This window comes from Leisingera sp. ABM4_101 (assembly GCF_056158725.1).
Genome location: NZ_JBSWTV010000003.1, coordinates 57,076 through 114,020, shown reverse-complemented (window position 1 = coordinate 114,020; position 56,945 = coordinate 57,076). Strand labels below are relative to the sequence as shown.

The 56,945-nt window shown below is 63.7% G+C and carries 46 protein-coding genes (2 of these 46 only partly in view); 15 read left to right on the top strand and 31 right to left on the bottom strand.

Translation table 11 applies throughout. The annotated features are described in order from the left end of the window. The 11 genes from ACXAEK_RS22400 to tssA form a co-directional block, all read right to left on the bottom strand. Positions 1 to 814, bottom strand: the 5' portion of a protein-coding gene (locus ACXAEK_RS22400) for an ion transporter (protein WP_475045500.1). Its footprint begins 41 nt before the window's first position; only the first 814 of its 855 coding nucleotides appear in the window; it begins with the start codon at positions 812 to 814; its stop codon lies beyond the left edge, outside the window. A 68-nt stretch (positions 815 to 882) separates the two neighbouring features. Beyond that, a complete protein-coding gene (locus ACXAEK_RS22395; RefSeq protein ID WP_475045499.1) occupies positions 883 to 2,130 on the bottom strand; it encodes a hypothetical protein in 1,248 nt (415 codons plus the stop codon). Between the two features lie 35 nt (positions 2,131 to 2,165). Further along, the gene (tssH, locus tag ACXAEK_RS22390) at positions 2,166 to 4,889 is read right to left on the bottom strand and encodes a type VI secretion system ATPase TssH (protein WP_475045498.1); all 2,724 of its coding nucleotides are present in this window, start codon (positions 4,887 to 4,889) and stop codon (positions 2,166 to 2,168) included. Position 4,890: 1 nt separating this feature from the next. Beyond that, positions 4,891 to 5,946, bottom strand: a complete 1,056-nt coding sequence (gene tssG / locus ACXAEK_RS22385; RefSeq protein ID WP_475045496.1) for a type VI secretion system baseplate subunit TssG — start codon at positions 5,944 to 5,946, stop codon at positions 4,891 to 4,893. Next, positions 5,910 to 7,787, bottom strand: a complete 1,878-nt coding sequence (gene tssF / locus ACXAEK_RS22380; RefSeq protein ID WP_475045495.1) for a type VI secretion system baseplate subunit TssF — start codon at positions 7,785 to 7,787, stop codon at positions 5,910 to 5,912. Before tssF ends, tssG begins: the two co-directional genes overlap by 37 nt. Then, on the bottom strand, positions 7,787 to 8,284 hold the full coding sequence (gene tssE / locus ACXAEK_RS22375; protein WP_475045494.1) for a type VI secretion system baseplate subunit TssE: 498 nt from the start codon (positions 8,282 to 8,284) through the stop codon (positions 7,787 to 7,789). The genes tssF and tssE overlap by 1 nt, the downstream gene beginning before the upstream one ends. After that, positions 8,277 to 9,080, bottom strand: coding sequence for a type VI secretion system accessory protein TagJ (locus ACXAEK_RS22370; RefSeq protein ID WP_475045493.1), 804 nt, complete (start codon positions 9,078 to 9,080; stop codon positions 8,277 to 8,279). Before ACXAEK_RS22370 ends, tssE begins: the two co-directional genes overlap by 8 nt. Positions 9,081 to 9,171: 91 nt before the next feature. Next, complete coding sequence (locus ACXAEK_RS22365; protein ID WP_174147908.1) at positions 9,172 to 9,672, bottom strand: Hcp family type VI secretion system effector; 501 nt, start codon at positions 9,670 to 9,672, stop codon at positions 9,172 to 9,174. Positions 9,673 to 9,739: 67 nt separating this feature from the next. Beyond that, a complete protein-coding gene (gene tssC, locus ACXAEK_RS22360) occupies positions 9,740 to 11,236 on the bottom strand; it encodes a type VI secretion system contractile sheath large subunit (protein ID WP_475045491.1) in 1,497 nt (498 codons plus the stop codon). A 15-nt stretch (positions 11,237 to 11,251) separates the two neighbouring features. Further along, a complete protein-coding gene (tssB, locus tag ACXAEK_RS22355) occupies positions 11,252 to 11,767 on the bottom strand; it encodes a type VI secretion system contractile sheath small subunit (protein WP_027233793.1) in 516 nt (171 codons plus the stop codon). Between the two features lie 71 nt (positions 11,768 to 11,838). Beyond that, the gene (tssA, locus tag ACXAEK_RS22350; protein ID WP_475045490.1) at positions 11,839 to 12,909 is read right to left on the bottom strand and encodes a type VI secretion system protein TssA; all 1,071 of its coding nucleotides are present in this window, start codon (positions 12,907 to 12,909) and stop codon (positions 11,839 to 11,841) included. A gap of 183 nt (positions 12,910 to 13,092) precedes the next feature. Between tssA and ACXAEK_RS22345 the strand changes: the two genes are divergently transcribed. The 6 genes from ACXAEK_RS22345 to ACXAEK_RS22320 all read left to right on the top strand — a co-directional run bounded on the left by ACXAEK_RS22345 (position 13,093) and on the right by ACXAEK_RS22320 (position 17,425). Next, positions 13,093 to 13,938 (top strand): hypothetical protein, encoded by an 846-nt coding sequence (locus ACXAEK_RS22345; protein WP_475045488.1) that lies wholly within the window; start codon positions 13,093 to 13,095, stop codon positions 13,936 to 13,938. A gap of 65 nt (positions 13,939 to 14,003) precedes the next feature. Next, on the top strand, positions 14,004 to 14,423 hold the full coding sequence (locus ACXAEK_RS22340; RefSeq protein ID WP_475045487.1) for a hypothetical protein: 420 nt from the start codon (positions 14,004 to 14,006) through the stop codon (positions 14,421 to 14,423). A 3-nt stretch (positions 14,424 to 14,426) separates the two neighbouring features. Next, positions 14,427 to 15,044, top strand: coding sequence for a MotA/TolQ/ExbB proton channel family protein (locus ACXAEK_RS22335; protein WP_475045485.1), 618 nt, complete (start codon positions 14,427 to 14,429; stop codon positions 15,042 to 15,044). 16 nt (positions 15,045 to 15,060) lie between these two features. Next, complete coding sequence (locus ACXAEK_RS22330; RefSeq protein WP_475045483.1) at positions 15,061 to 15,471, top strand: ExbD/TolR family protein; 411 nt, start codon at positions 15,061 to 15,063, stop codon at positions 15,469 to 15,471. Continuing rightward, positions 15,468 to 15,875, top strand: coding sequence for an ExbD/TolR family protein (locus tag ACXAEK_RS22325; RefSeq protein WP_475045481.1), 408 nt, complete (start codon positions 15,468 to 15,470; stop codon positions 15,873 to 15,875). The genes ACXAEK_RS22330 and ACXAEK_RS22325 overlap by 4 nt, the downstream gene beginning before the upstream one ends. A gap of 5 nt (positions 15,876 to 15,880) precedes the next feature. After that, positions 15,881 to 17,425 (top strand): hypothetical protein, encoded by a 1,545-nt coding sequence (locus tag ACXAEK_RS22320; RefSeq protein ID WP_475045480.1) that lies wholly within the window; start codon positions 15,881 to 15,883, stop codon positions 17,423 to 17,425. 342 nt (positions 17,426 to 17,767) lie between these two features. Here the strand turns inward: ACXAEK_RS22320 and ACXAEK_RS22315 are convergent, their stop codons facing one another. Then, complete coding sequence (locus tag ACXAEK_RS22315; RefSeq protein WP_475045478.1) at positions 17,768 to 19,264, bottom strand: caspase family protein; 1,497 nt, start codon at positions 19,262 to 19,264, stop codon at positions 17,768 to 17,770. A gap of 187 nt (positions 19,265 to 19,451) precedes the next feature. Between ACXAEK_RS22315 and ACXAEK_RS22310 the strand changes: the two genes are divergently transcribed. Continuing rightward, entirely contained in the window at positions 19,452 to 20,492 is a 1,041-nt protein-coding gene (locus ACXAEK_RS22310; RefSeq protein ID WP_475045477.1) for an OmpA family protein, read from the top strand. Between the two features lie 226 nt (positions 20,493 to 20,718). Here ACXAEK_RS22310 and ACXAEK_RS22305 read toward each other — a convergent pair whose 3' ends face one another. Both ACXAEK_RS22305 and ACXAEK_RS22300 read right to left on the bottom strand, forming a co-directional pair. Then, positions 20,719 to 21,819 (bottom strand): ParB/RepB/Spo0J family partition protein, encoded by a 1,101-nt coding sequence (locus tag ACXAEK_RS22305; RefSeq protein ID WP_475045476.1) that lies wholly within the window; start codon positions 21,817 to 21,819, stop codon positions 20,719 to 20,721. Beyond that, positions 21,816 to 23,120, bottom strand: a complete 1,305-nt coding sequence (locus tag ACXAEK_RS22300; protein WP_475045475.1) for an AAA family ATPase — start codon at positions 23,118 to 23,120, stop codon at positions 21,816 to 21,818. Before ACXAEK_RS22300 ends, ACXAEK_RS22305 begins: the two co-directional genes overlap by 4 nt. Positions 23,121 to 23,673: 553 nt before the next feature. Between ACXAEK_RS22300 and ACXAEK_RS22295 the strand changes: the two genes are divergently transcribed. Then, positions 23,674 to 24,357 (top strand): DnaA N-terminal domain-containing protein, encoded by a 684-nt coding sequence (locus ACXAEK_RS22295; RefSeq protein ID WP_475045473.1) that lies wholly within the window; start codon positions 23,674 to 23,676, stop codon positions 24,355 to 24,357. Positions 24,358 to 24,438: 81 nt separating this feature from the next. Further along, positions 24,439 to 24,873, top strand: a complete 435-nt coding sequence (locus ACXAEK_RS22290; RefSeq protein ID WP_475045472.1) for a GFA family protein — start codon at positions 24,439 to 24,441, stop codon at positions 24,871 to 24,873. A gap of 9 nt (positions 24,874 to 24,882) precedes the next feature. Here the strand turns inward: ACXAEK_RS22290 and ACXAEK_RS22285 are convergent, their stop codons facing one another. The 4 genes from ACXAEK_RS22285 to ACXAEK_RS22270 all read right to left on the bottom strand — a co-directional run bounded on the left by ACXAEK_RS22285 (position 24,883) and on the right by ACXAEK_RS22270 (position 30,378). Then, complete coding sequence (locus ACXAEK_RS22285; protein WP_475045471.1) at positions 24,883 to 25,794, bottom strand: MurR/RpiR family transcriptional regulator; 912 nt, start codon at positions 25,792 to 25,794, stop codon at positions 24,883 to 24,885. Positions 25,795 to 25,843: 49 nt separating this feature from the next. After that, on the bottom strand, positions 25,844 to 26,146 hold the full coding sequence (locus ACXAEK_RS22280; protein ID WP_475045469.1) for a type II toxin-antitoxin system RelE/ParE family toxin: 303 nt from the start codon (positions 26,144 to 26,146) through the stop codon (positions 25,844 to 25,846). Further along, positions 26,139 to 26,375, bottom strand: a complete 237-nt coding sequence (locus ACXAEK_RS22275; RefSeq protein WP_475045467.1) for a type II toxin-antitoxin system ParD family antitoxin — start codon at positions 26,373 to 26,375, stop codon at positions 26,139 to 26,141. Before ACXAEK_RS22275 ends, ACXAEK_RS22280 begins: the two co-directional genes overlap by 8 nt. 145 nt (positions 26,376 to 26,520) lie before the next feature. Continuing rightward, the gene (locus ACXAEK_RS22270; protein ID WP_475045556.1) at positions 26,521 to 30,378 is read right to left on the bottom strand and encodes a PEP/pyruvate-binding domain-containing protein; all 3,858 of its coding nucleotides are present in this window, start codon (positions 30,376 to 30,378) and stop codon (positions 26,521 to 26,523) included. 408 nt (positions 30,379 to 30,786) lie between these two features. Between ACXAEK_RS22270 and ACXAEK_RS22265 the strand changes: the two genes are divergently transcribed. Together ACXAEK_RS22265 and ACXAEK_RS22260 are read left to right on the top strand one after the other, a co-directional pair. Beyond that, positions 30,787 to 31,683: a PhnD/SsuA/transferrin family substrate-binding protein gene (locus ACXAEK_RS22265; protein WP_475045465.1), complete on the top strand. Its 897-nt coding sequence runs from the start codon at positions 30,787 to 30,789 to the stop codon at positions 31,681 to 31,683. Between the two features lie 16 nt (positions 31,684 to 31,699). Further along, a complete protein-coding gene (locus ACXAEK_RS22260) occupies positions 31,700 to 33,982 on the top strand; it encodes a response regulator (protein ID WP_475045463.1) in 2,283 nt (760 codons plus the stop codon). Positions 33,983 to 34,165: 183 nt separating this feature from the next. Here the strand turns inward: ACXAEK_RS22260 and ACXAEK_RS22255 are convergent, their stop codons facing one another. The 3 genes from ACXAEK_RS22255 to ACXAEK_RS22245 are packed head-to-tail and all read right to left on the bottom strand — an operon-like array spanning position 34,166 to position 36,194. After that, the gene (locus ACXAEK_RS22255) at positions 34,166 to 34,963 is read right to left on the bottom strand and encodes a metal ABC transporter permease (RefSeq protein WP_475045462.1); all 798 of its coding nucleotides are present in this window, start codon (positions 34,961 to 34,963) and stop codon (positions 34,166 to 34,168) included. Then, positions 34,960 to 35,715 carry an ATP-binding cassette domain-containing protein gene (locus tag ACXAEK_RS22250; protein ID WP_475045461.1) on the bottom strand — a complete coding sequence of 252 codons (756 nt, stop codon included), beginning with the start codon at positions 35,713 to 35,715 and terminating at the stop codon, positions 34,960 to 34,962. Before ACXAEK_RS22250 ends, ACXAEK_RS22255 begins: the two co-directional genes overlap by 4 nt. After that, complete coding sequence (locus ACXAEK_RS22245; RefSeq protein ID WP_475045459.1) at positions 35,712 to 36,194, bottom strand: Fur family transcriptional regulator; 483 nt, start codon at positions 36,192 to 36,194, stop codon at positions 35,712 to 35,714. The genes ACXAEK_RS22250 and ACXAEK_RS22245 overlap by 4 nt, the downstream gene beginning before the upstream one ends. A gap of 102 nt (positions 36,195 to 36,296) precedes the next feature. Between ACXAEK_RS22245 and ACXAEK_RS22240 the strand changes: the two genes are divergently transcribed. Continuing rightward, positions 36,297 to 37,382: a zinc ABC transporter substrate-binding protein gene (locus ACXAEK_RS22240; RefSeq protein WP_475045458.1), complete on the top strand. Its 1,086-nt coding sequence runs from the start codon at positions 36,297 to 36,299 to the stop codon at positions 37,380 to 37,382. A gap of 32 nt (positions 37,383 to 37,414) precedes the next feature. Here the strand turns inward: ACXAEK_RS22240 and ACXAEK_RS22235 are convergent, their stop codons facing one another. Together ACXAEK_RS22235 and amaB are read right to left on the bottom strand one after the other, a co-directional pair. Continuing rightward, the gene (locus ACXAEK_RS22235) at positions 37,415 to 38,686 is read right to left on the bottom strand and encodes an NAD(P)/FAD-dependent oxidoreductase (RefSeq protein ID WP_475045457.1); all 1,272 of its coding nucleotides are present in this window, start codon (positions 38,684 to 38,686) and stop codon (positions 37,415 to 37,417) included. Further along, positions 38,676 to 40,178 carry an L-piperidine-6-carboxylate dehydrogenase gene (gene amaB / locus ACXAEK_RS22230; protein WP_475045456.1) on the bottom strand — a complete coding sequence of 501 codons (1,503 nt, stop codon included), beginning with the start codon at positions 40,176 to 40,178 and terminating at the stop codon, positions 38,676 to 38,678. The genes ACXAEK_RS22235 and amaB overlap by 11 nt, the downstream gene beginning before the upstream one ends. A 151-nt stretch (positions 40,179 to 40,329) precedes the next feature. Between amaB and ACXAEK_RS22225 the strand changes: the two genes are divergently transcribed. From ACXAEK_RS22225 to ACXAEK_RS22215, 3 genes are all read left to right on the top strand, one after another. Continuing rightward, entirely contained in the window at positions 40,330 to 41,220 is an 891-nt protein-coding gene (locus ACXAEK_RS22225; RefSeq protein ID WP_475045454.1) for a LysR substrate-binding domain-containing protein, read from the top strand. A 1-nt stretch (position 41,221) separates the two neighbouring features. Further along, positions 41,222 to 42,109: a LysR substrate-binding domain-containing protein gene (locus ACXAEK_RS22220; RefSeq protein ID WP_475045453.1), complete on the top strand. Its 888-nt coding sequence runs from the start codon at positions 41,222 to 41,224 to the stop codon at positions 42,107 to 42,109. A gap of 113 nt (positions 42,110 to 42,222) precedes the next feature. Beyond that, positions 42,223 to 43,431 (top strand): pyridoxal phosphate-dependent aminotransferase, encoded by a 1,209-nt coding sequence (locus tag ACXAEK_RS22215; protein WP_475045451.1) that lies wholly within the window; start codon positions 42,223 to 42,225, stop codon positions 43,429 to 43,431. Here the strand turns inward: ACXAEK_RS22215 and ACXAEK_RS22210 are convergent. From ACXAEK_RS22210 to ACXAEK_RS22175, 8 genes are all read right to left on the bottom strand, one after another. Beyond that, positions 43,428 to 45,968: an AMP-binding protein gene (locus tag ACXAEK_RS22210; RefSeq protein WP_475045450.1), complete on the bottom strand. Its 2,541-nt coding sequence runs from the start codon at positions 45,966 to 45,968 to the stop codon at positions 43,428 to 43,430. The genes ACXAEK_RS22215 and ACXAEK_RS22210 overlap by 4 nt on opposite strands. A 194-nt stretch (positions 45,969 to 46,162) precedes the next feature. Beyond that, the gene (locus tag ACXAEK_RS22205; RefSeq protein ID WP_475045449.1) at positions 46,163 to 50,605 is read right to left on the bottom strand and encodes a LamG-like jellyroll fold domain-containing protein; all 4,443 of its coding nucleotides are present in this window, start codon (positions 50,603 to 50,605) and stop codon (positions 46,163 to 46,165) included. 408 nt (positions 50,606 to 51,013) lie between these two features. After that, positions 51,014 to 53,806, bottom strand: a complete 2,793-nt coding sequence (locus tag ACXAEK_RS22200) for a bifunctional aconitate hydratase 2/2-methylisocitrate dehydratase (protein ID WP_475045447.1) — start codon at positions 53,804 to 53,806, stop codon at positions 51,014 to 51,016. Positions 53,807 to 54,052: 246 nt separating this feature from the next. Then, positions 54,053 to 54,796, bottom strand: coding sequence for an ABC transporter permease (locus tag ACXAEK_RS22195; RefSeq protein WP_475045445.1), 744 nt, complete (start codon positions 54,794 to 54,796; stop codon positions 54,053 to 54,055). Further along, positions 54,793 to 55,449: a TenA family protein gene (locus tag ACXAEK_RS22190; RefSeq protein WP_475045444.1), complete on the bottom strand. Its 657-nt coding sequence runs from the start codon at positions 55,447 to 55,449 to the stop codon at positions 54,793 to 54,795. The genes ACXAEK_RS22195 and ACXAEK_RS22190 overlap by 4 nt, the downstream gene beginning before the upstream one ends. Continuing rightward, positions 55,449 to 56,174: an ABC transporter ATP-binding protein gene (locus ACXAEK_RS22185; protein WP_475045442.1), complete on the bottom strand. Its 726-nt coding sequence runs from the start codon at positions 56,172 to 56,174 to the stop codon at positions 55,449 to 55,451. The genes ACXAEK_RS22190 and ACXAEK_RS22185 overlap by 1 nt, the downstream gene beginning before the upstream one ends. Next, positions 56,171 to 56,854, bottom strand: a complete 684-nt coding sequence (gene tenA / locus ACXAEK_RS22180) for a thiaminase II (protein ID WP_475045441.1) — start codon at positions 56,852 to 56,854, stop codon at positions 56,171 to 56,173. The genes ACXAEK_RS22185 and tenA overlap by 4 nt, the downstream gene beginning before the upstream one ends. Further along, a protein-coding gene (locus tag ACXAEK_RS22175) for an ABC transporter substrate-binding protein (protein ID WP_475045439.1) crosses the window boundary here: on the bottom strand, positions 56,851 to 56,945 show its 3' portion. The gene runs 841 nt beyond the window's last position; only the last 95 of its 936 coding nucleotides appear in the window; its start codon lies beyond the right edge, outside the window — the gene reads right to left on this strand; it ends in the stop codon at positions 56,851 to 56,853. The genes tenA and ACXAEK_RS22175 overlap by 4 nt, the downstream gene beginning before the upstream one ends.

Genomic DNA, 56,945 nt, shown 5'->3' with positions numbered 1-56,945 from the left:
GCAACGCCTTGATCTCCTCATGCATCTCCCGGACATGCTCATCCACCACATCCGTTTCCGATTTCACCAGATCGCGCAGCTTTTCAAACTCCGCCTCCTGGTCTGCCTCCACCGCAGACTGCATGGTGTTGACCAAAAGGCCGATGAACAGGTTCAGAACTGAGAAGGCGGTGATCACGATGAAGGGCACAAAGAACGACCAGGCCAGGGGGAACTCTTCCATCACCGGGCGCACGATGCCCATCGACCAGCTTTCCAGTGTCATGATCTGGAACAGCGAATAGAGCGACCGGCCCAGCGTGCCGAACCATTCGTCAAATACCTGCCCGTACATCATCGTTGCCATCACGCCAAAGACATAAAACACGATGGAGATCATCACGATCACCGCACCCATGCCCGGCAGCGCATCCAGCAGAGCCTGCACCACGGCGCGCATTTGCGGAATGACCGACAGCAGCCGCAACGCCCGCACCACCCGCAGGCCGCGCAGCGCCGACAGGCCTTCATTGGCCGGGAACAGGCCGAAAGACACCACAACCAGATCAAAGATATTCCAGGCCGACGAGAAAAACCGCAGCCCGTAGGCAAACAGCTTGAGCGCCAGCTCCAGCACAAAGACCGCCAGCACGAGACGATCGATCACATCCAGCAGACCGCCCGCATGGGCCTGCACAGCAGCTGATGTGCCCAGCCCCAGCGTAATCGCGTTAAAGATGATAATGCCGAGAATGGCATTGGTCACCGCTTTGCGTTCCACAAACGCCCGGGCACGGTCCTGGAGGGTCACTCCGCCTTGCGTGCTGCTGTCCAAGGTTTCACTCCACTTGGTCTTCGTCAGATCCGCCAGGCGCCCCGCAGCGCCCGGCAGAGATTTCGAGCTCAGGCCGCGTCGAACACGGTCCCGTCCAGCACCTTGCTGGTGATCTTGTCATAGGCATAGCCGCCCACTGCGCCGCCCACGCCCAGGGCCAGGTCCTTGGCGCCGGTGGCAATTGAGTTGCCATCGATCGGCGCAGTTGCCAGTGCGGCGAATTTTAACGCCTCGCGGAACACTTTCAGCGCCTTCGGATCCTTGATCGTCAGCGCCTTCACCCGCTTCATCAGGTCCTTGATATTGTTGGCCCAGCCGCGGGCATCGGCATACATGATTTGGATCTTATCGATGGCGTTCTGAACCTCGGCGTAGTTCTTGGCCAAAGCTGTATCCAGCGCCTTGCTGATCATCACCAGCTGCGTCTTCTTGTCCTTGACCGGGTGCTTCTTCAGCTTCTTGCCGACCTCGGCCAGGAATTCCTTCTTCAACTTGTCCTGTTCCTTCAGGATCTTGTTCAGGTTCTTCGACAGGTCATGCATTTTGACGACCATCTGGGCATATTTCGCCTTCAGCGTATCCGCCGCATCCTCCACCGTCTTTACCGAGGGCTGCGAAATGCCCAGGAACTCCTGAAACACCGCCGCAGACACCTCGTTTGTGGCATTCAGCGCCTTGTTTGATGCCGCCTTTTCCACCACAGCGAGGTTCTTCACCAGGATGGTCTTGGACTGGTCGATGTTGATCGCCAGCTTGCCGATATCCTTGGCCAGCGTGACGCCGGACTTGATCAGGCCGATAATGCCAAATGCCGCCCCAGCACCGCCTGAAAACGGCGAGGTCGCCATCGCTGCGATGCTCACCGCCAGACCGGCCAGCGTGCCTGCGATGGACACGCCCACCTTGATCTTGAACTTGGACCATTCCTTCTTTTTCTTTTGAAGATTGCTCCAGGCCTTCTGCGCTGCCAGCTCCGCCGCCTTCTCGCCGACCTTGATGTCGTTCTTGATGGCGTCGTTCAGCCCTTTCAGCTGCTTTTCCATCGTTTTCTTGTCGGCGCCCTTATTGGCCATTTCCACAAAGGCCTTGTCGAACACCTTGCACTTCTTCTCGATGGTCTCGCGAGTTTGATCGAAAACCTCACTGGCGCCTGCGTGGAATTCCTGCTGCAAAAGCGGGTCTTTCTCGACCCCCTTCTCCATCTTCTTGTCCAGCTCGACCACAACCTTGAAGGACAGTTTGGGCGGATCAACCATCTCCAGCCCCGACGCCTTTATGTCGACGTTCTTCATGTCCATGACAACGTGTTTAACCATCAGATTTCCTTCCCACTGTTTACGCTTGGTCGCGATCAATCAAAGGCGTATGTGAACTCCCCGTCATTGACACCGATCGCGACTTTTTCGACTTCCGCGCCTTCCATAAGCCGGCGCAGGAATTCGTTTGAAATCTCCGGCAGCATGGTGTTGGTGACAATCGCGTCGATCATCCGCCCGCCGCTGTCCAGTTCCTGACAGCGGTTGACAATCTCCTCGACCACGGCCCCGGTGTATTCAAACGGCACCCCATGCGCCTCCTGCACCCGTTTCTGGATGCGGCCCAGCTGCAGCTTGGTGATCTCGCCGATCATCTCCGGGCTGAGCGGATAGTACGGGATCGCCACCAGACGCCCCAGCAGCGCCGGCGGGAAGACTTTCAGCAGCGGATCGCGGATCGCTTTCGCCATGCCCTCCGGGTCCGGCATCAGCTCGGGGTCGGAACACAGGTCCATGATGGTCTCGGTGCCGACATTGGAGGTCAGCAGGATCAGCGTGTTCTTGAAGTCGATGATGCGGCCCTCGCCGTCTTCCATCACGCCTTTGTCGAACACCTGGAAAAAGATCTCATGGACATCCGGATGCGCCTTCTCGACCTCATCCAGCAGCACCACCGAATAGGGCTTGCGCCGCACCGCCTCGGTCAGCACCCCGCCCTCGCCATAGCCGACATAACCCGGAGGCGCGCCTTTCAGTGAGCTGACGGTATGGGCTTCCTGGTACTCCGACATATTGATGGTGATGACGTTCTGTTCCCCGCCATACAGCACCTCTGCCAGCGCCAGCGCGGTTTCGGTCTTACCCACGCCGGAGGTGCCCGCCAGCATGAACACGCCAATCGGCTTGTTCGGATTATCAAGCCCGGCGCGGCTGGTCTGGATCCGCTTTGCGATCATCTTCATCGCGTGATCCTGGCCGATCACCCGCTGCGCCAGCCGCTCTTCCAGGTTCAGGATGGTCTCGATCTCGTCCTTGACCATGCGGCCCACCGGGATACCGGTCCAGTCACCGACAACCGAGGCCACCGCCTGATGGTCGACAATCGGCAGGATCAGCGCGCTGTCGCCCTGCAGCGTTTCCAGCTCCGCGTTCTTGTCCTTCAGCTCCTGCATCAGCTTGGCGCGCTCTTCATCCGACAGCGGGCTGTCAGAGGCGCCCTCCGCAGCGTCGTCCCCAGCATCCGGAGCAGCATCCACGGGCGCGGCCCCCTCTCGCAGCTTGGAGCGCAGTTCCAAGATGCCTTCGACAACCGCCTTTTCCTTGTCCCAGCGCTCGGTCAGCCCGGCCAGCCGTTCCTCCTCTGCAGCCTTGGCGGCCTCAACCGCCTCACGCCTGTCGGCAACCTCATACCCTGCAGTCTCGTCGCGGCCGATGATCTCAAGCTCGGTGGTCAGCGCCTCGATCCGGCGCTGGCTGTCGTCGACCTCAGCCGGCACCGCGTGCTGGCTCACCGCCACGCGGGCACAGGCGGTATCCAAAAGGCTTACCGACTTGTCGGGCAGCTGCCGCGCCGGGATATAGCGGGCCGAGAGGCTGACTGCCGCCTCGATCCCCTCATCCAGCACCTGCACCCGATGGTGGTTTTCCAGCATCGAGGCAATGCCGCGCATCATTAGGATCGCCTTCGGGATATCCGGCTCATCGACCTTGACCACCTGGAAGCGGCGGGTCAGCGCCGGGTCCTTCTCGATGTACTTCTTGTATTCGGCCCAGGTGGTGGCGCCGATGGTGCGCAGGGTGCCGCGCGCCAGCGCCGGTTTCAGCAGGTTGGCCGCGTCGCCGGTGCCAGCCGCACCGCCAGCACCCACCAGCGTGTGGGTTTCGTCCACGAACATCACAATCGGCGTCGGGCTCGCCTGCACCTCGTCGATCACCTGGCGCAGGCGGTTTTCAAACTCGCCCTTCATGCTGGCACCCGCCTGCAGCAGGCCCACGTCCAATACCAGCAGACGCACATCCTTCAGCGCAGGCGGCACGTCGCCGCGCGCGATCCGCAGGGCAAAACCTTCGACCACCGCAGTCTTGCCGACGCCTGCCTCACCGGTCAGGATCGGGTTGTTCTGCCTGCGGCGCATCAGGATGTCGACGATCTGGCGGATTTCCTCATCCCGGCCCACGATCGGGTCGATCTCGCCGTTGCGGGCCTGTTCGGTCAGGTCGGTGCAAAACTGCTCCAGCGCCTCGCCCTTGCCCATCGCGCCCGGCGCCATCGAACCGGACGCCTCGCCCGGTTCCGCCCCGCCGCCGGTCACATTGGAACCGTCCTGCGCGCCCAGCTTTTCCTCAGGCGAGCCATCGGTGGCCTCGTGGAAGTTATCGGCCAGATCATCAGCCCCAATCTTCGCCAGCTCCGGCGACATGTTTGACAGGATGTTGCGCAGCGCAGGCGTCTTCAGCATCCCCAACAGCAGATGGCCGCTGCGCACCTGGGAGGAGGAATAGAGCAGCGAGCCCCAGACCCAGCCCCGTTCCATCGCGTCCATCAGATGGTCTGACAGATCCGAGATCGTCGACGCCCCGCGTGGCAGCATGTCCAAAGCACGGGTCAGCTCGGTCGCAATCTTGCCCGCATCCAGATCATAATGCTGGATGATCCGGTGCATGTCGCTGTCCTGCTGCGCCAAGAGCTGATGCATCCAATGCACCAGTTCCACATAGGGGTTCCCGCGCATTTTGCAGAACACCGTTGCGCTTTCGACGGCCTGGTACCCCAGCTTGTTCAATTTGCCAAACAGCGCCACGCGGCTGATCTCGGTCATTTCAAATCCCTCCCTCTACTCGCTCTTCAGCCCCGGCGCCTAATCCCGGGTACAGGTACAAATCACTCGCGTCCGGCTGATCCGCATCCGGGTCGGGGCGCGAGCGCACCCAGCTGGTATGCCCCAGCCGCGTGGTGCCGCCCAAGGATGCCCGCGGCACCTCGTCGCCCGCCAAAATCAGGTTGACGTCCCAATCCAGCACATCGCCGGCATAAGACCGCACAATGGCACGCAGCCGGTCCAAGGCCGCGCCGCCCGGCAGCAGCCGTTCATAATCTTCCAGCTTCAGTGGCCCGATGCGGATGCGGAACTTCGCACTGCGGCTCCACACCTTGTCACCGATGCTAGTGGTCTGCCCCAGCCCGCCATAGCCCAGCTGCCAGCGGTCATCCGGCTCCAGCTCCAGCCAGCTGCCGATATATTCCTCCAGTTTGACGGGCACTTCAAAAAACGCCGACAGGATCGACACCAGCCCCTCCGCATTCTTGGCCCCCTTTGCCAGATGGCCCGCGAAATGCAGCTTGGCCAGGTCCGGCATGTCGTCCCGGTCACCAAATTTAAAGCCGTTGTAGCCGATCAGCGAGGACACCTTGCGCGCCATCGGATCATCCGCCCGGTCAAAGCTGACGGCGGGCGAACCTTGCGTCCAGGCGCGATAGAGCAGGCTCATCAGCCGGTGCGTCAGCATATCGGCAAAGGCCACCATTGTCGGGTCGCGGTGGTTGCGCTTCCTGTCGCGCGCGTATTCGGTCAGATGAAGCGGCAGCGGGCCTTGCGGCCCGAACAGCCCGAAGAACCGGTTGGTCAGCACCGCCGGCTTGCCCCCCTCGGCCGGTTTGAACGCCGCAATGGTCGAGGGCGGGAACGCCAGTTCGGCCTCCTGCCCCAACCGCAGCCGGTCCTGCCGCGGGCGGCGGCTTTCGCCTAGGCGCGGGGCATCATCGAAATGCGCCTCCAATACCCTCAGGGCCTGAAAAACATGGTGCTTTTCAGGGTCCATGGCCAGCCGGCCATAGAGGCTCAGATCATCCGGCCGAGGCCCTTTTCCGGTCGCCATCTGGCAATTTCCCCGCGTTTTTCGGTTTTCAGGACGGTCTCCGTGAACGAGTTGATACTGGCATAGCCGCGGAAGAACCGCTCCAGCACGGCCCCCAGCGCATAGATATTGCTGCCCTCGAAGTAGCTCTCGTCAAAGCCCAGGGTGATCTCCAGCCCCCGCACCGCGGTGGACAGCACCTCATCGCTCATCCGCCGCACGATGGGCCGGGCACCGACAGACAGGATGCCTTCCAGCTGCTTTTCCGTCACCCGGTCGCCCAAGGGTGCATAGAGCCCGACCAGCTCACGCAGCGCCTCCGCCGACTGGCCCTTGCCGGTCTCGGCAATCGAAACATAGTTCAGGCTCAGATGCGAGATCAGCCGCCAGGCAGTGTCGCCCTGCGCCAGCGTCGGATGCGGGCGGGTGGGGGAAACCGGCAGCGTCACCTTGCTCACCGGGCCGCCTTCGGGCAGGTGGAAGACGTCGTCATTGCCGGTGGCCAGCAGCATCGGCAGATCGCGGTTGGTGCACAGCGCCTTGACCGCCAGCTGCTCCAGCCCCGCCGAATACGGTGCCTGCGCCCGGTCAACCAGGGTCAGGAACACCTCCGATCCCAGGTAGGAGCTGCGCACCCCGCGCAAGCGTTCCTTTTCCGACCGCTGCCGCATCCGCCGCTTGACCGTGTAATAGGCAGGGTGGCTTTCACCCGCGGCAGTGAAATCATTGGCAGAATAGAACGGACGGAAGACCACGTCTTCCTCCCCCTCGCCGCTGATCCCGGTCACGCTTTGCAGCGCGTAGATTTCAAAATCGAGGCCCGCGGTGCGGTTCGGGATCACATGATGCTCGGTATCAATCGGCGAAATCCGCACGCGGTCGCAGCGTTTCTCGAACAGGTTCACAGCCGGCACCGCGTTCAGCTTGAACACCTCTGGCACCACGATCGGCGCGATCTCCGGCATCCCCTCGCGCAGCAGGATATAGAGGTCAACTTCATTGCCCTCGGCCCTTTGCAAACCCGCAGCCAACCCCTGCAGCTCGACAAAGCGGAACCGTTCCGGCATCGCGAAATATTCCTGCAGCAGCCGGTAGCCGTCGTAAACCCGGCGCGGCAGCGGCAGCAGTGCTTCCTCCGGGCTGAACCCCTTCTGCACCACCTTGGCGCCGCGCAAGGGCAGCTGCCAGTCCGCCCGCCGGTCAGTGGAGCGCGCCACGATCCCTTGCACCTGCGTGCACAGAAGTTCCAGCAGCGGCCAGCTGTTGCCCGCCTCGCCGGTCAGGTACAGTGACAGCTTGTCCATCTCCAGCTTGCTGATCGGGTCGCCGTCGATCCGCTTGATCCGCAGACGGATCCCCGCCCGCGCGTCATATCCGGTAGCAACCCCCGCCGCCACCAGCTCGCCGCGGCCGTCGATGTACTGCGCCTCGGCGATCTCGATCGGCCACATGGTCAGATCGGCAGAGGTGCGGAACTCGCACGGCGTCTGCTCGCCCTCGGTCAGCCGCGACCGCAGCGTCGATCCGCGCTTCAGCACATAGCCGCTTTTCACCGCCGAGTTCGCCACATCCGGCTCAAACGCCGCGATCATCATTGACGGCGTCGGCGCCAGGTAGTGCGGATAGATGATCTCCAGCAGGTTCGAGGTGAAATTCGGATACTGCAGCTCCAATTCCAGCTGCACCCGTGCAGTCAGAAAGGCGGCGCCTTCCAGCAGCCGCTCCACATAAGGGTCAAGAACCTCAACCCCTTCCATGCCCAGCCGTGCCGCAATCTTGGGATAGGCGGCAGCAAACTCCGCGCCCATATCGCGCAAGTAGTTCAGCTCATTCTCATAGTGGATCAGCAGCCGTGTATCCATCACATGGCCCTTTCCATTTCCACTTCGCCGGTGGTCAAATCAACCTTGCTGCGCAAATAGAGCTCCAGCGGCATCGGCTGCGCCCACATATCGGCTCGGATCTCCAGCCCCACGGTCATCTCGGTCGCGTCGGTGCCATCCTGCAGCCGCACATCGACAGAGCCTTCGATAATCCGCGGCTCATAGGTGGCAATCGCCTGCTTGATCGACCGCCGGATCGCCTCTGCTTTCTCGGAGGTCGAGGCTTCGCCCGCCACCTCAACTAGCCCGTAGTTCAGCACCGAAGCCGAGACCGCCGGGTATCGTTCTGCGTCGAAATGGCTTTCGACATTCTGGGTGTTCAAAAGCCAGGACAGATCGCGCTGAATGATTTCTCGCAGCCGCATCAGATCAATCACCCGGCTCTCGCGGGTTTCCTTCTGGTCGCCGGGTGCATTGTCGGTCAGCCGGTCCAGCAGCGACGGCTGCAGGCGCTCGGCCAGTGTCTTGTCAGCCATTCTCTTCGCCGTGCCCATCCATCCGGAGTGTGCGCACGTCCATGATGGCAATGTCTTCATCGCCGATCGCCAGCAGCCGCTGGCCCAGACCGGTATAGGTTTCCTCGCCGGCATCCTGCCACACGGTGGCCCGCGCCAGCATCGACAGCCCGTCGGCCTTCTCGCTGCCCGGATAGCGGGTCGGGATCATCGCCGCCACCGCACCGCCGCCCGCCAAGGTCAGCGTGCCGGCAGTCCAGACCGCATCACGCAGGTCGCTCGGCTCTTCCGCCTCGAACGAGACAATCTTTGAAAACGGCAGCCAGTAGTATTTGCCGTTGATCACCGCCTCCAGCACCGGGCCCAGCCGCATGTCGGCATCGGCAATCCATTCGAACCGCTTGCCGTTCACCTCGCCCGGGCTGGCCGGCGCCGCATCAAAAGCCTTGGCGCGCAGTTCGGCGGCCTCCTTCGGGTTGCCGGTTGCCAGCAGTTTCTGCGCCTCGATCAGATGCGCCAGCCACTCCTCCGGCTCGCCCAGGATCAGCGGCGACTTCTCACCGGCGAACACCTTCTCGCGGTAGACCTCGCAGATGATCGCCTCGCGGTAGGCTTGCGCCATCACCGTGGCGCCTTCATCCAGCCCCGCCGCTGCCTTCAGCTGCGCGATTGCCCGGTTCCAGTCGCCCAGCACACACAGCAGCTGAAACAGGAACACCCGCAGTTTCGGATTGCTCGCATCCGCGCGGATCTTGGCTTGCAGCGCCTCCAGCGCCGCCTTGGGATCACCAGCTTTCAGATGCTCTTCGGGGGTCATGGGGCCTACTCCGCAACGGGGATGGATGCTGCAAATACGTCAGAAAAAACGGACCCCGGGCATGAAATACACCCGGGGCCAGCCAAATGGTTTACTCGACCTTGCCGGTCTGCACGTTCCACTTGAAGGTGCCTTCAGTGGTGAGTTTGCCGGTTTTCTGGTTGGTCGATTTGTACTCATGCTCAATCGCGGCATAGGCCAGCGACCAGGTCTCTTCCGGGATGCCGTCTTCGCTGGCCGAGATCGAGTAGCTGTCGACAACCACGTCTTTCATCTTCCAGATCGAATAGACCAGCAGGCCCTGGCTGGCGCTGTCGCCCGAACGGCACCAGTGCATGATGATCTCGGGGCGCACGGTGCCGTTGGCAACCGACAGCGCCAGATCATTCGACGCCTTGCCCATCTGCGAGGTCAGCTCGATCTTGCCAAAGTTCGAGTTGGCGTGCATCCGCTGGGTCGACCCCAGGTCGGTCATTTCGACCGCGCGCTCGACATTCCAGCTCGCCGACTGAACCACGATCCACTTCTTGTGGTTCTCTTCGGTTGCATCGCCTTCGATGTCCGAGATCTGTACGAACATATTAGCAGCCATTTTGCTATCCTTTCAAAAATTAAGAACTCTACTGCACTATGATGGTTTGAGGCTGGAGAGTGGGTAATCAGCCTCCTTTTTCCGAGGGCAGTTTCGATACCAGACGCAACGAGACGGAAAGCCCCTCCAGCTGGTAATGCGGGCGCAGGAAGAATTTTGAGGTGTAATACCCCGGGTTGCCCTCGACCTCTTCCACAACAACTTCGGCCGCGGCCAGAGGTTTGCGCGCCTTCTCGTTCTCCGAGGAGATATCCGCGTTGAAGTCAACATAGTTGTTGATCCAGTCCTGCAGCCAGGATTCCATATCCTGACGGCTTTTGAACGAGCCGACCTTGTCCCGCACCATGCACTTCAGATAGTGCGCGAACCGGCATGTGGCGAACAGATACGGCAGCCGCGCGCCCAGATTGGCGTTGGCGGTGGCATCCGGATCGTCATATTCGGCCGGCTTGTGCAGCGACTGCGCCCCCATAAAGGTCGCAACATCGGTGTTCTTGCGGTGGATCAGCGGCATCATGCCGTTCTTCGCCAGCTCCGCCTCGCGCCGGTCATCGATAGCAATCTCGGTCGGGCATTTCTGATCGACGCCGCCATCGGTGGTCGGGAAGGTGTGACTGGGCAGATTCTCCAATGTGCCGCCGCTTTCGACGCCGCGGATGCGCGAGCACCAGCCGTACATCTTGAACGAACGGGTGATGTTCACCGCCATGCCGTAGGCTGCGTTGACCCAGCCGTATTTCTCGCTGCCGGCGCCTGCGGTGTCTTCCTCGAACGCAAACTCCTCAACCGGGTCGGTCTTGGAGCCATAGGGCAGACGCCCCAGGAAGCGCGGCATGGCAAGGCCCACGTATTTCGCATCCTCGCTGTCCCGCAGGGACCGCCAGGCGGCATATTCCGGAGTCTGGAAGATCTTGGTCAGATCGCGCGGGTTCGACAGTTCCGCCCAGCTGTCCATCTGGAACAGGGTTGGCTTAGCGCCGGTGATCAGCGGCGCATGCGCTGCGGCTGCGATCTTGGACATTTCACCCAACAGCTCGATATCCGGCGGCGAATGGTCGAAGTGGTAGTCCGCCACCAAAGAGCCATAGGGCTCGCCGCCCAGTTGGCTGAATTCCTCGGTGTAGATCTTTTTAAAGATCGGTGACTGGTCCCATGCCGTGCCCTTGAATTTCTTCAGGGTCTTCGACATTTCCTTCTTGGTGATCGGCATCACCCGGATTTTCAGCTGCTCATCGGTCTCGGTGTTGTTGACCAGATAATGCAGCCCGCGCCACGCGCTTTCCAGCTGCTGGAAATCCTCGTTGTGCAGGATCAGGTTGACCTGCTCTGTCAGTTTTTTGTCGATCTCCGAAACGATGCTCTCGATCGAGCGCAGCGCGTCGTCGGAAATCAGCGCAGAGTTTGCCAGCGCCTGCTCGGCCAGGGTCTTGACCGCGCTTTCCACCGCAGTCTTGGCCTGGTCCGATTTGGGACGGAATTCCTTCTGCAGCAGGCTCGCAAATTCGGTTGAGCCAAAGGCGGCTTCACCACCAGCGGCTTCCGCCTGGAGTTCTTCTTCAGCCATCTTTGTCCTCCGCTCTTATTCTTCGCTCTCGGCGTCGCCGCCGGGTTTCGGCTGCGCGGCCAGGGTCTTCAGCAGGCTCGGGTCCTGGATGATCTTGGAGATCAGATCCTCGGCGCCGGTCTTGCCGTCCATATAGGTCATCAGGTTCGACAGCTGTGTGCGGGCTTCCAGCAGCTCGCGCAGCGGCTCCACCTTGGCGGCAATCGCCGCGGGCTTGAAATCATCCATGCTCTCGAAGGTGATATCGACCGCCAGGTTGCCTTCGCCGGTCAGCGTGTTGGGCACCGTGAAGGCGGCGCGCGGCGCCATCGACTTCATCCGGTCATCGAAGTTGTCCACGTCGATTTCCAGGAACTTGCGGTCCGCAACGGCGGGCTGCTCCACTTCGGATTTGCCCACCAGGTCGCTCATCACCCCCATCACAAAGGGCAGCTGCACCTTCTTCTCGGCGCCATAGAGCTCCACGTCATATTCGATCTGGACCCTCGGGGCCCGGTTGCGTGCAATGAATTTCTGTGAACTTCCGGCCATCTAGGTCTCCTTACTCGTCTTGCTTTCACGGGATCCGCAGCAGGTACCGCCGCAGAATGCCCCCGTGTCCGTCAGTCGTCGTCGTCTTCGTCAATGCCGCCGATCAGGTGGACGTTCTCCACCCCCTGCGGCGCCATGTCATTCATGATGGTGAGGAAGTCGGCCCCCACCAGCCGTTTGCACCGCTCCAGCAGGATCGGCAGCGGGCTGGACGGCTCCGCCCGCCGGTAATAGCTGATGATGCGGTCCAGCGTGTTGGACACATCCGCGTGCGAATTGATTGCCCCCGGCGCAGACGGCATCGCCCGCCCGCCAGCAGCCGGCGTCGCGGCACCGGCCTCCTCCGCGCTGTCCTCTGCCGCCTCATCTTCCGCCGCATCATCCCCGGCGCTCAAATTGGCATAGGTGCCGATCCGCTTGCCGATCTGCTGCAGAAGCTTGATCAGCGCGCTCAGATCCGGGCCCTGCCCCGGCGTCTGCTCGTCAAACACGGCAGAGATCGCCCGCACATTTTCCTCCGCCGCCTTGACCGCTGCCAGCCGCGCCGCAACGGTCTCCTGATCGCTGTCCTGGAACGCCGCCCCGATTGTGGCGCTGTCGGGGACATGCTCCATGTCCTCCGGCGCCGTCATCACCCCTTCGGCGATCTCGATGTCGCGCAGGCAAAAGCGGCCAAAGCCGCGGCTCTCGCTCAAGGGCGCGCGGCGCAGCGACCTGTACAAGGGCGACGCCCCGGCCATTCCGTCCGGCTGGCCGCACAAATCCTGAACCGCGTTGATCCGCATCGTCGGGTCGCCGTCGTCCTCGTCCAGCTCCGGATGGCAGGTCTCCCAGAACTCTTCCAGGCAGCCGCGGATATAGGTGGTCACATCGGCAAACCCCGGCAGCCCCTCCGAATGCAACAGCGCATCGCCCAGGAACACAGCCGCGCGCAGGTCGTGGCTGCGCTCCAGCACCTCCAGCGCTTTCTTCTGCACTTCGCGGTAATCGGGATCGGTGGCTTCGATCTTCTCATCGCCCACCACCGACTCCTCGCCCGGCTGGGCTGCCAGCTCCATCTCGGTGAAGGCCGGGTCGTATTCAAGGTTCTCGCCGCTGGGTGCGCCGTCCCCTTTGGATTGCAGCAATACTGCAGGATCCATTATCGTTGCCCCCCCGCTTTATTCCGGTTTGCGGCTTCGTTAACGTAACGTCAAGCTGCCCACCCGCCTTTTCTGCTCTGACGGTTAAGACGGCCTTAATCTCAAACTAAAACTTGACCCCAAGTGAGCCTTATCGGCATCCTAAAGTCAAATGTTTTCACACCTTTTTGAGACAGGTGAATAATGAGTATTGAGCGTATTTCCGGCAAGGAAGTCAAAGCCATGGTCCGCGAGGGGGCCAAGAAGCGGATGAGCTTCGCCTTCTGTCTGGACGCTTCAAAGGACCCGCTGCTGATGATCCAGCCGGGCAAGAAGCCAGAGACGTTGCGCAATCCGATGAAGAAGGAAGGCGGCGGCCCGCCGATGGCCTGGGGCACCTATGTGGTGCGCTCCGGCGAGATGGAAATGACTTGCGAAAGCGCCCCCGCCCGCATGGTCACGGAGCTGAAAAAATTTCTCAAGCGCAACAAGCCCAAGGTTAACGTGCTGTTCTACGATGACGGCGGCAACCTGCTGGACAGCCTCAAGCCGGAGAAACCCGGCGGCCAGGTGACCGAGGAAAACGCCGCCGACATCTCAGCCTCGGGTATCGACAAGAAAGCCGTCGCACCGCTCAAACGCCGCCTGAAACGGATCCAGCCCCGCATCGCCCTGGCGCCCGGCCCGCTGGAACTGAAACTCAAACGCGCCCTCGCCAAATCCGTTGCCCTGATCAACAAAGGCCGCCTGCAAGAGGCCGAGACGATGATCGTGGTGATCGAACGCGCTGTCGCCCGCATCGGCAAGGACCGCGAGGATGAGGCCAGAACCCTGAAACGCGGCCAGCGCGAGATGGACCAGCGCTCACTTGGCGCCCAGGTAAAGCGCGCCCAATCCCTGCAGGCCAATGTCGCCCGCGCCCCGGGCAAGGCCCGCGACCGCCTGGGCCGCGCCCTGCATGTGGCCGCCCGCCACCTGAAACGCCGCGACCTGGATTCGGCCCGCGACGCCATGGACAGGATCGAAAAGGCCCTGACCGCCCTGGTCTGACCCCGAACACAGCCCGGCCCGCAGCGGTTGCGGGCTGGGCATCCCACCGGAACCCGGAGACAGTGATGCCCTTGAAACCCCTGCTGACTGCCCTCGCCCTGATTTTCCTGCCGCTCGCGGCCGCGGCGGAAACCGGCCCGCTGCGGGTCGAGCTGAACAAGACCGAGGAGATCGAAACCGGTGGCTGCCGCGCTTTCTTCCTGTTTCGCAACCAGACCGGCAAGAGCTTCGAAGGCTTCGAGATGTCCTTGGCCATCCTCGACGGCCAGGGGGTGATCGACCGGCTGCTGTCGATCGACGCCGCCCCTCTGCCAGTTCAGCGCACCACCCTGAAACTCTTCGAAATCCCCGAGACCGCCTGCAGCAACATCTCGGAAATCCTGCTGCACGACATAACCTCCTGCCAGCCTCAGAACGAGGAGCAGATGGACTGTTTCCCAATCCTCGAGCTCGGCTCCCGCGCCGCCGCGCCGCTGGTGAAATAAGCCATGGCCGGCACTTGGGAAATCCTCGGCACCGGCGGCCCGGTGATTGCGCTTCTGGCGCTGATGTCCTTGCTCTCGCTCACCGTGATTGCCGTCAAACTGATCCAGCTCTGGCCGGTGCGCTCCGGCAGCGGCGCCCGCGAGCAGGCCCTGACCCTGTGGAAGGACGGCGACCGCAAACAGGCGCAGGACAGCATCGCGGGCGGCAAATCCCCCGCCGACCGTGTGATGGCTTATGCCATGCAGGCGCTGCAGGAGGGCCTGCGCGGCCCCCTCTTGCAGGATGAGCTGCAACGCCGCGGCAATGAGGAGGTGAGCCGCATGAACGCCCTCATCCGCCTGCTTGAACTCATCGCCATGGTCTCGCCGCTCCTGGGCCTGCTTGGCACCGTGCTCGGCATGATCCAATCCTTCCAGGAGCTGGAACTGGCCCAGGGCGCCGCCAATGCCTCGGTCCTGGCCGGTGGCATCTGGCAGGCCCTGCTGACCACCGCCGCGGGCCTCTTGGTCGCCATCCCCGCCGCCGTCGCCGCAGGCCTGTTCGCCGCCCGCATCGACGCCGCGGCCCAAGCCATCGAAAGCGCCGCCGGCCGCCTGCTGCTGATCGACGGGTCGCGCTGACACGGAGAAACCGGCCATGACCCTCAACCGCCCAGCCCGCCCCCGCGCCCTGATCTCGCTGGTGCCGATGATCGACGTCATGCTGATCCTCTTGGTGTTCTTCATGGTGACCTCCACCTATCTGAACCTCGACATGATCCCGGCGGTAAAACCCTCCGAAGGCACCGCAGGCAGCCCCCAGGCCCCGGCCGGCACGCTGATGATCCGCCTTGGCGCCGACGGCGTGCCGGTGCTGCGCGGCGCCGCGCTCGACGAAGACGCCTTGCGCCGCGCCCTCTCTGCCGCCATCACCGATGAACCCCAGACCCAAGTGGTGATCCTGCCCTCCGGCGCTGCCCAGACCCAGGCGCTGATCACGGTGATGGACGTGGCCGCCCTGGCCGGCGTCACCCGCCTGCGCGTCCTGCGGCTGGAGGCAAGCCGATGAAGCTCAGCCGCCCCGCCCGCAACCCGCATTCGGAAACCATCATCGCGCTGATCGACGTGGTGTTTTTCCTGCTGGTCTTCTTCATGCTGATCGGCCGCATGGACGCCACCGCCCCGTTTGACATCCGCCCTGCCACCGCCGTCACCGGCCGCGACATGCCAGCGGGCGGCATCACCTTGGCCGTCTCCGCGCAAGGCGCACTGGCGCTGGACGGCACGGAAATCAGCCGCGAGGGTCTTTCCCCTGCCCTTGCAGCCCTGCTGGCAGATGACCCTGGCTTGCGCCTGCGCATCAACGCCCATCGCGCCGCGGAACTGCGCCGGGTGCTGCCGCTGGTCGCGACAGGTGAAGCGCTGGGGTTCAAGGACGTGGTGCTGGTGGTCACCCCGGAAACCGAAGGGTGAGCCGCATGCCCGCCATATGGGCGCTGGGGCTGACAGCCTCGGCCCTAGTGCACGCCGCAGGCGCCGCCGCGCTGCTCATATCGCTGGTGCCGGACCCGGTGCCGCAGCAGCCGAACCCGGAAAGCAGCCTCAACCTCCAGGCCCACCGCATTCCCCGTTCCGACGCCGTGCCGTTGGCCGCCGAAGGGGAACAAGCCACTGAAAGCGAAGCGCAAACCCAGGGCCTCAACGCCGGCGCCGTCCCGCAATCGGCTGCCAAACCCCAGACGCCAGCCCCAGACCGCGTATCCTCTGCCGCGCCGCAAGCAGCCCGCCTTGCTCCTGCCGCTGCACAGCCGCCGGCCGCAGCGCTTGCACAGGCTCAATCCGCCCAGCTGGCCAGCGCCAGCGCGCCTTCCACCAGTCTGGCCAGCGCGCAGCCAAACCTCCAGCAAGCCAGCGCCGCCGCGGTGCAGCCAGCGCCTGTATCAGCCGCCATCGCCGTTTATCAGCCTGCCGAAGCCGCCGTTCCCGCCCCTGTGCCGCTGGATGCTGCCCAGGACACCGCCCTCCCGCTTCCCGGTACCGATGCGCCGCTGGTCCCGGCCTCTGCCGCCGCACCGGACCCGGCCGCCCTGCCGCAAACTCCGCCCAGCACCCAGCCCAGCCCGGAGGCACAACCCGAAACCGCCCCCCTGCCCGGCGCCGAGCCCAATCCGCAGCAAACGCCGGCCGCCATTCCTGACGCCCCCCGCATCAAGGCGGCACTGGCGTTCCAGGGCGGCTCCGGCGACATCGACCCGGTCTCACTGGCCGCCTTCCAAAGCTTCATGCAGCCTGGCGATGCTGCGGCACAGGGCGACCCCCTGCGCGACGGCGTCTCCGGCATCCTCGCCGCCGTCCCCTGCTCGCGCCTGCAGGTCGCCTTTGTGCCAGAAACCGCCACGCTTGAGGTGCGCGGCCACCTGCCCGAAGACGGCTTGCGCGCCCCCGTCCTTGCTGCCCTGCAGGCCCAGATGGGCGCCGATATCACCGTCTCGGATGAAATGCGCCTGCTGCCCCGCCCGCAATGCGGCGCGCTGGCTGGGATCTCAGGCGTCGGCCTCCCGCAAAGCACCGACCAGATCACCAATCCGCTGCTGGTCGGCGATGACGCCCATGCCCGCGTGCTCGGCTATTCCGGCGGCGAGCGGCTGTTCTTCGACCTCACCGCGCCGGACTACCCGGCTTTTGTCTATGTGGACTATTTCGACGCCGGCGGCGCGGTGCTGCACCTCTCTCCGAATGAACTGGTGCCCCTGGTTGAGGCCGCCCCCAAAAGCGCCCTGCGCGTCGGCGCCAAAACGGCCGGAGACCCCGGCCTGCAAATCACCGTCGCGCCGCCCTACGGCCAGGAGATCGCGGTCGCCTTTGCCGCCTCGCACCCGCTTTACGAAAGCACCCGCCCGCTCAGCGAACCCGCCGCACCTTATCTGAACTTCCTGCGCAGCCAAGTGGCCGCTGCCCGCGCCCAGCATGCGGATTTCAAGGGTGAATGGGTCTATTTCCTGATCACCACCCATGCCCCCTGACCGCACATCTCAACGGCAGCGCTCCCGCGCCCGCAGGCCCGCGGCCGACACCACCCGCCTTTTTCCGGGTCAAGGGCTGCGCCAGCAGCCGCCCGGCACGCGCGGTTCCCCCTTGACGCGGAACAAGGCGGATCACTTTCGGAGCGGCGCCTTAAGGGCAAACTTGCACTTAAGCGCTTCTCAGCAAATGGAAATCAACTTGCCACCCGGCGGTCTGTCAGCTTCTCGAAACGCCCCCGCGCTGTGCACAGCACAGCGCCGCGCCCAACCGGTAGGGTGTATTTTCAAATGCGCCTGCACGGGCGGGAGCCCTCCTGCCCTGCCGGATCAACACCAGTAAGCCTACTGGCAGCCCCCCGCGGCCCAGCTTTTCAGCGCCTGTTTCAGCTCGCCGCCGAAGGGATGCTGTTTGCCCAGCGAGCGCTGCATATTGAGGCTCAGATAGGTATTGCCCTGCGTGCACAGCCGCTCCCGCGTCCATTGATGGCAGGCGCTGCAGGACTGGTCCTTCCAATAGCTTTCCGGCAACCCCTCGACCGGCGGAAAGGCCGGTGAGCGTTTCACCGCTTCGGCCAGCGTCAACCCGGCAATTTCTTCCGCTCCGCCGGGCAGCGGGCTGGCATAGGTGATTGGACCCGCCTCCGCCAGCATGGCCGGCTCTGGTGCAGGCTCCGGGGCGGCCGCCGGGGCTTCTGATCCTGCCATTGGGTCCTGCGAGGCGCCGGCAGCCTTTGCCGCGGCCTCCGCCGCGGCCATTTCCGCAAATTTTCCCTCCGGATAGGCCATCAGATAGGCCTCATATGCGGCCTTGCTGCCATCGCTCTGCGCCGCCTGGAACATCGCGGTTTCCGCATCCTGCGCAGCCCCGGCCGGCGCCGCCGCAACCGCCGCACCGGTGCCGCCATGCAGTTCCTCTTCCATCAGCTCCGCCAGCAGCGCCCGCGCCGCATCCGCGTATTTACCGCCGCCATAACCGCGCAGAAACAGCATGATCTGCATCGCATCCCGCGACGCTTTGACTGAGGCCCAGATCTGCGCTTCTTCCATCTCGGCAGCGGTCAGCACAGGCTCTGGCGCGGCCTCCGCAAAGGTAAAATCACTCACCAGCGAGGACGTGTCCCAAGGGGTCTGGCCGCCGCCGCTCTGGTCCAGAACCGCCCGGCGCACCTGTTTGAGCACCTGCTCCACCGGCGCCCCCGGCACCAGGATCTCACGTGCCAGCGCCGCGGTGAACGGGCTGTTTGCCCCCTCCCCGTCCAGCGCCACCTCGCCCGGAGCGGTTGCATAAGCCAGGAAAGTGCCGGTCGGCGCCTTCATCTCCGCCAGGCCGCTTTCATTCAGGTCCGCCACCGCCTCGAACGGGTTGTTGCGGCAGGCGTCCAGGATCACGATGTTGGTGCGGTTGCGGGCGGACGCCATCTGCCGCAGCACCGACTGCGCCTCAACTGCCATCAGGTCCAGGTCCGCCGCATCCGCCAGCGCCACGTCGACTGGCAAGAGGTAATTGCTTCCAAAGCTCTGCACCCCGTGGCCGGCATAGTAGAACAGCCCGGTGGCGTCCTCGCCGGCGCTGCGCAGCTTGCGGCCGAACTGGGCAATGGCGCGCTTCATCTCGATCTGCTTGGCGTCCGCCGCCAGCGTCACGTCAAATCCCAGCCCTTCCAGGGTTTCAGCCATCAGCCGGGCATCGCGCACCGGGTTGTCCAGCGGCGCCACTGCGCCATATGCGGAATTGCCGATCACCAGCGCCAGACGCTCTTCCGCCTGTACCGTGCCGCCCCAGCCCAAGGCTGCAAGCGCCACGATCAGCAACCGGATCCTGTTGAATATGTTATGCACGCATCTGCTCCAATTCCCGCCATGGCTGAATTTCACACGGCGGCCTCCCAATTCTTAAGGGTATTTCGTTACGAATTTATCGCGCCCCTTGCACCCTGCGGCAAGTCTGCTGTTAGTCTTGGCGCATCGCCCCTTATCGCTGCCGGCAGGCAAAACCGTCATCCCTAGCCCCTTGAATGGATTGCACATGTTGCGTTTAACTCTTTGTTTTTTCACTATTTTAATTTTACTTTCCCGCCCCGCGCTGGCCACGGGCCCGTTTGAGGGCGGCTGGCAGCTGACGCCCGAATCCTCCGCCATCCGCTTCATATCAATCAAAAAGGGCAGCATTGCGGAATCGAGCCGGTTTGCCGCGTTCTCCGGCGGCATCTCCGAGGCGGGCGAGGCGAAAATCCACATCGCGCTGGACTCTGTCGACACCTCCATCGACCTGCGCAACGTGCGCATGCGCTTCCTGTTCTTTGAAACCTTCACCTATCCTGAGGCCGTGATCTCCGCCCAGATCAATCCGGCGCAGCTCACCGATCTCGCGACGGTGCAGCGCAAACAGATCGACCTGCCCGTTACCCTGTCTTTGCATGGGGTTGAGGCCGGACTGACCATTCCGGTAGCGGTGACATTGCTGAGTGAAAACCGCGTGGCTGTCGCCACTGTCCAGCCGGTGATCCTGAAACTCGAGGACTTTGCATTGAATGCCGGCCGCGAAAAGCTGGAGGAAGCGGCAGGCGTCACCATCACCCCTGTGGGCCTGGTCAGCATGGACTTGATGTTTGAGCGGGGCGGCAGCAGCACCTCCGCTGTCCCCGCGGGGACAACCGCTTCCGGCGCCGCCACAGCGCTTGAGGCCAGCGGCGATTTCAGCCGGGAGGCCTGCACCGGGAGGTTCGAAATCCTGTCGCAAGGCCGCAGCGTGAACTTCGCCCCTTCCACGGCCCGTCTTGATGCAAACTCCCGCGGCTTCCTGAACAGCCTGTCGGATATCATACGCCGCTGCCCCGGCATGGTGGTTGAGGTCGGCGGCCACACCGACAGCCAGGGCAAGGCCGCCTGGAACATGGCGCTGAGCGAGAAACGCGCCGCGGCGGTGAACCAATACCTGCAGAAAATGGGAATTCCGTCCGAACGGCTGGTTGCTGTGGGCTATGGCGAAACCACGCCGCTGGTGCCAAATGACACGGTGGCGAACCGGGCCAGGAACCGGCGGATCGAATTCAAGGTTCTGAACTGAACCGCCGCTGTCCCCGCGGGGACAAACAGGTAACTCCACAACGGCCCGGCACCCAAGCCGGGTCTTTTCTTTTGCTGGCGCGCTGCATCCCGCAGCTGTTTTCAGCTGTTGTCCCCGCGGGGACAGCAGCAAGTAGCCGGCCCAAACAAGCAGTTTAGAGACAAAAAGGCCCGGCATCTCTGCCGGGCCGTTGTGCAGGTATCTGACTGTCCCCGCGGGGACAAAGTCAGCTGTCATCCTCCAGCGCCGCAAAGAAAGCGGCGATGGCCCCCTCCAGCTTGTGCCGGTCGATCTCGGAAAAGTCGCGCTCCATCGCCATCTCGATCTTGCCGTCGCGCGCCTGGCACCGCACTGTCCCCGCGGGGACAGTGCAGCGCAAAGTCGTCTTGGCAACCCCCGGACGCGGCGCGGCGGCGGCGCGGGAGACGGGTTTTCGCTTGCCGTCGAGAAAGCCGCGCAGCACGTTCAGTTCCGCCTCCTCGGTCTCCGGCCGCCCCCGTGACAGGGCATCGCGCAAGTCCTGGACGTTGGCCGAGTCAGCATCCAGCCGTTTGCGCAGCTCCAGTCCCAGCGCCCGCGGGATCGCCTCAGGGTATTTCAGCAGATCTCCCACCATCGCCAGCAGCTGAGCAAAATGGCGGATGTAGATCTTCTTCTGACGGCCCGCGGAGGCATAAAGGTCATTGACCGCCTCCTCCAGGCTCTTCGCCCGGGTCACCTCATCCTCCGCATAGCGCAGCGCCAGCTGGGCCATCTCGGCAAAGGAAATGTCGCGGCGCACCAGGTTTTCGTCCACCATCCGGCGGTAGAGGTTTTGCAGCGTGTCACCTTTGGCCACCAGCCCCGCGGGAATGTGATCATAGGCCTCATCTTCCGTTTCCCGCAGCAGCTCCACATAGGCGCGCAGCCGGCGGTAGCCCTGGATCAGCTCATAGGTGCCGTCCTCGTTTTCCTCGACCCGGATCGGGTTCGACAGGCCGATGGACTTGATCGAAGCCTTCAGCTCGTCCAGGTCCGGGTCGCGCCCCTCGCGGCGGTCGCGGATCAGCCTGGTCGCGCCAATCCGGCCGATCGGGATCCGGTCAACCATCAGGCCCAGCTTCTTCAGCCGCACGAATTCATGTGCCAGCCGGTCGTTCTCGGCGCGGATCTTCTCTTCGGCCTCGGCACGGGTCCGCAACGCATCGGCGTTCTCAGAGATCGCGGTGGCCATCGGCCCGCGGCGGGATACCGCAGTTTGCTCTGCTGGCTTTTCCGGGGCTGTCCCCGCGGGGACAGTTGCGGTGTCAGGGGTGAAGTCGATATCGAAAACGCGTCTCTTGCTCATGCCTCATCCTCCAGTTTCTCCCAGGCTTCCAACGCGTAGGACCTGAATTCGTCATAGGCCTGATCGAACGACGCGCGGGCGCGTCGCCAGGTCTCGCGGGTCATATCCCGGTAGTCGATTTCATAAATGGAACTTAGGAACCGGCCCGACTGTTCGACTGCGCGGGTCATCTCAATCGGGTGTTCGGTCATTCTACCCTCAAACACCTTCATAAATGCCGAACGCATCGCACGGTGCAAATCGTTACCGCTTTCGTAACGGGTCAGCAGGAAGCGAACGTCCTGGAAAACCTTGGGCAGGGCAAATGTCCCCGCGGGGACAACGCCGTTAAAGGCTGACAGATCTTCGAGCGCCTCAGACAGCTGGCCGATGAAGGAAGTGGTGGAGTCATATTCCCAATAGCCGGGGCCGGAGGGAATATAGAGCATGTCGGCGGCAAACACCGCGTTCATCGACTGGTAGCCGATGGCGGGCGGGCAGTCGAAGATCATCATGTCGTAGTCTTCGGCCGGCAATTGGTCGAGGTAGCGGGAGACGGCGGCAAAGAAAGACCACTCCGGGTTCAGGTGGCGGTACTGGGCGGAGGCAAATTCCACGAACGCGGCATTGGCGCAGGAGGGGATGATGTCGATGGTAGGCCAGCTGGTGGGTTTCACAAAGTCGCTGACCCGCAGATCCTGAAGCCCCATGCCGGTGATCGCGTCGGGCAGCTGGCGCTGGGGCAGGGCGGTGCCGGACTCGGCCCCCTGCAGGGACGCGTTCATCCGCTCGGTCTCGCGCACCAGATCGCGAGCCATGATGCCCCAGACGGTGTAATCCTCGGTGACGTCGCTGAGGCCCATGGAATGCGAGAGCGTCGCCTGCGGGTCGAAGTCGACGCAGAGCACCCGGTAGCCGTCCAGCGCTGCTGCATGGGCGAAATGCAGCGCCACGGTGGATTTGCCCGCACCCCCTTTGAAGTTGGAGATCGCAACCCGCAGCGCCCGCTTCCCCGCGGGACGCTTGGGCAGCAGGGATTTGCGGTTGATCTTGATGCGGCGGCGCAGCTCGTTGATTTCCTCCAGCGAATACCAGCGCTGGCGGCCGTCTTCCTCGACATGGCCCTGGGGCAGGGAGGGATCCGCCGACAGCCGTCCCCGCAGGGTCGACTGGTTGACGCGGAAGATCAGCTCCGCCACTTCCCAGGAGGAGAACCGGCGCAGGGTTTTTTCCATTTCGGGGGAGAAGGTCTGCTGGCGGATCCAGCTTTGCATCTTCAAGGATTGGGCCTGCATCTTGGACAGGTCTTCGTGCGTAAACATCGCTGCTCCTTAGCCTCACACGGTGTTGTTTTTGACAGCGTCCATTTCTTCAGGACGCTAATTCAGCCTCAATATCCATTTACGCCGAATTTGCAAAAAACGCAAAAGCAAATATGGTTTGGAAGAGCGTCCTGTCCCCGCGGGGACACATTTGCAAAAGGCCCAGTGAAATAAGGGCAGGGGCGATTCGGAAGGCTAGCGCCAAACAATTCGTTTCATTGGGTTTTTCTGGTGTTCAGAGGCCAGATTTAGGGGGACACCCCGGGCAAGGATACCGCAGATTGGGGGACATTTTTGTGCCAATAGGGGACATCCTGGGTGTCACCCAATACCATAGATACCAATTTTTCTTTCGAAAAAGGGATTGGGGCTGAATTCAATTCCCGCCGGCGCTTGACAGAATCGGATTTCCGGACGCAAATCAGGTACAACAAACGAATAGCGTTGAGTTCAGGGCAAAACCGGCCAACGCAATTCTCAGCAAACAAGCTGAGAGCACTTGAGGCAGCATATCCCGGCCCAGGAGGGCAGGGAGGGAGAAACGGGGGCAGCAATGCTTGCCAAACGGCCTGCGGGGCGCAACGCCTCTGCGCTGAAATACGACATCCTCACGGCGATGGGCGCTTATGCGCTTGGCCAGGGCAAGGGGGCGCAGAAGCTGGTTCTGCGGTTCATGACATTGATGACCGCACGCTACAACTGGCAGCGCGACGAGCTGGCTGTGGGTCAGCGGGAGATCGCCCGGTTGTGGGGTGTGGATGAGCGCACGGTGAAGCGCGAGATGGCAAAGCTGCGCGGCTGGGGCTGGCTGGTGGTGAAACGCCAGGGTGCGCGCGGGCGGGTGACGGAATATGGCATCGACCTGGAGCGGCTTCTGGCGGATACCCAAGAGCGTTGGGGCGCGGTTGGGCCGGACTTTGAGCACCGGATGCAAGGCGCGGATGAGTTTGCGCCGAACGTGGTGCCGCTGCGCCCCGGCGCGGCTCCGCCTGCGCCGGATGTGTCGGACGGCCAGGAGTGGAGCCTGGCGAAGGCGGTGCTGCATGCAGAAGACCCCGCGAATTACGCGTCCTGGATACAGGGGTTGGAGCGCGTGGGCAGGGCAGGGGGGCGGCTGATGCTGAAGGCGCCGAGCCGGTTCCATGCGAATTACGTAATGTCGCATCTTATGCCGCGGCTGCTGGCAGCCTGCCGGGATGTGGATGGGGAGGTCTCTGCAATTTTGGTGGAGGCCTGAGGCCGGATCGGAACCCGGCGGAGGTTTCTGTTCGGGTGTAAATTGCTGTATCCTGTGCCGGACCCGTAAGGAGGTCCCATGATGAGTGACGTTTTGGAGGGCCGCTGCCTGTGCGGCGCGGTGAAGATCCGTGTTGAGGGCGCGCATGATCCGCACCTGGGTGCCTGCCATTGCCGCATGTGCCAGCGCTGGAACGGCGGGCTGTTCTTGTGTTTCGAGGCTGATGCGGAGGCAGTGACGGTTGACGGGCCGGTCACGCGCTACCATTCCTCAGCCTTTGCGGAGCGGGCGTTTTGCAGCACCTGCGGATCGCATCTGTGGATGCGGGACGTGGATGAGGAGGGCAGCCCTTTTGACCTGATGCCGGGGCTGTTTGATGCTGCGCTGGCCTGGCCGCTGAAATCGGAGATCTATGCCGACCGGGCGATGGCATCGGTGCGGCTGGAGGGCGGTCACAAGCGGGCCACCCGGGACGAATGGGAGGCGCAGAACCCGTTTATTGACGGCGACGTCTGAGCATTGGGATCAGCCCCCCACCCGCGGCAGTTTCGGACCGCTCCAATAGGCGCCGCTGTCCTGGCGCAGGGCGTCATAGGATTTGATCCGGCGCCGGGCCTCCTCGCCGCCGGCCTCGATCAGATGGGTGAGCAAGCATTCCAGCACCGCCATTGCGCCGCCAACGGCGCCGAAGGGGTGCAGCGAGTTTGCGGCGACTGCCAGCACGTGGTCGGTGCGGATGCCGGGGGCGATCACTTCGCTGTCGGAGATCAGGATCACCGATGCGCCGCGCTCAGCCGCCAGCCGCAGCGCCTGGATGGTGCCGGCGGAGTAGGGGGAGAAGGTGAAGGCAATCAGGCAGTCCTCGGAGCCTATTTCTAAAAGATCATCCAAGGCGGCGCCCATGTGGCGGGGGACCAGCTCGAGCCTTGGCAGGGCCATACGGCCGACGTAGTGAAAGTAATAGGCCAGCGCATAGGATGAGCGGGTGGCAGTGACATAGCTGCGGCGGGCGGCGGTGAGCGTGTCCACGATGGCCTGGGTGCGCTCTGCCGTCATTAGCCGCAGGGAGCGCGAGGTGATGTTCAATTGGTTGCGCGCCGCGGCCGCCTGCAGCTTGCCTGCCGGGCCTTCGTCCTGCATCCGGTCCAGCCAGTCCTGCCCGAGATCTGCCTCATGCGTGGTGGTGAGGGCGGCGCGGAACGGGGCGCGGAAGGCTTCGAACGTGTCATAGCCCAGATGCTGGGCGAGGCGGACAAAGCCGTTGGCGCTGATGCCGGTTTTCCCGGCCGAGGTCCGCACGGTGTCGAGGCCGAAGTCGCCGGGGTTGTCGATCACGTATTTCGCCGCTGCCTTGAGCTTGGGTGGGAGGCTGTCCATGTGGTCCTTCAGATGCTGGATCAGCCGGGCGGTTTTTCTGGGATCGAGATGCGGGTCCATGCGCCGCATCAGAGCAGATGTACGGAAAATGGCAAGATTGAAACGGATGTTACTCCATGAGGAACGCCATCAGGTCCTGGCGGGCGTGCAGGATGCGGATGATTTCGGGGCGGTTTTGCTCCAGGCGATAGATCACCAGATGCGCGCCGGTGGGGTGGATGCGGACCGGGGGCGTGAATTCCACCCGCTCGCGGGCCATTTCGGGGAAGTCCGCCAAAAGGTCGAAGAGGGCAAACAGGCTGTCGGCATAGGCGTCGGCTTGTGTTTCGCCCCAAGTTTCCAGGCCATAGCGCCAGATGGCAGCAAGATCAGCCTGGGCAGCGGGGCGGATCCGCCAGCGTTCCTCAGCCATTACGGCGCATGGCGGCCTTGAAACCTTCGGCGGTCAGCGCCTCAGCCGGGCCGCTGGCGAGGCCTGCGTCGATGGCGGATTGCAGTTCGGCAATGGCAGTTGTGCGGGCCTGGTCGCGGCGGATCAGATCGCGGACGTAGTCGCTGGAATTGGCATAGGTGCCGCTGCGGGCCTTTTCCTCGACCCAGGTTTTCATCTGTTCCGGCAAGGATACGTTCATGGTGGCCATGGGCGGGTTCCTTTCGTTGGGACAGAATATGGCAATCTTTGCCATAAGTGCAAGAGGCGCTGCCCGGCCTGTGGCCGGGCAATAAGGTCAAAAAAGCCCCCGAGCCATCAGACAGCGGGGGCTTTTGCTTTTGTTTCTGCCGAGATCAGGCGGAAACCGCCTTGAGGCCCTTTTCCTCCAGCGGCTGGATGGTGCCGTCTTCGCTGACGGTCACCTGCTCGCCATGGCTGAGACTGTCGAGGCCCTTGCAGGCGACCAGCATCAGCACGTCTTTTTCGCGCGCGACGATGGCCATGTGGCTGAGCCAGCCGCCGACTTCGGAAAGGACCGCGCCGGAGCGCTGGACCCACGGCAGCCAGGCCGGGTTGACCATGCGGCAGACCAGGATGTCACCGTCCTGGAAGTCTGCGAAGGCCGCCGGGTCGATGCAGCTGTCGTCCTCCATCCAGAACACCCTTGCGGTGGCGCTGCCGCTGCCCGCGACGCAGGTGCCGCCCAAGGCGCCGCCCTCCGCATTGGCCTGGGCGCCGAGCGACAGGAGTTCGCAGCCGTGCAGGGTCAGTGAAACCTCAGTAGGTGCGGACTTCTTGCGCAGGTTCTCCTTTTCGGCGCGGGCTTCGGCGAGGCCGCGCAGCGCGTCCGGGGCGGACCAGCTGCCGTTCAAGACCTCGTCAAAGGTCAGGTTGAACACCAAGTCCGCCAGCCCGCTGACGTGGCCCAGGGCCAAGAGGGCACGGCGCAGTTCGGCGACAACGCGCAGGGCCTCGTGCTTGGCCTGCTCCTTGAGGTCCTGGTAGGCGATAGCGATGCCGATGGTATCGTCTAACTCATCCGGCAGGTTGGCCGGGACCGGCACCGCGCCGATCGGCTCCACCGAGCTGCCCAGCAGCGAGTGCAGCAGCGCCGGCGCCTCGGCATAGCGGGGCGAGGAGAGCTCGTAGTCGAAGATCGAGCGGTGGCCCATCAGCTGCATGGCACGCGCCTGGGCGTCCTTGCCGGTGCAGGAGGCGATCAGGCTTGAGGGCGCATTGGGCAGCTCAGCGTGCATCAGATGCGCCCGCAGGGCCGGGTCGCCCGCGGCGGCGGAACCTGCCTCACCCATGGTGAAGCCTGCCAGGATGTTGATCTTCTCGGCCTCCAGATAGACCTCGCGGATGAACATGTCCTTGAGGGTGGAGATTGCCTCCAAGAGCTTGTCTTGGGGCAGGGCAGTGTAATCCACGGCCTGCCAGATCGCCAGCTTGTCGCGCAGTTCCGGCATCACCTCAGACCGGAAGCGGGTGATCATCGGATGCGCCTGCTTGCGCAGCTGCTTGGCTTTGGCGGCGCTGAGTTTCAGGGTCATGCCCTGTTTCAGCGCCACGTCGACGTAGGTTTTGCCGAACAGGTTGACGAGGTGGCCGTCGCGGCCCTCGGGCAGGCCGTAGGGCACACCCAGCTCGCGGCAGGCCAAGTCAACACTGCCGCCGGGCGCCCACAGCTCGCTCATCAGCGAGAAGGAGAGCGGGGTGGGGCGGGGCAGGACTTCGGACATCTCGTCCTGTTCCAGGATGGTCTGATCCGGGTCTGCATCCGCATAGCGGTTCAGCAGGCCGCGCCATTCGGCCAGACGGGTCTGCTCCTGCTCGGTGCCCAAGGACAGCGTGGTGATGTCGCGGCTCTGGACGATCTGGAATTGGCCGTTGGCATAGGCCCATTCGACGTCCTGCGGGCAGCCGAAGGTGTCCTCGATCTGCTTGCCAAGGGCCAGCAGCGGCGCCATGTCCAGCGTCTGGTCCTGATCGGCATCCGCCGGCAGGCCGGTGTAACGGCCAAAGCGCAAAGAGGTCGGGGTGACGCGGCCGGACACCAGGTCCTCGCCGCAGCCTTCGACCCATTCGATCATCGCCATGCCGGGGGCCATCGGGTCCTGGGTGAAGAGCACGCCGGCGTATTCCGCCTGCACCATTTCCTGCACCACGATGTTGCCCTGATCGGTGCTGTCGCCCTCGCCGGAATAGCTGGCAGCGCGCTCAGACGAGAAGCTGGTCACAACTTCGTCCAATGCGGCGCGCATGGTCTCTGCGGTCACGTCGAGCACCGATTCAAAGACGCCGGCAAAGCTTTGGTCGTGGCCGTCCTCATTGCTGGCGGAGGAGCGCACGGCGACCGGCTTGCCCCCTGCAAGGCCAAAGACCTGTGCCGCAAATGCATCTTTCTTGGCATCGGGCATTTCACGGTAGTCGTGGATTGCATCGGAGCGCACGATCACGCCGCCCGGCACCGGCAGGCCTGCGTTGCGCAGAATTGACAGGCGCAGGGCCTTGTTGCCGGCGTGCTCCAGCTCCTCGGTGTAGCCCATCGGGATCACGCCGCGCGGCAGCTTAGCGAGGCGGCGCTTGTGGGCGCGCAGCGACAGGGCCTCGCCCAGTTTCTTGTGCATGCCGGTCACATAGGCGCGCTGCACCAGCAGCAGGGTCAGGCTGAAGCAAAGATAGGCATTGGCCGCGGCAGTCAGGCTGAACACCATGGCAAACAACGCAGGCATGCCGAGCAGCATCCACAGCTGTTTCTGGCGCTTGGTCTTGGCGACGGCCCACAGCAGGTAAACGGCAGCCAGCGCACAGAACAGCACCGGCATGAGGAACAGCGGATCGGGCGCGCCGAGGTCGGCCATCCACAGGAACGGGGTTTGCAGGGCGGCGCTGGCCTCTTGCGCAGCAGAGACGCCCAGCATCATCACCGGCAGGAACAGCAGTGCGGTGAGGTTCTTCATCGGCGTCAGGCTCTTGTCGGCGTAGAACGCCTGCACCGCGCGTGCCTTGCGCACCGGGTCATCGGCAAGCTTGGCCTTCAGCGCCTTCATTTCATCCGCGGTCTCGGCGGTGATGATCTGATCGCGCTCGGATTTCAGGGCAACCGGCAGCACCAGGATGCGGGTCAGGATCGACAGTGCCAGCAGGCCCAGCAGGATATGGCTGCGCTCATGCACCCACAGCAGCGCGGCGGCCAGGGCCGAGATTGCCTTGCCCCAGAGGCCGCCTTGCTGGTCGGCCAGCCAGGCCTGCACATGCGGCTTCGGAGGCGGTGCCACGAAGTATTCCCACGGCAGGGTGTAGCGGCCGCGGAAGTCGATGCCCTTTTGAGACAATTCCAGCCCCAGCACCTGGCTCATGAAGCAGCTGCGGCGGTCATAGCAGGCGGCGATGGTGGGTTTATTGGGATCCAGCTGCGCGATGCGGTCCATCAGGTCGGCGGTGGTCATCTTGCGGATCGGGATGTTGACGGCGCCGGGCAGGTGGCCGGTCTCAAAGTCGCCCGGGTAGCGGGTGTCGACGATCTGCAGGTCCTCGGTGGTCAGCAGGCTGGTGAAATCATCGGTGCTGAGCAGCACGTCCTTGCCCGGGTACTCGGGGATGGCGCGCAGGTCGGAGAGGGTTTTGACGTCCTTGTCGGAGAAGTCGCGCCCCTCGACGATCCATTTCTCGATGCCGCCGGCAATGAAGCTGCAGTCGATACCCATCGCCGCCAGCTTGGCGCAGGTTTCAGAGGAGCGGTTGCCGTTGTGGCAGAACAGCACGACCTTCTGGCCGGGCTGCACCGGGCGGGTCTGCAGGAAGTCCGGGAACCGGATATGGGTGGCGCCGGGCAGGGTGCCCATGGCGTTCTCGCCGGTCTCGCGGATGTCATAGAACAGGGTGGATCCGTCCCCCAGCGCGGCGGCGGCGTCGGTGGTGCTCATCGCCAGCGGATGATTTTCCTGCTTGGAGAAGCTGGTTTCCTTGAGCGTGGCGTCCTTGATGGTGGTGCCGTCAAACTGCGCCGGCCGGGTCAAAGTAGCCTGCAGCCTTGCCAGCTCGGCCTGCTCGTGCGAGGAATACTGCCAATAATTACCAGCGGCCAGCGCCAGGGCTGCAAGAACGAGGACGGAGATCAGCTTGACCGGGTAACGGCGTTGTGAGCCGCCCGGTTTAGGGGAAAAACCCAGTTTTGCCGCAATCACGGCCCCCAAACCGGAAATCATGGCAATTCCCACCGCGAGAACCTGCGATAGCGAGGAGACTGATCCGATGACCAGTTCCGGTGAGGGAATAGCAAGGGCTGCGATGGGGAGCGTCGCAAAAAGCGAAGCCAGCACAGTAATTTGTGCCGGGCGGCGGACGGACCGCAAGGTCCGGAGTGGCAAAGAGGTGTTCTTCACGGCAGTTCCTGTTGAGCCAGTAGGGCTGGTATTCTGATTTGAGGCGAATTTGCCTAAAAGATTACGAAAATCTTACTGAACCGTTAATATAGCGGAGGAAGAATAAAAGAACCGCAAAATTTTTTGGAGAATTGCAGGTGCGTTAACATTGTATTCTTAACCATGTGCCATGTAACGAAGAGTGGCGGCCCGCCTGCCGTGCCAGCCGAAAGCAGTCAGGAGGCTAGAACCGTGACCCTGTTAGTGTGGATCGTTGGTATCGTTGAATTTTTCAGGTTGCGCCTGCGGGCGGCAGCTCCCGCTGCGGCGCTGGCGGCCTGTTTCGCCTTGCTGTTGCCCGGCGCCGGGCGGGCGGGGGTTGAGCTGGTTTTTGGAACCTATGCAGCCGATAAACCAACTGCAACGGTAAAAAAGTACCAGCCCTTTCTGTCCTTTCTGTCCAGCCGCATGAGCGAGGAGCTGGGAGAGCCTGTGTCGATCCGGCTCAAGATCGCCAAGGAATACGGAGAAGGCATCCGGCAGCTGGCCAGAGGCGAGGTTGATTTTGCCCGTTTCGGGCCGGCCTCCTACGTGCATGTGATGACGGAGAACCCCGGTATACAGATTGTCGCGATGGAATTGAAAAACGGCGGCAAGCGGTTTAAGGGTGTGATCGTCGTGCATAAGGACAGCAATGTGCAATCGGTCGAGGATCTGGCCGGGCTCAGCTTTGCGTTTGGCGATGAGCTGTCGACCATCGGACGCTACCTGGCGCAGGAATATCTGCTGGACGCGGGGATCAGCAGCGCCGATCTGCATCAGTTCGACTATCTTGGCCGTCACGACCTGGTTGGTGAAGCGGTGGGCGCGGGAAAATATTCCGCAGGCGCGCTGAAGGAAAGCACCTTTAAGAAGCTGGTCGCCAAGGGGGTGCCGATCCGGGTGCTGGCCTCCTTTGACAATGTCACCAAACCGTGGCTGGCCGCGTCCGGGATGCGGCCGGATGTGCTGGAAGCCATGCGCCAGGTGATGCTGTCCTCGGAGAATGAGGAAATCGTGCGCCGGATCTCCAAGAACGGTTTCCTGCTGGGTACCGATCAGGACTATGACATTATCCGCCGGGCAATGGACCGCAGCCTGGCCTTTTAAGGTGCCGCAATAGACTATGAGACGTACAGGCATCCTTTTCCAGATCGTGCTGTCGCTGCTGCTGGCTGCTTCGGCCGTCGGCTTTGCCGTCGGGGATCTGGCGCAGCGCCAGGAGGTGCAGCGGCTGGAAGAGCAGCTGGCAGAGCAAGCGGATCTGACGGTATCGCTGCTGAGCGGACTTATGCTTGAATTGATTATCGTCGAGGATGTGCCGGTGCTGGAGACCGGCCTGATTGAGGCGGTCACCCGCAAGCCGCAGATTGTCTCGATTCAGATCCGCAGCCCGGCTGGCAAGCTGCTGGCCTCGGCCGAAGCACCAGGTGCCGTGCGGGACGGCAGCCACGTGATCTATGAGCGTCCGATTGAGCTGGAGGGGGCGTCCTTTGGCACTATGGTGGTGGAATGGTCCACCCGCGACGGCGAAGCGCTGGTGGCGGCCAAGGTGCGCCAGATCATCATCTGGACAGTGGTGCCGGTGCTGGCGCTGTCGCTGCTGGTTCTGCTGCTGGTGCATGGGCTGGCATTGCGGCCCCTGCAGCGGATTCACACGCGGATGTCGGATGCGATCGCAGGCCTGCGAAGCCCGTTGCGGCCGTTGCCCTGGTATGCATCGCGTGAGTTCCAAGCGCTGGATTTTTCGGTGAGCGTTCTGGAAGAGACCTTTTCCGAGCGTGACGAACGCGAATATGCTTTGGAGCAGGCCCGCGAGGCCGCTGATATTGCCAATCGCGCAAAGTCGGAATTCCTGGCCAATATGAGCCATGAGATCCGCACCCCGATGAACGGGGTGATTGGCATGGCGGAGCTGCTGCAGGAAACCCGGCTGGACGACGACCAGCGGATGTATGCGGAAACCATCGCCAAGTCCGGCTCGGCCCTGCTGACGATCATCAATGACATCCTGAATTTCTCCAAGATCGAAGCGGGCAAGGTCGAATTGAACGAAGCGCCTTTTAACCTGCAGACGGCGGTGGAGGATGTGGTGACTTTGCTGTCGCCCAAGGCGGCCGAAAAGGGCGTGGAGATCACCATGCGCTACGATCCGGCCTTGCCTGAGGTCTTCGAGGCGGATGCGGGCCGGATTCGCCAGGTGATCACCAATATCGCCGGCAATGCCGTCAAATTCACCAATGCGGGCTACGTCTATATCGATGTGACAGGGCAGGAAAAAGACGGCCGTCACCAGCTGACCCTGCAGGTCACCGATACCGGGACTGGCATTGAGCCGGAGCGGATCGGGCAGATTTTCCGCGCCTTTGAGCAGGCCGACAACGCAGCGACCCGCAATTTTGAGGGCACCGGCCTGGGGCTGGCGATTTCTGCGCGGCTTCTGGATCTGATGGGCGGGTCGGTCAGGGTGGTTTCCGAACCGGGCAAGGGGTCCGTCTTTACGGTCGAGCTGCCGCTGAAGGCAGGCGGGCATGTCGAAACGGACCGGGCTGGCAGCGCCCGCAGCTTCGAGGGCCTGAATGGCCTGCTGGTGGACGATCTGGAACTGAACCGGGTGATCCTGTCGGAGCGGCTGGGGGCCTGGGGTGTTACCTGCACGCTGGCGGCTTCGGCGCATGCGGGGCTGGAAATCCTGTCTGACGCGCAGCTGGACGGCCGCAAGTTCGATTTTATCATTCTAGACTACCAGATGCCAGCGATGGACGGCCGTGAACTAGCGGCGCGTATCCGCGCCATGCCCGGGTTTGAGGCTGTGCCTCTGATTGTTTTGTCTTCGGTGGAGCATGCGTTGAACCGGGCGGATTGCGAGGCTATCGGGATCTGCGAATTTGCGCTCAAACCGGTCCGTTCGGAGCAATTGCGGCAGGTGATCAGCCGGGTGCTGAGCAAACCGGCGCAGCAGCCTGCTGCGGAAGGGCAGGATAAAGGCCTCAGGGCCGGGGATGAGCGGCTTGTGAAGGTGCTGCTGGCAGAGGATAACCGCACCAACCAGCTGGTTGTCACCAAAATGCTGAAGGATGCGCCGCTCAAGATCAGCATTGCCAAAAACGGATTGGAAGCGGTGCAGCAGTTCCAGGCGGAACGGCCGGATATTGTGCTGATGGATATGATGATGCCGGTGATGGACGGGATTGAGGCCACCGCCGAGATGCGCCGTATCGAGGCAGAGGCCGGCGGCGGCAAATGCCCGATTGTGGCGCTGACGGCAAACGCGCTGCACAGCCACCGTGAAAAATGCCTGGAAGCGGGGATGGATGATTTCCTCAGCAAGCCGATCAACAAGAAAGCCTTGACCGGCGCGATCAGCAAATGGACCAGCTGCGAAGGGCTGCAGCGCACCGGCAGCTGACTGGCAGCAGACCAGGGCTGGCTGGCGGCCGGAAACTCGGCCGTGCTGCTGTTGGCGTATGCCGCTTGCGGTTTTGCCGTGTCATGCAGGCCGGCCGCGGCGCGGTTTCTGTGCTGATGCGCCCCGGGGAGGTTCCGAGGCAAGGCAGCCCGCGTCGAGCCCGTGCCCGGGCTGTGCCGGTTTTCAGGTCCGGCGCAGCACTCCGGCCAGGCTGGAGACAGCAAACAGGCCCGCGGCCAGGCAGACAATGCTGGGGCCTGCAGGTGTGTCCAGAACAAAAGCGAGCTTTAGCCCTCCGGTGGCAGCCAGCATGCCCAGCAGCGCGGCGATGACGGCCATGCGCTCTGGGGTGGCGGCAAAGGGGCGGGCGGCGGCGGCCGGGATCAGCAGCATGGCGGCAATCAGCAGCACGCCAACCACCTTGATCGCCACCGCCACCACCAGTGCCAGCGCAATTGTCAGCACCATCTGCTCGCGCCGGGGATCGATGCTGGCGGCATGGGCCAGGTCCGGGTTCAGGGTGGCGGTCAGCAACACCGACCAGCGCCACCACAACAGCGCCAGCACAAGCACCGCACCGCTCCAGATCACCGCCAGGTCGAGGCGGCTCACCGCCAGGATGTCACCGAACAGATAGGCCATCAGATCAATCCTCACCCCTTGCAGGAAGGAGACGGCAACCAGGCCGAAAGCCAGCGAGGAATGCGCCAGCACCCCCAGCAGCGTGTCCATCGCATAGCCGCGCCCGGCAAGCGCTGAGACCGTGGTGGCCATTGCCAGCGCGGTGGCCAGAACACCTGCAAAAACCGACACATCAAAGCTGAGCGCCAGCGCCACGCCGAGGATAGAGGCATGGGCGGTGGCATCGCCGAAATAGGCCATCCGGCGCCAGACCACGAAACAGCCCAGGGGCGCGGCGGCCAGCGCCACGCCGATACCCGCCAGAGCGGCGCGGATCAGGAAATCGTCCAGCAGGGTCATTCGGCGGCCTCGTGTTGGTGTCCGTGATTATGGTCGCAGCCGTGATCGTGGCTGTGGTTATGCTCATGCCGGTAAAGCGCCAGGGCGCCTTGAGTGCCGGTGCCGAACAGGGCGCGGTATTCCGGTGCGCTGGCAACATGCTCGGGCGCGCCTTCGCAGCAGATGTGGCCGTTGAGACAGACCACCCGGTCGGAGGCCGCCATCACCACATGCAACTCGTGGCTGACCATCAGCACCGCGCAGCCGATGTTCTGGCGGACTTTCTCGATCTGCTGGTAAAAGGCAGCCGAGCCGGGCTGGTCGAGGCCTTGGGTGGCCTCATCCAGGATCAAGAGCTGCGGTTTGCTGAGCAGGGCGCGGGCCAAGAGCACCCGCTGGAACTGGCCGCCGGAGAGGCCGGACATCTGGCGCGCGGCTAGATTGCCGGCGCCTGCCTGCGCCAGTGCCTCTGCCGCGCGGGTATCGGAAACGCGGGCGGGCAGGCTGAGGAAGCGGCGTACGGTCAGCGGCAGGGTCGGGTCAATGTGCAGTTTCTGCGGCACATAGCCGATGCGCAGGCCGGGCGTGCGTGCAACGGTGCCGCCCGAGGGTTTCAGCGCACCGATCACGCTGCGCAAGAGGGTCGATTTGCCGGAGCCGTTGGGGCCGACCACGGTGACGATCTCGCCGGCCTCGATGCTGAGGGTCACGCCGGACAGAACCGTGTTGCCGCCGTAGGTAACGGAAAGGCTGTCGAGGGAAATCAGGCTCATGCCGCGGGGGTTCCCTGGCATTTCGGGCAGAGGCCTTCGGCCTCGATTACGGCGCGTTCGATGACAAAGCCGGCCGCGCGGGCGGCCTGGCCGAGCTGGCCTTGCGACGGCTCGCGGGAGGCTTCGGCAACCGCATCGCAGGACCGGCAGATCAGGAAGAACGGCGCGTGGCTCTCGCCCGGGTGGGTGCAGGCGATGAAAGCGTTCAGGCGCTCGATCTTATGGGCGAGGCCGTTTTTGACCAGGAAATCCAGGGCGCGGTACGCAACGGGCGGCTGCGAGCCGAGACCCTCTTCGCGCAGCCGGTCGAGGATGTCATAGGCGCCAAGCGCACGGTGTTCCTGCAGCAGGATCTCCAGCACCCGGCGGCGCACCTTGGTGAACTGCAGCGCGTTTGCCCGGCAATGGGATTCGGCGGCGGCGATGCCGTCGTGAACGCAGCTGCTGTGGTCATGCGGTTCGAAACCGATGGACTCCATGGGATCAGGCCTCCGGGGGTGGGCAGGATTGGCTCTTGATATGTAATGTTATGACGTTTATCAACCCGCACGGAATGTTATAAAGTTACATCGGAGGATGGCATGCGGAACGCGGTGGCAGTTGCAGCGCTTTTGGCGGGGACAGGGGCAGCCTGGGCGGAGGTGCCCAGGGTTGCGGCGGATATCACACCGGTGCACGGGCTGGTGGCGCGGGTGATGCAGGGCGTGGGGGAACCTGCCCTGGTGGTGCCGCCGGGCGCGTCGCCGCATGGCTATTCGATGCGCCCCTCCGAGGCGCGGGCGCTGGATCAGGCGGATGTGGTGTTCTGGATGGGGGAGGCGCTGACGCCTTGGCTGCACGGCCCGCTAGAGGAGCTGGCCGGCGATGCGCACCGGGTGGAGCTGCTGGAGGCTGCGGGCACCACGGTGCTGCCGTTCCGCGAGGGTGCCCGGTTTGAGGCGCATGATCATGGCGATCATGAGGGCCATGGTGAACACGATGACCACAGTGGGCATGAGGATCATGGGGATCACGAAGATCATGCGACCGAAGGTCATGATGACCATGACGACCATGATCACGAGGCGCATGCTGAAGACGGTCATCATGCTGAAGACGGTCATGATGACCACGAAGGTCATGATGATCACGCCGATGCCCATGCCGGCCATGATCATGAAGGTGATGATCCGCATGCCTGGCTGCTGCCGGCCAATGCGCAGGCCTGGCTGGATGTGATTGCCCAAGAACTGGCAGAGCATGACCCGGACAATGCCGCTGCCTACAGGGCCAATGCCGCGGCGGGCAAGCAGGAGATTGCGGAAACTGTGGCCGCGATCTCGGCGCAGCTGGAACCGTTCCGGGGCAAGCAGTTCATCGTGTTCCACGATGCTTACCAGTACTTCGAGCGCGGTTTCGGCCTGAATGCGGCCGGCGCCATTTCGATCAGCGATGCTGCCAAGCCAAGCCCGGCGCGGGTTGCGGAAGTTCGCGATGTGGTGGCGGATCTGAATGTGGGTTGCGTGTTCTCGGAGCCGCAGTTCAATCCGGGTCTGGTCGCCACTGTGCTGGACGGCACCGGCGCGGGTACCGCGGTGCTGGATCCGCTCGGCGCCAAGCTGCAGCCCGGGGCGCAATTCTACCCGGCGCTGCTGCAGGACATTGGCGCGGCGATTGCCGGCTGCTGATAAGAGCGGGCGGGCCAGGCGGCCCGCCTTTTTCATCTGTCGCTGATCAGGTGGGTTAGGGTGGCGCCGGTCTCGTAATAGGCGCTGCGCAGGCCCGCGAAGGGGATCGCGTGGTCCTGTGCCGGCGGCACCGGCAGGCAGGATTGGTTGCCGCTCAGCAGCGCCTCCGCCATTGCGGTGCCGAACAGGGTGCCGGGGCCGATGCCGCGGCCGGAGTAGCCGAAGCAGGCATAGCCGCCATTCAGGTCGAGGATCTTGGGCAGGTGCTCGGTGGTCATGGCAATGCGGCCGTGCCAGTGGCTGCGCAGTTTTACGTCTTTCAGCTCCGGATAGAGGGCGGCCAGCTTTCGCGACAGCCAGCTGCGGTGCAGGGCGCTGCCGAAGTGGTTGAGCGCGCCCATGCCGCCGATGACCAGCCGCCCGGCTTGGTCGAGGCGCCAGGAGGACATCACCAGCGCGGTGTCCCAGCAGCCTTCCTTGTATGGCAGGATCTTGTCGAGCAGCGGGCCGGGCAGCGGATCGGTGGCGGCCTGGAAGTAATGCACCGGGATCACCTGCGGCGCGTCATAGCCGGAGATTTCGCGGGCATAGGCATTGGTGGCCATGATCAGGTGTTTGGCGCGGAGGCTGCCCTTGGGCGTGGCCACATGCCAGGTGCCGCCATCGCGGGTGATGGCGGTGGCGGGCGAATGCTGATGCAGCTCAGCGCCTGCGCTTGCGGCGGCGCGGGCGAGGCCGCGGACATAGGCGAGCGGCTGGATGGTGCCTGCGCGCGGGTCGAAGAGAGCGCCGTGCACTGCCTGGGAGCCGGTGCGCTGGATGGCTTCTTCGCGCGACAGCAATTGCACTGGCGCGCCGATGGCGGTGAGCTGGGCGTGGCGTTGCTGCAGGTCGTTGAGGCCGGAAGGCGCGTGGGCGCAGTGCAGGGTGCCATTGTTTTCGGGCTCGCATTGGATGGCGTGTTTCTTGATCAGCGAAAACACCACTTCCGGCGCGCCCGCCAGCAGCTGGGAAAGGCGGCTGCCGGTTTCCGGGCCCAGCTCGGAGTTGATGTCTTCGGGCGGCAGCCAGAGGCCCGCATTGGCGAGCCCCACATTGCGCCCCGAACCGCCGCTGCCGGTTTCCTCGGCCTCGATCAGGCGGACGGAGGCGCCGAGTTCGGCGGCCTTGAGCGCGGCGGAGCATCCGGTGTAGCCGCCGCCGATCACTACAAGGTCGGCCTTGGCCTCCCCGGTGAGTTCCGGGAAGGCGGGGTTTTCCTGGCAGGTTTGGTGCCAGAGGCTGGACGCCAGATCAGATGTCAAACTTGATCCCCTGAGCAAGCGGCAGCTCGCGTGAATAGTTCACGGTGTTGGTCTGCCGGCGCATGTATCCTTTCCAGGCGTCCGAGCCGCTTTCACGGCCGCCGCCCGTCTCCTTTTCGCCCCCGAAAGCGCCGCCAATCTCAGCGCCGGAGGGACCGATGTTCACATTGGCAATACCGCAGTCGGAGCCCGCTGCCGAGAGGAAATATTCGGTCTCGCGCACATCGGTGGAGAAGATGCAGGAGGAGAGGCCCTGGGGCACTTCGTTCTGCATTTCAATGGCTTGGTCGAGACCGGAGTATTTCACCACATAGAGGATCGGGGCGAAGGTCTCGGTGTGCATGATCGCGGTCTGGCTGGGCATCTCGGCGATAGCCGGGTGGGCATAGGCCGCGCCTGCGTGGCTGTCGGCCAGCGCCTGGGCGCCGCCATGCACGGTGCCGCCTTCGGCCTTGGCGCGTTCCAGCGCGCTGGTCATCGCATCCAGCGCAGCGCCGTCGATCAGCGGGCCGACCAGGGTGCCGTCTGCCAGCGGATCGCCGATGGGCAGGCCCTCGTAGGCTTTGATCAGGCGGGGGATCAGCGCGTCATAGATGTCTTCATGCACGATCAGGCGGCGCAGGGTGGTGCAGCGCTGGCCGGCGGTGCCGACTGCGGAGAAGACGATAGCGCGCAGGGCCATTTCCAGATCGGCGGAGGGCGCCACGATCATCGCGTTGTTGCCGCCAAGCTCCAGGATGGTGCGGCCAAGGCGTTTTGACATATCGGCGGCAACCGCCTTGCCCATCGGTACCGAGCCGGTGGCAGAAATGAGGGCGACGTCATTGGAGGCGGTCAGCGCCTCGCCCAGATCACGCTCGCCGATCAGCACCTGGATTAGGCCCTCGGGCGCGTCATCGCCAAAGGCGGCCATGACGCGTTCACAGATCTTCTGCACCGCCAGCGCGGTGAGCGGGGTTTTCTCCGACGGTTTCCAGATCACCGGGTCGCCGCAGACCAGCGCAAGTGCTGCGTTCCAGCACCAGGGGGCGACGGGGAAGTTGAAGGCAGTGATGATGCCGCAGGTGCCCATCGGGTGCCAGCTCTCACGCATGGCGTGGCCGGGACGTTCCGAGGCGATAGTGAGACCGTAAAGCTGCCGCGAGAGGCCTACGGCAAAGTCGCAGATGTCGATCATCTCCTGCACTTCGCCAAGCCCCTCCTGGTAGATCTTGCCGCATTCCAGGGTGACGAGGCGGCCCAGGTTTTCCTTTTCCTTGCGGAGCTCGTCGCCCAGCAGGCGGACCAGTTCGCCGCGGCGCGGGGCGGGCATCAGGCGCCAGGATTTGAAAGCCGCCTTGGCGGCGGTGATCTGCGCTTCGGCCTCCGCCGTGCTGTGGGTTTTCAGGCGGGCGATTTCGCTGCCGTCCACCGGCGTGGTGACGGAGAGGCTGCCGCCGGTGAGTTCGGCCTCAGTCAGGCCTGCAGCGGCGAGGATGTCGGAATGGAGCATGTCGGCGTCCTTGTGCATGGGGCGGGGCATGAGCAAAACTTTTGGCTGGTTTGCGCAAATGCCCTGCGGGGCGTCTGTCTGATATAGAAATTGCACCGGCGGCGCTGGATTGCTAATGAAACTAAATCCTGAAGCCATGAGTTAACATCATATGATTGCCCCGCGCCGGTTCCTCCCTTCTATCCCTTCGCTGCTGGCCCTTGAGGCTGTGGACCGGCTGGGCAGTGCCTCAGCCGCGGCGGAGGATCTGTCGCTGACGCAAAGCGCCATCAGCCGCCAGCTGAAGCAGCTGGAAGAGCAGATGGGGGTGGATCTGATTGCCCGTGACCAGATGCGGATGCAGCTGACACCTGCGGGTTCAGGCTTTGCCAAGGAGGCGCGGGCGGTGCTGACGCGGCTGGCACAGGCCTCGGTCAAGCTGCGCGCGAACCCGGACGGGGGCAGTTTCACGCTGTCGATCCTGCCGTCCTTTGGCCTGCATTGGCTGGCGCCGCGGCTGCGGGAGTTTGCCGCTGCGCATCCGGGCATCACGGTGAACCTGCACACCCACAATCTGCCGTTCAGCTTTGATGCGGGCACAGCGCAGGCGGCGATCCATTACGGCACCCGGGACTGGCCGGGGGTGGAGTATCTGCCGCTGATGCCGAAACATGTGCTGCCGGTCTGTGCGCCGGGGCTGATGGAGGGGCCGGTGGCCTCTCCGGCGGAGCTGCTTAGTTACCCGCTGTTGCATCTGGAGACCCATCCGGACAGTTGGGAACAGTGGTTTCAGATGCATGAAGTGCCGGCCCAGAAGCTGAAGGGCATGCTGTTTGACCAGTCCTCAGCGATGACGCAGGCAGCAGTGCATGGGCTGGGGGTGGCCTTGCTGCCGGACTTCCTGGCGGAGAACGAGATTGCCCAGGGGCGGCTGGCGCTGGCGATGGAGGGGGCTGCGGTGAGCCTGGGGGAGTATTTCCTGGTCTGGCCTGCAGATCAGGCGGAGGACTATCCGCTGATCAAGTTCCGCGAGTGGCTTCTGTCGCAGTTGGAGGAGAATTGAAATGCGCCTGCCAAGCCTGACCCATCTGCGCTGTTTTGAAAGCGCCGCGCGGCATCAGAGTTTCACCGCGGCCGGCGAGGAGCTGGGGCTGACGCAAAGCGCGGTCAGCAAGAAGGTGAAGGAGCTGGAGGCGGACCTGGGGTTCGACCTGTTCCAGCGGGCCGGGCGCGGCGTGGTGCTGACACCTGCGGGGCAGGGGCTGGCGGCGGATCTGGAATTGGACCTGGCGGGCTTACGCGCGACCTTGCAGAAGGCGGCGGCGGCCGGGGCCGGGCGCTCGGCTTTGCGGGTGGCGGTGCTGCCGGCCTTTGCCAACCTGTGGCTGATCCCGCGGCTGCCGGATTTCTTTCAGCGCCACCCGGAGGTGGAACTGAGCTTCTCCACCCGGCTGGAGCCGTTTGATTTTGCGCGGGAAAACTTCGACCTGGCGGTGCATTACGGTCTGGATAACTGGCCCGGCACCCATATGGCACCGCTGTTCGGCGAGGAAATGGTGCCGGTCTGCGCGCCGGGGTTTTATGCCGCGCATCAGCTGGAGTTGGCCGCCAACCTGGCGCAGGCGCCGCTGCTGCATCTGGACAGCCGGGCGGGGTCCTGGGCGGAGTGGTTCGAGCGTGCCGGGCTGGCTGGCAGCCCGCGCCAGGACGGGCGCTATTTCGACCAGCACTCGATGGTGATTGCGGCGGCAGCGGCGGGGCTGGGCGCGGCGATTGTGCCCTATGACATGGTGGCGCGGGAGATTGCGGGCGGCGATCTGCTGCGGATCCCGGGGCCTGTGCTGGAGTCGCGCAAACGCTATTTCCTGGTGCGCCCGCACGGGCCGGTGCCGGAGGCGGTGCAGAAGCTGGAGGCCTGGATGCGCAAGCAGTTGCGGGTGCGGCCGGATTGAGGTGAGCCGCTAGCCATGACTAACTGGAATGGATGCGGTCGGGACCGGCTGGTTTTCCAGCGCAACCGGAAGCTTCACTCTGGGTGCGCAAAAACCAGCAAGGAACCTTTGCCATGGCCCACTTCCGCCGCGCCAGCCGTCTTGAGCCGCTTGAGGTCTCGGAAATCCTGACAATCGGCGCCAAGGCCGCCGAAATGAAACGCCAGGGCGCGCCGGTTATCATCCTGGGCGCGGGCGAGCCGGACTTCGACACGCCTGACCACATCAAAGAGGCCGCCACTGCCGCGATGCGGGCGGGGGAAACCAAGTACACTGCGCTTGGCGGCACGCTGGGGCTGCGGAAGGCGATCCAGGCCAAGTTCAAGCGCGACAATGGCTTGGATTATGCTCTGGATGAAATCACCGCCGGAACCGGAGCCAAGGAAATCTTGTTCGATGCCTTCATGGCCAGCCTCAACCCGGGAGACGAGGTGATCGTGCCGACGCCCTATTGGACGTCGTATTCAGACATCATCCGTATTGCGGGCGGCGAGCCGGTGCTGGTGCCCTGCGGCAGCGAGACCGGCTTTCGGCTGACCGCTGAGAAGCTGGAGGCGGCGATCACCCCGCGCAGCCGCTGGCTGCTGCTGAACTCGCCATCGAACCCGGCAGGGGCGGGCTACGGCGCGGCGGACTACCAGCCGCTGCTGGAGGTGCTGCTGCGGCATCCGGATGTCTGGCTGATGGCGGATGACATGTATGAGCATATCACCTATGGCGGCTTTGAGTTTGCCACGCCCGCGCAGGTGGAGCCGCGGCTGAAGGACCGGGTGCTGACCGTCAACGGCGTCTCCAAGGCTTATGCGATGACCGGCTGGCGGCTGGGCTATGCGGGCGGTCCGAAGGCGCTGATCGATGCGATGAAAGTGGTCCAGTCGCAGTCGACCTCGCATCCGTCGTCGGTGTCGCAGGCCGCTGCCGCGGCAGCGCTGAACGGGCCGCAGGAGGTGCTGGCGGAGCGGCGGGCCAGTTTCCAGGCGCGGCGCGATCTGGTGGTGGCGGCCTTGAATGGCATGGAAGGTCTTGATTGCCCGGTGCCGGAGGGGGCGTTTTACACCTTTGCCAATTGCGCAGGCGTGCTGGGCAAGCGCACGCCGCAGGGTGCGCTGCTGGAAACGGACGCGGATTTCTGCGCCTACCTGCTTGAGCAGCACCATGTGGCGGTGGTGCCGGGGCGGGCCTTTGGCATTTCGCCCTATTTCCGGATTTCCTATGCAACGTCTGAGGCAGAGCTGCGCACGGCGTTGACCCGGATTGGGGCCGCGGTGTCGGCGCTGTCTTAGGCCTGTAACACAGCCGGCTGGCGGCGGTTCCGTGCCTGGGACCAGGCCTGCACCAGTTGGCGCTGCAGGGCAGCGGCTGCGAGGCCGAGAGCGATGCCGCCGAAGATGGCCAGCGCATCATTCAGCGGGCTGCGGCCTTCGAGGCCGGCCAGTGGCATCAGCAGCTCGGGCACGAAGCGGTGCAGCAGATAGATGTGGAAGGCGGCCTGCGCCAGTCGCATCAGCGGCCGCACGGCGAAGCGCGGCATCGCCAAGCGCGGGATGAACAGCAGCCCGGCGATCAGTGCCAAGAGCCACATGTATTTGATCCAGCCGCCGTACCAGTTGCCGCCGAGATAGGCGGCCATTGGCATGATGACGCAGGCGGCCGCCAGCACCAGCAGCCTGTGCCCCAATGTGCTGGCGGCGGTGATACACCAGCCAAGCACAAACAGGTAGAAGACCCATGGCACGGTGAACTGCGCCCGGCCGCCGATGTTCCAGATTTCCGGCACACCGAGGCGCAGCGCGACGGCAAACCCCAGAAAGCACAGGCCTGTGCGGAAGGCGCCTTGTTCCGCCAGCCAGCGCCGCACCGGCGGCAGGGCAAAGGGCAGCGCCACCAGCAGGGTCATCTGCAGGTAAGCCTCGATGAACCAATAGAGATAGGGTAGCATCAGGTGGGTTTCAGGCGTCGTCACGGCAAAGTTGCCGACCAAGAAGAGTGAGACCCAAGGCACCTGTTCCCAGGCCACGGCATAGCCCGCCAGGATCAGGTAATAGGGGATCAGCACCGCCGCCACGGGTTTGAAGAAGCTGCGCATATCCCCGGATTTCAGCGCCTCCCAGCGGAAGCCTGCGACGCTCATTCCCATCAGGATCACCATCGCCGCGGCGCCGCCGAAGACCGGCCAGAAAGTCTGATGCGCCACCACGACTGCCAGGATCGCGATCACCCGGGCCGCCAGGTCAAAGGGCAGGCTGGCCGAGGGGGACGGGGCGGCTTGCTCCAGCTGTCTGACGGGCATGGTTTCCCAGCCCGCAGGGGCGCCGCCGAGCGCCTCGTCCAGGGCCAGGGACAGTTCGACATGGCGCAGCGAGTCGCCGCCCAGCGAGGCAAAACTGTCATTGCGGCCAATGGTTTGTGGCGCAAAGGCGGCCTGGTAAGCAGCCAGCACGCCTTTGGCGCGCGCGGGTTTGGCAGATTGCGCCTTAAGCGCCGGATAGTCGGTCTTGCCATTGGCCCGCCGCGGCAGGGATTTGCGCGGGAACACGATGAAATGCTGCTGGCCGACACCGGTGAGCTTGGCGGCCAGCGCGGCGATACCGTCCTGCGGTCCGCAGATGGCGATGCAGATGCGGCTGTCGTCGCCCCAGACCGCCGCCTCATGCCCCTGGGCGGCCAGGGCGCGCTCAATGGCGTCATGGCCGATGCGCAGGCCTGCGATCTTTGACATCCGCGACAGCCGCCCGGTGATATGGTAAAGCCCGTTTGCATCGCGCCGGGCCAGATCGCCGGTGGCGAGTTCGGAAAGTTCCGCGCCCTTAGCAAGATCGGCGTGGCTTTCGGCATAGCCCATCATCACATTCGGGCCCTGGTAGACCAGCTCACCCTCGCCCTCGGGCGCGGTGATTTCCCTGCCGCCCGCGTCGCGCAGCATTAATTGGCCGCCGGGGATGGCGCGGCCAGCGGCGCCGGGGTGGTCCAAAGCCTGTTCAGGCGGCAGGTAGCTGATCCGGGCGGTTGCCTCGGTCTGGCCGTACATGACAAAGAACCGCCCGGCCCGGGCCTGCATCCGCGCGGCCCATGTGCGGACCTGTTCCATTTCCATCGCACCGCCTGCAACGGTGAGGGCTTTGATGGTTTCCGGCAGCGCATGGGACAGGCTTGCGCTGTCCAGCAGCCGGAAGTGATGCGGCACGCCAGCCAGGCTGGTGGCGCCGGAGGCCTCGAGCGCATCGGCAAAGCCTGCGTCCAGCACCGAGCCGGGAGCAAGCCAGAGGCTGGCGCCGGCGGCGAGATGCGAATGCAGAACAGACAGGCCATAGGAATAGTGCAGCGGCAGGATCAGCGCGGCGCGGTCGCGGGGCTGTATCTCCAGATATTCCGCAATGGCGCGGGCGTTGCTGTCCAGGGCTTTGGCGGACAGGCGCACGCCGCGGCCGTGGCCGGTGCTGCCGGAGGTTTGCAGCAGCAAGGCGAGGTCCGGATGAACCTCTGCCGCCTCATGGGTGTGTGCCATCAGCTCCCAGGTGCTGCCGCGGCAGCGGAAACTGGCGGCAGGGCGGAAGCGCTCTTCGAGCATTGCCGCAGTTGCCGCGTCTCCTGCCGGCAGCGGCATGACCGCATGTCCGGCCGCAAGGGCTCCGAGGTATGCGCCAATGGTTTCGGGGCTTGCCGCGGCTTCAATTGCAATCAGCCGCCGGTCCTGCGGCAGCAACGTGCTGAACTGTGCGGCACCGCTGGCCAGCTGCGCATAGGTTGTCTTGGTCCCGTCTGCCGCGATCAGGCAGGTCCGGTCCCCGTATGCACGCAAATTTGCCAGGTCGTAGAACATCCGCAACTCCTTTGAGCGCGGCGGGTATAATAAGCTACTAATTTTGTCAATTATTTGATGGGCGGTATTCTGCTAGCCAGTTCGCAGGCCGCACCTCAATAAAAAAACTTCCCGGAAGATGAGCGTTCGCGGGTGGGACTGGCGGCAGGCGCTGGCTGCCAGTCCCGTGGTTTTCAACAGCTGCAGTGCGGGTGTCAGAGCAGGTCGCCGAAGGCAACCGTCTGATCCGCAAAGACCAGCAAATCGATGTCCAGCAGCTGGTCGCGGCCTTCATAGAACCCGTCGGCACCGCCGCTGGCGGCATCGGTCACCGTCAGACGGGTGACATCTGTCCCGCGGTTGGAATCGAAGTAGGTGTAGCTTTCAAAGCTGTAGTCTTCGAAATTTCCATCAAACACCGCGCGGTCCTTGCTGGACTGGCCGGAGTCATTCCAGCTGTGGCCCTGCAATCGGTCGTCGCCCAGCCCGCCATAGAGCCAGTCGGAGCCATCTTCGCCATAGAGGGTATCATTGCCGTCGCCGCCGAACAGCTGATCCCGGCCGCTGCCGCCTGCCAGCTTGTCATCGCCGGACTGGCCCGAAAGCGTATCCTCGCCGCCGCCGCCATAGAGACTGTCATTGCCGCCGCCGCCGCGCAGCAGGTCGTCATTGCCATGGCCCTGCAGGCGGTCATTGCCTCCGCGCCCGATCAGCACGTCGGCGCCGTCCGCGCCGCGCAGATCATCTTCGGTTTGCGAGCCGAATTGGATGTCGGCGGTCCGGATGGTGATGTCCTTGAATGCCGCAAAAGCATCACCCGGGTCCAGCGTGGTTGCGGTGCCGCCCTTGCTGATACTGGTTTCACCGCCGCCGCGGCTGAACTGGAAGCTGTCGATGCGGCCATCAAAATACGCATGGTCGCTGCGTGGATTGCTGCCGAACACGTCTTCGCCGCTCAGAACTTCGCCATAGATTGCCAGCCCGCTGATGGAACCGTCGAAATAGCTGTGGATCTTGCTGGTTTCGCCGGGCGTGTTGCTCCAGCCCGAAGCGCCGGCGATCAGGGCCTCCTCGTTGCTCGTCCAATCGAAATCCAGGCCGGTGTCATAGGCGATCCGCGCGCCGTTCAGGTAGATTTCCACGCCACCGCTGCCGAAATTCAGGCTGAAGTCATAGTCCTTGCCTGCCTGGACCGCATTTGCGGCAGTGAAATAATGTGAGGCTTCGCTGTCTTGCAGACGCACGAGCAGCTTGCCGGTGTCATCCAGATAGACTGTCAGATGGCCGCCATCGCCAAAATCTGCGGCATCCTTGGAGATAAGTGTCTGGTTGCCGGACAAGCTGTCCGCGTTGAAACGAAAGGCGATGGTGCCGCTGGCCAGCGCCAGACGGCTGTGATGATCAAACACATAGGCGGAACGGTCTTCCGCCTCGAATTTATGGCGGCCGGTCATGGCAAAAACCGGGGTTTCCGGTGCTGCCAGGCCCAAGCTGCTGTCGTCCGCCAGCGCTGCCCCCGGGACTTTGATTTTGCCGGTGTTTTCGGAGACCTCTTTGGGGGCCAGGGCCTCCTCCAGGTCGTCGATTGTCCGGACGATGCCATAGGCCGGGGCGGCGGTGTGTTCGATGTCCGAAAGCTTCACCAGATCGCCGTAGACGGTGATCGAACCCAGCCGGTCGTCGTTATGGGCGCCGCCGTTGTTGCCCTGGTCGGAGTAAAGCTTGATCACCGAATGATCCATCACCCCGTCGCCGTTCTTGTCGCCATAGGTGATTGAGGCGATCTCGGTGGTGTGGCCTTCGATCACGATGCGGTCGCCCTCGGCGCGGCTGTAATCCTGCACCACGTCGTTGCCCAGAATGTCGACCCAATGGTCGTGCAGCTTGTCGTTTTCGCCTGCGACCCCGTGCCAGTTGATGGTGCCGTCGTCGCGGGTGTGCTTCTCGATATAGCGTTCCTTGGCGTTGATAAGCGTCTGGAAGTAAAAGATATCCGCGCCCTTTCCGCCGATCAGTAGATCATCGCCCGGCACCGGCTGGTCCGGGTAGAGCTTGCCATCGTTCAGCTCGTTCAGCGGGTCGCCCTCGTCGCGGTTGGGGTCATAGAAGATGGCGCCCTCGCGCCCGTCGGCGCGGCTGATCAGCAGGTCGTTGCCGCCGCCGCCCTTCAGCGTATCCTCGCCATGGCCGCCGTCCAGCACGTCATGGCCGCCGCCGCCCAGCAGCGTGTCGTTGCCGTAGCCGCCCTGCAGCACATCGCCGCCGCCGCGGCCGCTGACCTTGTCATTGCCGCCGCCGGCGTCGATGCCGTCATCGCCGCCGGTGCCGCGCACCGTGTTGTCGCCGCCGTTGCGGGTGATCATGCCGAGGCTGCGGTCCAGGTGGCCGTGGTGGCTGACGCCGTAATCCGCCAGAATGTCCAGGAAGGTATCGCTGGCGCCGTGCAGCTGGCCGAAAGCCGGGGCCAGATCCTCCATCATCGCGGCCATTTTGGCGCCGGAGGCGGTGCCGGCCGCCTCCGCCAGCGCCAGCTGGCTGGCCTCGCCAAGCTGGCCGTCGAAGAGGCGCACATCGCTGATGGTGCCCTTGAACAGCGAGTGGGCCTCGCTGTCCTGGCTGTCGCGCCAGGCGCGGCTGCCACCGATCACCAGGGCATGATCATTGCCGGCAAGGCCCTGTTTGAACTGGGGTTCCGCCGCCACCAGCGCGCCGTCGAGCCAGATCATCAGCCCGTCCGCGCCGAAGCTTACCGAGATTTGGTAGGTCTGCTGCGCCGAGAGCACCAGATCCGGCACTTTGAGATATTCGGTCTCGCCGCCTCCGGACTGGGTCAGCACCAGGGTGCCGTCCTTGACCCAGAGCGTGAAATCGCCGTCGCCCGCACCGCTGCCGTCCTTGGACACCAGCGCCATGTCACCCGGCAAGCGGTCCAGCGAAAAGCTCAGCGAGACTGTCGCCGCATCCAGCTCCAGGCTGTCCAGATGGCCCGCGTTCAGATAGTCGCCGTCTTCACCGCTCAGCAGATGCTGACCGGGCAGGGCTGCGACCGGGGTTTTCACCCCGGGAACGGCGGCATCGGCGGCGTCCGCCAGCGCTGCCCCCGGGACTTTGATTTTGCCGGTGTTTTCGGAGACCTCTTTGGGGGCCAGGGCCTCCTCCAGGTCGTCGATTGTCCGGACGATGCCATAGGCCGGGGCGGCGGTGTGTTCGATGTCCGAAAGCTTCACCAGATCGCCGTAGACGGTGATCGAACCCAGCCGGTCGTCGTTATGGGCGCCGCCGTTGTTGCCCTGGTCGGAGTAAAGCTTGATCACCGAATGATCCATCACCCCGTCGCCGTTCTTGTCGCCATAGGTGATTGAGGCGATCTCGGTGGTGTGGCCTTCGATCACGATGCGGTCGCCCTCGGCGCGGCTGTAATCCTGCACCACGTCGTTGCCCAGAATGTCGACCCAATGGTCGTGCAGCTTGTCGTTTTCGCCTGCGACCCCGTGCCAGTTGATGGTGCCGTCGTCGCGGGTGTGCTTCTCGATATAGCGCTCCTTGGCGTTGATAAGCATCTGGAAGTAAAAGATATCCGCGCCCTTTCCGCCGATCAGTAGATCATCGCCCGGCACCGGCTGGTCCGGGTAGAGCTTGCCATCGTTCAGCTCGTTCAGCGGGTCGCCCTCGTCGCGGTTGGGGTCATAGAAGATGGCGCCCTCGCGCCCGTCGGCGCGGCTGATCAGCAGGTCGTTGCCGCCGCCGCCCTTCAGCGTATCCTCGCCATGGCCGCCGTCCAGCACGTCATGGCCGCCGCCGCCCAGCAGCGTGTCGTTGCCGTAGCTGCCCTGCAGCACATCGCCGCCGCCGCGGCCGCTGATCTTGTCATTGCCGCCGCCCGCGTCGATGCCGTCATCGCCGCCGGTGCCGCGCACCGTGTTGTCGCCGCCGTTGCGGGTGATCATGCCGAGGCTGCGGTCCAGGTGGCCGTGGTGGCTGACGCCGTAATCCGCCAGAATGTCCAGGAAGATATCGCTGGCGCCGTGCAGCTGGCCGAAAGCCGGGGCCAGATCCTCCATCATCGCGGCCATTTTGGCGCCGGAGGCGGTGCCGGCCGCCTCCGCCAGCGCCAGCTGGCTGGCCTCGCCGAGCTGGCCGTCGAAGAGGCGCACATCGCTGATGGTGCCCTTGAACAGCGAGTGGGCCTCGCTGTCCTGGCTGTCGCGCCAGGCGCGGCTGCCACCGATCACCAGGGCATGATCATTGCCGGCAAGGCCCTGTTTGAACTGGGGTTCCGCCGCCACCAGCGCGCCGTCGAGCCAGATCATCAGCCCGTCCGCGCCGAAGCTTACCGAGATTTGGTAGGTCTGCTGCGCCGAGAGCACCAGATCCGGCACTTTGAGATATTCGGTCTCGCCGCCTCCGGACTGGGTCAGCACCAGGGTGCCGTCCTTGACCCAGAGCGTGAAATCGCCGTCGCCCGCACCGCTGCCGTCCTTGGACACCAGCGCCATGTCACCCGGCAAGCGGTCCAGCGAAAAGCTCAGCGAAACTGTCGCCGCGTCAAGCGCGAGGGCGCCGGAATGGCCGATGCTGAGGACGTCGTTTCTGCCGCCTGTATACTGCCGGGTCTCAAGTTGCGAAAAAACCGGATCCGGAATCACTGTTCCTGCCACGCTTAGGGTCCTCCTTGCTATGGCTGTTGTTGTTTGGAAATCTACTGCCCGGTCACGAGTTTATCGTGACGCCATTGGGGCATTCCAAGGCTTTTGCCGGCATGAGCGGGTTTTTGCGCGCGGCGTATAAAGGTTTGAAATTGTGGTCAATCGCTGCAGGTGCGCAGCGATGGCTGCGTTGAATTATGGCGAAAATCAGGCAAAACCGGGGCGCGCGGGCTGGAATGTGGCCTTTGCCGTCCTGCGCGCGGCCGGGTTGCGGCAAATTGATGGCCGTGGTGGCGCTTGCTGCCGGCAGGGGGCGGGCCGGGGGCAAGATCAGGCAAAAAGGCACACCCCCCGGGCGGGGGTGTGTCAGGGGTCTTACAATGCTGGACGCCGGAAAGGCCCGGCGGCAGGCACTGGGGCTTAGAAGTGGACGGACCGCGTGGTGGCAGGCTTTTCCAGCGGCGGGGCGAATTTGGTCAGGTCGATCCCTTCCACGGCCTCCTTGTATTCCTCCACGCTGGGGGTGCGGCCCAGAATAGCGGACAGGACGACAACCGGGGTTGAGGCGAGCAGGGATTCGCCCTTCTTCTCGGCAGAGTCCTCGACCACCCGGCCCTGGAACAGGCGGGTAGATGTGGCCAGAACCGTATCGCCCTTTGCGGCCTTTTCCTGGTTGCCCATGCAGAGGTTGCAGCCCGGACGCTCCAGATACAGGATGTTGTCGTATTCCGTGCGGGCGGTGCTTTTCGGCATGAAATCATTGAATTCAAAGCCGGAATAGCGCTGCAGGATTTCCCAGTCGCCCTCTTCCTTCAGCTCGTCGATGATGTTGTAGGTGGGGGCTGCAACAACCAGGGGGGCATTGAACGCCACCTTACCGGATTTCTTCTCCAGGTTCTTCAACATCTGGGCAACGATTTTCATGTCGCCTTTGTGCACCATGCAGGAGCCGACAAAGCCCAGGTCCACTTTCTTGTCTCCGCCGTAGAAGGACACCGGGCGGATAGTGTCGTGGGTGTAGCGCTTGGACACGTCTGCGTTGTTGACGTCAGGGTCGGCGATCATCGGTTCCACGATTTGGTCGAGATCAACGACAACTTCGGCAAAGTATTTGGCGTTGCTGTCCGGGGTCAGGGCAGGTTTTTCACCAGATTTTATTTCGGCGATGCGCTTGTCTGCCTTGTCGATCAGCCCCTGCAGCGTGCCGGATTCGTTGTCCATGCCCTTGCCGATCATGATCTGGATGCGGTTTTTGGCCAGTTCCAGAGAACCGATCAGGGTTTCATCGTTGGAGATGCAGATCGAAGCCTTGGCCTTCATCTCTGCTGTCCAGTCGGTAAAGGTGAAGGCTTGGTCGGCCAGCAGGGTGCCGATGTGCACCTCGATGACACGGCCCTGGAAGACGTTGTCGCCATGCTGCTTCAACATCTGGGCCTGGGTGGCGTGCACGACGTCACGGAAGTCCATGTGGTCTGCCATGGTACCCTTGAAGGTCACCTTGACCGATTCCGGGACCGGCATGGTGGCTTCGCCGGTTGCCAGTGCCAGCGCGACGGTGCCAGAGTCAGCGCCGAAGGCCACGCCCTTGGACATGCGGGTGTGGCTGTCGCCGCCGATGATGATGTCCCAGTCATCCACGGTAATGTCGTTCAGCACCTTGTGGATCACGTCGGTCATTGCGTGGTATTCGCCCTTGGGGTCTCGGGCAGTGATCAGGCCGAATTTGTTCATGAAGGACATCAGGCGCGGTATGTTGGCCTGTGCTTTCAAGTCCCAGACAGAGGCCGTGTGGCAGCCGGACTGATAGGCGCCGTCAACCGAGGGTGAGATGACGGTGGCGGCCATCGCTTCCAGTTCCTGGCTGGTCATCAGCCCGGTGGTGTCCTGAGAGCCGACAATGTTGACCTTGACCCGCACGTCAGAGCCTGCGTGCAGCACCGCGCCCGGGGTTGCACCGCGGGCATTGGCGTTAAAGATCTTCTCAACCGCGGTCAGGCCCTGGCCTTCGTGGGTGATTTCCTTGGCCGGGGCAAAAACCGGTGCTGGTTCAACGCCCAGCACCTCGGCAGAAAAGCTTTGCAGCTTCTTGCCAAAGACGATCGCATAAGAGCCGCCGGCCTTCATGAACTCGACCTTCTGCGGCGTGAAGGAGGCGGTGAGGTCGGCCAGCTCCTTGGAGCCGTCTTCGCTGTACAGCTTCTTGTCCTTGCTGTTGATGGTCAGCACGGTGCCGGTCTCAACCGAGTATTTCTGCTCTAGGACGGGGCTGTCGTCGTTGTTCAGGATCGGATTGCCTTCGCCGTCGACTTTCTTGACCCAATTCTTGAGGTCGATGCCGATGCCGCCGGTCACGCCCACGGTGGTCAGGAAGATCGGCGAGATGCCATTGGTGCCGCCTACAACCGGTGCGATGTTGACGAAGGGCACATAGGGGCTGGCCTGTTTGCCGGTCCACAGCGCCACGTTGTTGATACCGGACATTCGTGAGGAGCCCACGCCCATGGTGCCCTTTTCCGCCACCAGCATCACCCGTTTGCCGGGGTGCTGCAGTTTCAGCGCTTCGATTTCCTGCTGCGCCTTTCCGGACATTAGGCATTTACCGTGCAGCTCGCGGTCGGAGCGCGAATGCGCCTGTCCGCCGGGCGACAGCAGGTCGGTGGACACATCGCCCTCGGCGGCCACATAGGTCACTACCTGAATTTCTTCTTCGATATCCGGCAGCTTGGTGAAGAATTCAGCCTTGGCGTAGCTTTCCAGAATATCCTTGGCGATGCTGCTGCCTGCCTCATATGCGGCTTTCAGCCGGCCGGTGTCCGCCTCATACAGGAACACTTGGGTTTTCAGGACCTCTGCTGCGTCCCGGGCAATGCCGGCATCATCGCCCAGGGCCAGATCCAGCAGAGCCTCGACCGAAGGGCCGCCCTTCATGTGAGAGAGCAGCTCAAATGCGAAAGAGGTGGAGATCTCCGGGACATCGGCGTCGCCCAGGATGATCTCTTTCAGGAATTTCGCCTTAACGCCGGCCGCGCTCGTGGTGCCGGGCAAGGTGTTGTAGATAAGGAAGTTTAGCGAGTCGGCGCGGTGCGCGTTGCCGGCATCCTTGATTTGCGCAATGAGCTCTTCCACCAGGGCGCCGTCGTCGATGGGCTTAGGGTGCAGGCCCTGTTCCTTGCGGGTTTCGATTTCATTCAAGTAGTCAGTGTAAAGGCTCATGGCTATCCCGGCGAGTAAGCGTTCAGGTGATGGGGGGCCCAGGTTGCAGAAGCAGCCGACGGGCCCGGGTCTCATTTTGTATGCGGCGGTATACCATCCGGGAGGGCTTTGCAAGATCCCTGGCAGTGGCACGATGCCCCATCTGAACGGCCGGTGCCGCTGCGCGTTCGGGGTTCGCAGTTTTATCGCTGGATTGGCGTGTGATCCAAGCGTGACGAATCCGCGCAGACCTTGGGGCGGGCATGTTCAGCCGTGGCCGCCATCGTGGCTGAGGGGGCGCAGCAAGCGGCCGGCGGCCTGGTGAAGGAGTATTGAAAACACCCCCAGTGTCAGCATCGCGGCAAACATCAGGTCGGTTTTCGCGCGGCCGTTAGCCAGCAGCATCAGGTATCCAAGCCCGCGCGAGGCGCCGACCCATTCGCCGATCACAGCGCCGATGGGCGCATAGACCGCTGCCAGCCGCAGGCCGGACGCCAGCGAGGGCAGGGCCGCAGGCACCCTGATTTGCCATAGAATCCGCGACGGTTTGGCCTGCATGGCCCGGGCAAGGTCCAGATACCCTGGCGGGGTTCGCATCAGCCCGTCCAGAAAGGCAGAGGTGACCGGGAAATAGATGATCAGGACTGCCATGGCGATTTTCGACCACAGACCGTAGCCCAGCCACAGGGTCAGGATAGGGGCCAGGGCAAAGACTGGCAGCGCCTGGGTGAAGACCAGCACCGGCTGCACCAGGGTGCGGACCGCCGGAGATGCCGCCAGCTGGATGGCAGTGGCAATGCCCAAGGCGGCACCGATTACCAGGCCCAAAAGCACCTCGGCAGCGGTTACCGCCGTGTGTTCCGCGATGATCCAGCGATGGATCCACCAGGTTTCTGCCACCAGGGCCGGGCCTGGCAGGATAAAGCGGGGCAGCCCGGTCAGGCTGACCACCGCCTGCCACAGCAGGAGCGCAGCGGCGGCTGAGGCGAGGCCGGCCTTCCAGCCTGTCATCGTGCCACCGGGAACCCGGCCCAGGCCGCATCAAAGAAGGCACGCTCAAGTTCCACCGCGCGGGTGAACAGGCGGGTGGCCTCGGCCTGCGCTTCCGGTTCCAAGGCGGGGTAGGCTGCGTCCAGCTGTGCCCTGAGGTAGGCCACGACGCCTGCGAAGCTCTCGCCTGCGTGCAGGGTGATCCATTCGCCCAGCCAGAACGGCAGGTCCGCGGCCTGGTCCTCAACTGGGGCGGCCCAGTCCAGATAGATCCATTCAGCCACCACCAGGACCGCCAGCATGTTGGTATAGCTGCCGGACTGGCGGGCCTCGTCCATCAGGGCCTGGAAGGCGCGGGTTTCCGGTGCCGGCTGCTGGCCGCTGGAAGGCACGCCCAAGGCGTTGAGGCTGCGCAGGAAATAGGTGTCTTCCGGTCCGCAGATCAGGCCGAGGAACCGGGCGCCGGGCACCACGTCGGCCAAGCTGGGGCCATGGGCGACGGCAGCGGCCAGAAGGCGCACGAAGCCCTCGACAAAAAGGTAATCCTGCTGCAGGTAGCCGGCCATCTTGTCCCGGTCCAGCGAGCCATCGGCCAAGGCATCAGTGAAGGGATGGCGGGTCGCTGCGTGCCAATCGTCACGGCAGGTAGCGCGGAGCTGTTCGGTGATACTCATCAGTGGCCCTTTCTGAGAAGTGTGAGGAGACCCGCCTGCACCTTCATCACTTGCGGCGCGGCGGCGGGCCGGGGCAGGGGGATTTGCGGGGCAGGAACATCAGTTAGCCCCTGCACTGTCAGGATTTGGATTGAATGGCCCATGCGGGCGGCTTCGCCCGGGTCGTGGGTGACCAGCAGAACAGTACGGTCCTGCAGCAATTCGGCGGCAAGATCCTGCATGTCAGCCCTGGTTTGCGCATCCAGTGCAGAAAAGGGTTCGTCCAGCAGGATGACGGGTTTGTCTTCCATCAGGGTGCGCGCAAGCGCCACCCGCTGGCGCTGGCCGCCGGACAACGCGGCAGGTTTCTTGTGCGCATGGTCTGTCAGCTGCACCCGTTCCAGCAGATGCTGCAAACGGGCAGGGTCGCCCTTGCCGCCGCGCAGCCTGGCGCCGAGAGCGATATTCCGGGTGACGGTGGCCCAGGGCAGCAGCAGGTCGCTTTGTGCCATGTAGGCCACGCGCGGGGCGGGATCGGAGCCGTCCGACGCAGAGATCGTGCCGTTAAAGTCCGCCCCTGTCCGCAGCCCGGCGATCAGCCGGAGCAGGGTTGTCTTTCCGGTGCCCGAGCCGCCCAGAATGCAGGTCCACTGTCCGGCGGGCAGATCCAGTTTCAGCGGCGCAAACAGCCGTGCGCCGCCGATGCTGGCACTGCCCGCAACAGTGATCCCGGGCGCCGGCGTCATGGTTCCAGGCCCATCTGCCAGAACCCGGCCTCAAGTTCTGTGGCAGTGGAGAATGCCCGGCACAGGGACTGCCAGACCGGCAACTGGTCATAGGCTGTCCCCAGCCGCCGTTCCAGGGCGCTGTCCAGCAGGATGCCGGTATCGCGGCAAACCTGCTGGTACTCTGCCCCGGCATAGGTGCCGATCCAGGCGCTGTATTTATCGCTGGCGGCCTCTTGCGACAGCCGTGCGCCGATTTCGCCGTACCCCATGACGCAGGGGGCAAGTGCAGCCAGCAGGGTCAGGAAATCGCCGGAGTAGCCCGCCTCCAGCACATAGCGGGTATAGGCCAGGTTGCCGGGGCGTTCGGGGGTGGTGAACAGTTCCTCCTGCGGGATGCCTGCCTCTGCACAGATGCTGATATGCAGCTTCATCTCCACGCTGATCAGCGCGTTGACTGTGGCCGAGGCGGCCAGCATTTCCACGTGGGTTTCGGCCTTGACCACCGCCAGCGCCCAGGCGCGGGAGAAGTGGACCAGGAACACGTAGTCCTGACGCAGGTAGTGCAGGAAGGCTTCGCGCGGGAGCGAACCGTCGCGCAGGCCTTCGACAAAGGCATGGCGGGTGTAGTCGCGCCACAGATCGCCAGCCGCCGCCCGCATCAGCCCGAAAGCGCGGCCATAATCCGGAGCCGCGCTCATTTCGCGGTCACGTCGATGGTGATGGCCTCCACCGCATTGGTGCTGCTGATCATGCCTTTTTCTTGAAGGAACGCCTCGAACCGTTCATAGC

Excerpts from the sequence above, each read along its gene's own strand:
- ACXAEK_RS22395 (WP_475045499.1), bottom strand. The coding sequence starts at position 2,130 with ATGGTTAAACACGTTGTCATGGACATGAAGAACGTCGACATAAAGGCG.
- tssH (WP_475045498.1), bottom strand. The coding sequence starts at position 4,889 with ATGACCGAGATCAGCCGCGTGGCGCTGTTTGGCAAATTGAACAAGCTG.
- tssG (WP_475045496.1), bottom strand. The coding sequence starts at position 5,946 with ATGGCGACCGGAAAAGGGCCTCGGCCGGATGATCTGAGCCTCTATGGC.
- tssF (WP_475045495.1), bottom strand. The coding sequence starts at position 7,787 with ATGGATACACGGCTGCTGATCCACTATGAGAATGAGCTGAACTACTTG.
- tssE (WP_475045494.1), bottom strand. The coding sequence starts at position 8,284 with ATGGCTGACAAGACACTGGCCGAGCGCCTGCAGCCGTCGCTGCTGGAC.
- ACXAEK_RS22370 (WP_475045493.1), bottom strand. The coding sequence starts at position 9,080 with ATGACCCCCGAAGAGCATCTGAAAGCTGGTGATCCCAAGGCGGCGCTG.
- ACXAEK_RS22365 (WP_174147908.1), bottom strand. The coding sequence starts at position 9,672 with ATGGCTGCTAATATGTTCGTACAGATCTCGGACATCGAAGGCGATGCA.
- tssC (WP_475045491.1), bottom strand. The coding sequence starts at position 11,236 with ATGGCTGAAGAAGAACTCCAGGCGGAAGCCGCTGGTGGTGAAGCCGCC.
- tssB (WP_027233793.1), bottom strand. The coding sequence starts at position 11,767 with ATGGCCGGAAGTTCACAGAAATTCATTGCACGCAACCGGGCCCCGAGG.
- tssA (WP_475045490.1), bottom strand. The coding sequence starts at position 12,909 with ATGGATCCTGCAGTATTGCTGCAATCCAAAGGGGACGGCGCACCCAGC.
- ACXAEK_RS22345 (WP_475045488.1), top strand. The coding sequence starts at position 13,093 with ATGAGTATTGAGCGTATTTCCGGCAAGGAAGTCAAAGCCATGGTCCGC.
- ACXAEK_RS22340 (WP_475045487.1), top strand. The coding sequence starts at position 14,004 with ATGCCCTTGAAACCCCTGCTGACTGCCCTCGCCCTGATTTTCCTGCCG.
- ACXAEK_RS22335 (WP_475045485.1), top strand. The coding sequence starts at position 14,427 with ATGGCCGGCACTTGGGAAATCCTCGGCACCGGCGGCCCGGTGATTGCG.
- ACXAEK_RS22330 (WP_475045483.1), top strand. The coding sequence starts at position 15,061 with ATGACCCTCAACCGCCCAGCCCGCCCCCGCGCCCTGATCTCGCTGGTG.
- ACXAEK_RS22325 (WP_475045481.1), top strand. The coding sequence starts at position 15,468 with ATGAAGCTCAGCCGCCCCGCCCGCAACCCGCATTCGGAAACCATCATC.
- ACXAEK_RS22320 (WP_475045480.1), top strand. The coding sequence starts at position 15,881 with ATGCCCGCCATATGGGCGCTGGGGCTGACAGCCTCGGCCCTAGTGCAC.
- ACXAEK_RS22310 (WP_475045477.1), top strand. The coding sequence starts at position 19,452 with ATGTTGCGTTTAACTCTTTGTTTTTTCACTATTTTAATTTTACTTTCC.
- ACXAEK_RS22305 (WP_475045476.1), bottom strand. The coding sequence starts at position 21,819 with ATGAGCAAGAGACGCGTTTTCGATATCGACTTCACCCCTGACACCGCA.
- ACXAEK_RS22300 (WP_475045475.1), bottom strand. The coding sequence starts at position 23,120 with ATGTTTACGCACGAAGACCTGTCCAAGATGCAGGCCCAATCCTTGAAG.
- ACXAEK_RS22295 (WP_475045473.1), top strand. The coding sequence starts at position 23,674 with ATGCTTGCCAAACGGCCTGCGGGGCGCAACGCCTCTGCGCTGAAATAC.
- ACXAEK_RS22290 (WP_475045472.1), top strand. The coding sequence starts at position 24,439 with ATGAGTGACGTTTTGGAGGGCCGCTGCCTGTGCGGCGCGGTGAAGATC.
- ACXAEK_RS22285 (WP_475045471.1), bottom strand. The coding sequence starts at position 25,794 with ATGGACCCGCATCTCGATCCCAGAAAAACCGCCCGGCTGATCCAGCAT.
- ACXAEK_RS22280 (WP_475045469.1), bottom strand. The coding sequence starts at position 26,146 with ATGGCTGAGGAACGCTGGCGGATCCGCCCCGCTGCCCAGGCTGATCTT.
- ACXAEK_RS22275 (WP_475045467.1), bottom strand. The coding sequence starts at position 26,375 with ATGGCCACCATGAACGTATCCTTGCCGGAACAGATGAAAACCTGGGTC.
- ACXAEK_RS22270 (WP_475045556.1), bottom strand. The coding sequence starts at position 30,378 with ATGATTTCCGGTTTGGGGGCCGTGATTGCGGCAAAACTGGGTTTTTCC.
- ACXAEK_RS22260 (WP_475045463.1), top strand. The coding sequence starts at position 31,700 with ATGAGACGTACAGGCATCCTTTTCCAGATCGTGCTGTCGCTGCTGCTG.
- ACXAEK_RS22255 (WP_475045462.1), bottom strand. The coding sequence starts at position 34,963 with ATGACCCTGCTGGACGATTTCCTGATCCGCGCCGCTCTGGCGGGTATC.
- ACXAEK_RS22250 (WP_475045461.1), bottom strand. The coding sequence starts at position 35,715 with ATGAGCCTGATTTCCCTCGACAGCCTTTCCGTTACCTACGGCGGCAAC.
- ACXAEK_RS22245 (WP_475045459.1), bottom strand. The coding sequence starts at position 36,194 with ATGGAGTCCATCGGTTTCGAACCGCATGACCACAGCAGCTGCGTTCAC.
- ACXAEK_RS22240 (WP_475045458.1), top strand. The coding sequence starts at position 36,297 with ATGCGGAACGCGGTGGCAGTTGCAGCGCTTTTGGCGGGGACAGGGGCA.
- amaB (WP_475045456.1), bottom strand. The coding sequence starts at position 40,178 with ATGCTCCATTCCGACATCCTCGCCGCTGCAGGCCTGACTGAGGCCGAA.
- ACXAEK_RS22225 (WP_475045454.1), top strand. The coding sequence starts at position 40,330 with ATGATTGCCCCGCGCCGGTTCCTCCCTTCTATCCCTTCGCTGCTGGCC.
- ACXAEK_RS22220 (WP_475045453.1), top strand. The coding sequence starts at position 41,222 with ATGCGCCTGCCAAGCCTGACCCATCTGCGCTGTTTTGAAAGCGCCGCG.
- ACXAEK_RS22215 (WP_475045451.1), top strand. The coding sequence starts at position 42,223 with ATGGCCCACTTCCGCCGCGCCAGCCGTCTTGAGCCGCTTGAGGTCTCG.
- ACXAEK_RS22210 (WP_475045450.1), bottom strand. The coding sequence starts at position 45,968 with ATGTTCTACGACCTGGCAAATTTGCGTGCATACGGGGACCGGACCTGC.
- ACXAEK_RS22200 (WP_475045447.1), bottom strand. The coding sequence starts at position 53,806 with ATGAGCCTTTACACTGACTACTTGAATGAAATCGAAACCCGCAAGGAA.
- ACXAEK_RS22195 (WP_475045445.1), bottom strand. The coding sequence starts at position 54,796 with ATGACAGGCTGGAAGGCCGGCCTCGCCTCAGCCGCCGCTGCGCTCCTG.
- ACXAEK_RS22190 (WP_475045444.1), bottom strand. The coding sequence starts at position 55,449 with ATGAGTATCACCGAACAGCTCCGCGCTACCTGCCGTGACGATTGGCAC.
- ACXAEK_RS22185 (WP_475045442.1), bottom strand. The coding sequence starts at position 56,174 with ATGACGCCGGCGCCCGGGATCACTGTTGCGGGCAGTGCCAGCATCGGC.
- tenA (WP_475045441.1), bottom strand. The coding sequence starts at position 56,854 with ATGAGCGCGGCTCCGGATTATGGCCGCGCTTTCGGGCTGATGCGGGCG.